The organism is Campylobacter canadensis (assembly GCF_013177655.1).
Lineage (GTDB): Bacteria > Campylobacterota > Campylobacteria > Campylobacterales > Campylobacteraceae > Campylobacter_E > Campylobacter_E canadensis.
The window spans coordinates 1,211,104-1,268,774 of sequence record NZ_CP035946.1; the positions used below are offsets into that span (position 1 = coordinate 1,211,104).

Here is a 57,671-nt window from a genome sequence, read left to right on the forward strand (position 1 = left end):
TTAATTAATGACAATAAAAATCTACTACACGAGTCATCCATTACAGAATCAAGGCAAATCTCAAAAGTAACATTATCTTTATTTTTCACATAAGTGTTTATTGTTGTTATATTTTCTATCTCTTTGCCCTGCATAAATCTCCCTTTGTAAATCATAAAAATTTTATATTAATTATCCCGCGTAAAGCTCTCTTTGTAAAGTAGCAAAACTTTGCATAAGTTCATTTATTCCGCCAAATTCAATACTAAGTTCTTTTATATTTCCTAAAGAACTTAATTCAATTAATGGTTTTAAACCTTTTTCAAATTCTTCAATGCCTACATTTTCGTATTTATCTAATAAAAAGTTCATAAGTTTTAAGGCTTTTTCATTGTGAAAGGATTTTAAAAAAGAACTATTTTTTACGATTTGCACACGCTCTTTTCTTGTTTTTAGCTCAACATTAAAGCTTAAATGCGCTAAAACATCATACAAATCGCAATCCTTTTCAAACATCAATGCCAAATCCTGCAAACTATCCTTTGAAATTCCATCATTTTCTAGCTTTTTTAAAAACTCTTTTCTAGTATTTAAATCACTCCAAATCTCACGCAATTTTGCTTCATTTTGATAATATTTTGCTAATTTTCCAAAAAGAAATTCCAAAAACTCTTTAGCGTCTAAAGGTTTATCGTTTTCTCCGATATAACTTGTTTTTATATCATAAATCGCAAGTTTTGTACCTTTAATATGCACAGTAATTTTTTCTTTTTTCTTTATTTTGCTTTCATTTTCATTTTTGTTATTTTCTTTTTTACTTTCTTCTTCTTTTTGCTCTTTGTTATCTTCGTTATCTTCTAGTATTCTTTGTCCGTCCCATTTTGGGTCATAAAAAAGCTTTGTCGCTCCTACAAAATCTATAATAGTAAAAAAGTCTTTACCTTCATACACCCTAGTTCCACGCCCGATAATTTGCTTAAACTCTATCATAGAGCCAATATTTGCTAAAAGCACGATATTTCTTACATTTCTTGCATCAACGCCTGTTGTTAGCATTTTTGAACTAGTTAAAATTACTGGAAAGGCTTTATCGTTATCTTGAAAACTTTTTAAGTAGTTTAGCCCGATTATTCCTTCATCGCTTGTAACACGCACACAATAATCATTATGCTTTATGCTTTTATGCTTGTCAATAGCCCTTTTTATCTCACTCGCATGAGCTTGATTAACACAAAAAATAATCGTTTTATCCATAGGATTTATAAGCTTTAAAAGTTCTTTTGCAATAAATTCATTGTATTGTGGAATGCTTATATTTCTTTCAAATTCTTTTATATCAAAATGCCCTTTTTCAAGCTTTCCTTCAATGATGTCATTAGGATTATAAGTATAACCACCGCTTAAACTTGTAGTGACTAATTTTACTTTATAAGGGGTTAAAAAACCATCTTCAATCCCATCTTTAAGACTGTATTCATAAACACTTTCGCCAAAATATTTATAAGTATCTACATTATCTTTTTGCTTAGGCGTTGCAGTAAGTCCTAAATGCGTAGCACAAGAAAAATGCTCTAAAACTTCCTTCCAACTACCTTCTTCATTTGCCCCACCTCTATGGCATTCATCAATAATCACAAGGTCAAAAAAGTCTTTTGGAAAAAGCAAATAAAATTTATTTTCTTCATCGTTTATATCACTTTCAGCACTTAAACTTTGATAAATCCCAAAATACACATTTGCAGATGGAAGAGTGAGTGATTTTTTAAGCTCTTTTGTATCAATCTTTTTACAATCTTGCTCAATATAATTAAACTCGCCTAAAGCTTGGTCTCTTAAGCTTACTCTATCGCTTAAAAATAAAATTCTTGGTTTTTTATCTTTATTATTTTTATTCCATCTAGCTTCAAGCAAACGATAACACAAAGCAAAAGCAATCGTAGTTTTTCCTGTGCCAGTAGCAAGAGTTAGCAAAATTCTATCTTTTTGCTCAATCAAAGCCTTTATCACTCTTTCAACGGCTATTTTTTGATAATATCTTAATTCTTTTTGCGGGATAAATAAGTCTTTTTGTGTAAGAAGCTTGTATTGGCATTCTTTTAAATTCCCAAAAACACGCTCAAATAAAACTTGCGGACTAGCAAAATTATCTAAATACTCGCCCCTTGCATTTTGCATATCGTATTCATAAATCTTTTCTCCATTTGTGCAATACACAAAACGCACATCTAAATTTTTTGCATATTCTTGTGCTTGAGAAAGTCCATCAAGCGGGTCTTTGCTTAATTTCTTTGCTTCAATGATAGCTAGGTGTTTGTTTTGAAATTTAAGTAAATAATCAACAAATTTTCTTTGCCCTCTTTTGCCGCCTATGAGTTTTTTTCCTGCGTTAAAATAGTATTCTCTTATTATGTTTTCTTCATTCCATAAAGCTAATTTTAATTTCTCATCTATAATTTTAACCCTTGTATCCTGCTCTGAAAAATTCATTCTTAACCCTAAATTAATTTTAAAACAATAATAACATATTTTAATTTGAATAACGGTTACTTTATAATTTTATAATTATAAAAAACCAAAAAAGGAGCGAAAATGCAATACAAAATTTTAGAAAACAATCGCATTGCAAGTAAAGGCTATGCAATGCTTAGCAAGGATGCGAAATTCACAGCCTTTGAATTTAGCCGCCACGCTATTGGCGATAATGATATTTTGATTAAAATCCTATATGCAGGTATTTGTCATAGCGATATTCACACCGCAAGAAGCGAGTGGGGAGAAGCTACTTATCCTTGCGTACCTGGGCATGAGATAGCAGGAGAAGTTATCGCTGTGGGTAAGAATGTAAGTAAATTTAAAGTAGGAGATTACGCAGGGGTTGGTTGTATGGTAAATTCATGCGGTGAATGCGATACTTGCAAACGCTCACAAGAGCAATTTTGCGAAAATGGCAAAACCATCTTTACTTACAATAGTTGCGATGTATTTCACGGCAATGAAAACACTTATGGAGGCTATTCAAACAACATAGTTGTAAGTGAAAAATTTGCCATTTGTGTGCCAAAAAATGCACCTATGCATAAGGTTGCGCCTTTGCTTTGTGCAGGAATTACTACCTACTCGCCTTTAAAATTTTCTAAAATAAAAGAAGGCTCAAGCGTTGCTATAGCAGGATTTGGCGGACTTGGTATGATGGCTGTAAAATACGCTATTAAAATGGGTGCAAAGGTTAGCGTTTTTGCTAGAAATGAAAACAAAAAAGCCGACGCTTTAGCAATGGGTGTAAGCTCATTTTACACAAGCTGCGATAAAAACGCCGTAAAAGAACGCTTTGATTTAATCATCTCAACCATTCCAACGCCTTATAATCCTGCTATTTATTTGGATTTGCTTAAATTTGGTGGCGAAATGGCTATAGTTGGCTTACCGCCTGTGGAAGATAAGGTAAATATAGGCATAAACGAGCTTGTACATAAGGCAGGTAAGAAGATTTATGGCTCGCTAATTGGCGGTATTGCTGAAACTCAAGAAATGCTTGATTTTTCTTTAAAACACGAAATTTATCCAGAAACCGAGCTTATTACCCCGCAAGAAATTGATAAAGCTTATGAAAATCTAACCTCAGGAAAGGCTAAATTTCGCTATGTTATTGATATGACAAAGGAATAAAATTATTAATGTATAAAGAAATAAGCTTAAATGATTATGAAAAAGATAAATTAAAACACTATACAAATGCGGCTTTAAGTAGGTTTGAAGTAAGCCAGAGTTTTAAAATAAATAAAATGAAAAATTCTCATTTTATTTATTCTTTAAGCAAGGCTGTAAATGATACGCAAGAGTTAAAAAGAGCCGTATTTAACAACAAAACAATACAATTTCATAAACTTAATCCCGCTTATGTTTTGCTTAAAAACAATGAAATTTGCAATACTTTTACGGAATTTGATTATGATTTAGATATTTTTTTAAACAATTATCAAAAAGATTATGAATTGTTTTTAAAAAAAGATTTATCTTTTTATATAAAACAGGCTAAGCAAAATTGCTTTTACATATCAAGTTTTAAATCTTATTTTAATTCTTTTTCTTTGCACTTAAAAAATGGCTATGAATTTTATACTCCTATTTTTACAACTTATAAAAAAGATAATGAATTAATAATTTACGCTAATTTTCATCACGCTTTTTTTGATTTATTTAAGGCGAAAATATTCTTTGAAAAATTAGAATCCGAACTCATAAAAATATTTTAATACCTATCAAAAATCACATCGCTAACGCTAAATCCCCTTTGCTTAGCGATGTTTAAAAGCTCTTTTATACTTTTTTCATCTATTATATTTCTTGCTAAAATCCAAAGGTATTTTTTATCAGGGCTACCCACAATGGCAACTTTATACTCGCTATCAATAAAAATGATTTCATAATTTACTTTATTAAAAAGGTTCATAAAGATATTAAATCTTACTGCTAATTGTCTATTTGAAACGATTTTTGCCTTACCTTTTATGCTTGAAATTTCATTTTCTTTACTGCAAAAATTTTCAATTTCTACATAAGCAACACCATTTTTATATTTAAGCTCGTATTTTGCCTTTGAATTTAGGCAAGATTTTTGAAAAAAAGCAGGTTTTCTAGCCATTTCAAGCCATTCTCCCATATAATTTTGTAAAGAAAGTTCTCCAATTAATTCAAGCATTTTTATCTCCTTTTTTTTCTTCACCCCAATCACACATAGCTTGTAAAATAGGTATTAAACTTTGTCCTCGTTTGGATAAGCTGTATTCTACCTTTGGCGGAATTTGAGCATATTCTTTTCTAATAATTAAACCATCATTTTCTAGCTCTCTTAAAGCATTGGTTAAAGTTTTAAAAGATATGGAATTTAAAAAGCGTTTGAGTTCGTTATAACGCACGATTTCATAGCGAAATAAGCAGTATAAAATGCTCATTTTATATTTTCCACTAATTAATGATAAAGTGTAATTAAATCCACATTCTTCTAAATTACACTGAGAATTTTCCTTAGTCATTTAACACTCCTTTAGTATAGTATCTTACTTTATTTTTCGTATTGATATTATATATCATATTAATTAAACTAATAGTTTAAAATTAATAAAAAGGATAAAAATGAAAAATATACTCTTGCTTAATGGCGCTAAAGAATTTGGAAATTCTAAAGCAAAACTCAACTTAACCTTGCACGAATGCGCCTTACATACCTTAAAAGATTTAAATTTAAATGTAGAGCAAACACACATAGATAAAGCTTATGATATAAGCGAAGAAATAAATAAATTTTTAAAAGCTGATGCTGTGATTTATCAAATGCCAGCTTGGTGGATGGGCGAGCCTTGGATAGTTAAAAAATACATTGATGAAGTATTTACCGCAGGACATGGAAAATTTTATGCAAACGACGGCAGAAGTTATGAAAATCCAACAAAAAATTATGGAAAAGGTGGGCTTTTGCAAGGTAAAAAATATATGTTTTCTCTTACTTGGAATGCACCTATTGAGGCCTTTAATGATAAAAATGAATTTTTTGAAGGAAAGGGTGTGGATATGGTGTATTGGCATTTGCATAAGGCTCATGAATTTATAGGTATGAAAGCTTTGCCAACTTTTATATGTAATGATGTGGTAAAAAATCCACAAATAAAAAACTATCTTCAAGCCTATACCAATCATTTAAGAAAATTTTTTGCATAAAAGCCCAAAAATGGGCTTTTTTTCAATGCAAAGCTTCGTTAAGCTTAATTGTTTTTTTATTTAAAGCTACTATCATAGCACCACTTATAGAATCTTCAATAAAATGTAGTCCATTTAAACCTTTAAGCTCTAAGCCTTTGTAAATTTCTTTATCAAAAGAAAAATATTAGCTATTTAACACTCCTTTAGTATAGTATCTTACTTTATTTTTCGTATTGACATTATTTATCATATTAAATAAACTAAGAGCTTACGATTAAATAAAAAAAGGAATTCGTATGAAAACAATTAGTTTAAACGATGCAAACAAAATGCCAATTTTAGGTTATGGGGTATTTCAAATTGAAGCAAAGCAAACTCAAAAATGTGTTGAAGATGCCTTAAGTGTTGGTTATCGCTTAATAGATACTGCTGCTATATATGAAAATGAAGAAGGTGTAGGAGCTGCAATTAAGGCAAGTAATATAAAAAGAAATGAATTATTTATCACAACAAAACTTTGGATAAATAACACAAATAAGGAAAATACAAAAAAAGCCTTTATGCAGTCATTAGAAAAATTAAAATTAGATTATATTGATTTATATCTTATTCATCAACCATTTAATGATATATATGCTGCTTGGGAAGTAATGTGTAAATTAAAAGACGAAGGTCTTATTAAATCAATTGGTGTGAGTAATTTTTACTCTGATAAAATTATTGACTTTTGTTTTCACAATAATATAAAACCAGCAATAAATCAAATAGAATGCCATCCATTTTTACCAAGGACTGAAGAAAAAGAAATAATGAATAATTTAGGAATTGCTATGCAATCTTGGGCTTCTTTTGCAGAAGGACAAAATCAAATATTTGAAAATGAGCTTTTAAAAAATATAGCTAAAAATACAATAAAAGTGTAGCGCAAGTAATTTTAAGATGGCTAATTCAAAGAGAAATTGCAGTAATTCCAAAAACTTTAAGCAAGGAAAGAATGATTGAAAATATTTCTATTTTTGATTTTAATTTAGATGAAGAAGATATGCAAATAATTAAGCAAATTTCAAACAATGCTTTTACTATTTGCAATCATAAAGACCCAAAAACTATAAATTTTTTACTAAATCTAAAAAAATAAAGGAAAAAAAATGAAAATTTTAACTATTTTATCACACCCAAATTTAGAAAATTCTCGTGTAAATAAAGCTTTAAAACAGGCAGTTGAAAATAAAAATATTGTATTTAATAATCTTTATGAAAAATACAAAGACTTTAATATTGATGTTAAAGCAGAGCAAGAACTTTTATTGCAATATGAAAAAATTATCTTTCAATTTCCAATTTATTGGTATTCTTGCCCACCTTTGCTTAAAAAATATTTTGATGATGTTTTTGCTTACGGCTTTGCTTACGGCTCTAAAACAAAGGCTTTAAGTAAAAAAGATTTTGCTTTTTGCATTAGTTTTGGCGATGCTAAAGAATCTTTTTTAGAAAATGGCAAAATTGCTTTTAGCGTAGATGAAATCTTAACCCCATTTAAGGCTTTGTGCAAATTTACAGATGCAAATTATAAAGGTTATTTTGCAGTATTTAAAGCAACGCATGGCTTAGATGACAAAGAATTAAATAATAATTGCGAAGATTATAAAGTGTTTATAAATAATTTTATAAAATAAAAAATGTACTAAATATTTTATTATTATCCTTTATTTTATAGAATGCTAGGCTTTAATAATTTAATAAAAAAGGTTAAAAATGGGAAGAGCGTTTGAATATCGCCGTGCAGCAAAAGAAGCACGCTGGGATAAAATGAGTAAGGTATTTCCAAAATTAGCAAAGGCAATTGAGGTTGCAGCAAAAGAAGGTGGTTGCGACCCACTTATGAATGCAAAATTACGCAGTGCAATAGCAACGGCAAAAGCACAAAATATGCCTAAAGACAATATTGATGCAGCAATTAAAAGAGCAGCTGGAAAAGATGGTAATGATATTAAAAGTTTGCATTACGAAGCCAAAGCAAATTATGGTGTGCAAATTATAGTTGAAGTTGCAACTGATAATACAAATAGAACTGCAGCTAATATTAAAGCAATCTTTAATAAAAACGGGGCAACTCCACTTGTAAATGGTAGCTTAGACTTTATTTTTTCAAGAAAAAGTGTTTTTGTTTGCAAAAATAATAACTTAGATACCGATGAATTAGAATTATTCTTAATTGATTTTGGCTTAGAAGAATTAAGCATTGAAGAAGATAATACAATAAGAATAATAGGTGCATACGATAGCTTTAAAGAATTAAACGAAGGCATTGAAAAACAAGGTTTAGAGTTAGTTAGTGGTAGGTTAGAATATGTGGCAAATAACCCTATTGAATTAAGTGAAGAACAAATTTTAGAACTTGAAAAACTACTTGATAAACTTGAAGATGATGATGATGTTCAAGCAGTTTATACAAATATAGAATAAGGATTTTTATGATAAAAGTATATGATAATTTAGCTGATTTAGAAAATATAAATGAAGCACATATTGATACTAGCAAAGGTATTATGAAAATAAAGCTATTTAAAGATAGCCCACAAGCAACACTAAATTTTGCCCACTTAGCACAAAGCGGATTTTATGATAATTTAACTTTTCATAGGGTTATTTCAAATTTTGTTGTTCAAGGCGGTTGTCCTTATGGAACTGGCACTGGTGGTCCTGGTTGGAAGATAAAGTGCGAATGCGAAAATCAAGAACATAAACACATACTAGGAACTCTTTCAATGGCACATGCTGGTCCTAATACTGGTGGTTCTCAATTTTTTATTTGTCTAAGCGAACAAGAGCATTTAAACGGAGTTCATACTATTTTTGGACAAATTGAAGATGAAGAAAGTTTAAAAGTTTTAAAAAGCATTAGGCAAAACGATACAATAAATACTATTAAAATTCTTTAATTGCTTAAAGAATTTTAATTTTTAACTAAAATATAAAGCTGCTCGTGAATATGTATATTACGATTTTTAAGATTGCGAGAAGCTTTAAAGGTATTGTATTTTTGCTCTAAGATTTCACATTTACCAAGCGTATTTAAACGCTTTAAAAAATTTTCTTTTTTCACAAAACCTTCGCAATTATATGAAAGTAATATAATCTTAGCTTTTAGGTTATAAATAAGTTCAAATAAAGCATCTTCTGCTAATTTTGGCTTATTAAAAGCGCTGCGGTTCCAATCTCTTGGGATGCCACTCACTTTAGAAATTTCTTCAGGTTTTTCATAGTTTGCAACTAGATTTAGCATAAAATAATTTGAACTATATGGATGTTGATTATAAGGCGGGTCAAGATAAACTAAATCAAAAAAATCAAGCTCTTTTGCAAGTATATTTGCATCTTTTTGCATTACATTAAATTTACAAGAGAAATTAGAAAAAATAGGCATTTTAAGCTTAATTTCTCCTTTAATGCGTTTTAGTGCATTTTGCGCTTCTCCTCCAAATTTTCCAATGCCATCTTTACCTTTGTAAAAACCTTTAAAAACTCCGCTAGTATTTGAATGCACACTAGCTTCATAAATTAAAGGTGCTATAAAAAAATGCTTTAATTCTTGCGGAATTTCATTTTCAATTTTTGCTCTAACACTATCTAAATAACAAGCGTTTTTGTATGTATAAAAAACCCTTTCATTTGCTTTTATATTTAAATCATCTTTCGGGGCATAAAGCTTAGCTAAAAAACCTTCTTTTAATTCCAAATTCTTTAGTAATCTTTCATAATAATATTTAATATTTTTTTCTAAATCATCATTTAAATTACTCAAATAACACTCATTTATTATTCTTGAATAATCTTCTAAATCATTTGCTAGAATATAATTTGAGTGTGCTTTTGCAAAGCGACTTACAATACCAGAGCCACTAAAAATATCACAAAAAGAAAGTTTTTCTTTTTTTAATTGTTCTTTTGCAATCAAAAAGCCTTGATTTAAAAAATCAAGCAAAGAACGCTTATTGCCTAAATAAGTTATAATCTGTTCTTTTAAATAAAGCGAATTTTCTTTCATAATCTTTTCCATTAAAAAATATAATATCTTAAAGAAGTTTCTGCAATTTCTTTCATTATTTCAAACATTTCATTAACTTCCCACTTCTCTTCTCTAAAATACATACTAACAGGGGAAAAATAATTATGGTCGCTATCTCCATCAGCTTTAAAAATATAGGTTTTATTAAGATAATAAAACTCATTTAAAACATTTAATTTAGCTAAAACCGTTTTTTCATCACTAGCAAAATCACAACCCCAGCCAAAACAAACAAAAGGTGTTATTTTCTCGTGATTTAACATAGCTTTTATTCCGGTTAAATTTTTTCCAAGCCTTTCTATGGCGTTACCTGTTGCTTGCTTATTTTTACCTTGCTTTGCACGAACATCATTTGTACCTTGTCGCTTAGCTTCTGTTATTAGCAATACCTTTTTAAATTTTTCATCATCTTTTTTTCTTAAAAATAAAACTCCACCATCTGGTTTAATTTTATTTTCAAAAAAATTACTATCAAATTCAGCTCTAATTTTACTTAATCTTATATTTTCAATCATAAAAGAAATTTCTATTTGTTTTTTAATTTCAAAATAGTAATTTCCTTCTATAAAATTACTTACCCCCCCCATTTGCAAACCTATTTTCTAAATACTCTTTTGTTTGCTGCATAGCTAAATCAATATTCAAATCATCAGCTTTAGAATATTGATTTTTAGCTAAGTGTTGGTTTTTATTTTGCATTAAACTTTGTCTTGGCATAAAAACTCCATTAAGCCTTTTTAGGTGTTACAAGCATATTTACATAACGACCTTCAAAATTTGGTTCTTTATCTTTATTTGCAATATCACTTATACCTTCGTATATTTTTAAAAGCAACTCACTTGCAGCTTCAGGTGCATTCATTTCACGACCTTTTAAAAACACTCTAAATCTAACATGTTTTCCTGCTTTTAAAAATTCCACTGCGTGTTTAACTTTGTAATTAATATCATTTTGTGCAATTTTAACAGATAGTTTTATTTCTTTAATTTCAATTACTTTTTGTTTTTTCTTGGCATCTTTTTGCTTTTTTTCTTGCTGATAGCAAAACTTACCATAATCCATAATTTTACATACTGGCGGTTTTGCATCTTTTGCAATAAGAACTAAATCTAAGCCTAAATCACTAGCAATAGCATTTGCTTCATCACTGCTAATTATCCCATAAACCTTACCATCATCACCTACACATCTTACTTGTGCAAAATCAATTTCTTCGTTTAATAAAACTTCTTTTTCCTTGCTCAAAAGACCACCTCGTTTAATTTTTCTTGCATTTTGTTTATAAACTCCTTTATTGTTAAATTATATTGTTCTTTGTTTTGTCTATCTCTAATTGCTAGTGTATTGTTATTTATCTCATTATCTCCAATAACCACTATAAAAGGTATTTTTTGCATTTCTGCATTGCGAATTCTCTTACCTAAACTATCATTTTTATCATTAATATCAGCGTCAATATTTATTTGCATTAACTCTTTTTGAATATTTAAAGCATAATCTAAATGATTGCTTGAAACAGGTATTAACATAACCTGAATAGGTGCTATAAAAAATGGCAACTCTCCTGCTGTATGCTCAAGTAAAATTCCTAAAAATCTTTCAAAAGAGCCTAAGATAGCACGATGAAGCATAACAGGTTGTTGTTTTTCGTTGTTTTCATCTGTGTATTCAAGTTCAAATCTTGCTGGTAAATTAAAATCAACTTGAATAGTACCACATTGCCATTTTCTTCCTATTGCATCAGTTATTTTAATATCAATCTTTGGCCCATAAAAAGCACCACCACCCTCATCAATGCCGTATTTTATACCTTGTTTATCAAGTGCATTCTTAAGTGCTTTTGTAGCGCTATCCCAAACTTCATCACTACCGATTGATTTACTTGGACGAGTTGAAATTTCAAGCTCCCAATTAAAATTAAATGAACTCATAAGCTTATAAGCAAATTCTAAAATCTCACTTACTTGCTGTTCTATTTGATCAATTCTACAAAAAATATGGCTATCATCTTGAGTAAATTCTCTTACTCTAAAAAGTCCATGTAAAACACCACTTTTTTCGTGGCGATGAACCATTCCGTATTCAAAGAATTTAATTGGCAAGTCTTTATACGACCTACTCTCACTTTTATAACAAAAAACATGACCAACACAATTCATAGGCTTAATGCCATATTCTTGCTCATCAATTTTTGTAAAATACATATTCTCTTTATAATTATCATAATGTCCGCTAATTTTCCAGACATCACTTTTTAAAAGTTCAGGACCACGAACAGGTTCGTAAAATCTTATTCTATGTGCTTTATACAATTTTTGCTCTAACTTTGCACGAACTCTTGCACCATTTTTCAACCAAATAGGAAGACCACCACCTATTTTTTCATCAAAAGTAAATAATTTTAAATCATTTCCAAGTTTTCTATGGTCGCGTTTTTTTGCTTCTTCTAACATTGTTAAATATTGTTTTAAAGCTTCCTTGCTTGCAAAAGCAATACCATAAATTCTTATTAGCATTTCATTATTTTCATCTGCTCCAAGATAAGCTCCTGCTAACTTTGTTAGTTTAAAATGCTTTAATAATTTTGTATGCGGAATATGCGGCCCTTTACATAAATCAGTAAAATCACCTTGAGTATAAGTACTAATTTCACCACTTAAACGGCTTAATACTGCTTGTTTTAATTCATCATTTTTAAATTTTTCACAAGCTTGTTCATAACTCATAGTGTGTTTTATCATTTCATCGCCATTTTTAGCTAGTTCTTTCATTTTCTCTTCAATTATTGCTAAATCTTCTTCTTTTATTTTACTTGATGTTTTAAAATCATAATAAAAGCCTTCATTTACAACTGGCCCAACAAAGAATTTAGCATCAGGATACAACTTTGTAATTGCCTGAGCAAGTAAGTGAGCACAGCTATGTCTTAAAATACTTAAAGATTTTTCAGAATCATCTAAATAAATAGGTTCTAATCCAATTCCATCAGTACTTAAAGTATCGTAAATATTATTTTCTTTATCGTAATATCCTATAATTTGCATTATTTTACTCCTTTATAAATTTTGCCAAGTTCATTATAAACTACATCAAAATTTACTTCTTTTAAACTTTCTAAAATTTCATATAAAATCACATTATCTTCTTTATTATCCCATATTTTTTTATATGTGCCGTTTTTATATCCATTATCTTGTCTAAATTGATTTAAAACATTTTTTCCAATATAAATCTTAAATAAATCACTAAAATTAAATTCTAAAATATCAAGCAAAATTAAAAAAGCATTAAGAATTTCAATCAAATTACAATCTTTTGCGCTTGAATAATGAATAAGTTCTTTTGAATAAAGCAAAATATCATCAAGTTTATTACTGCTTTTATAATTTTTATATTCATTAAAAACTTTTGTAAATACATCTTTTTGATTATTAATTAGAGCTAAACTTAAAATAAAATGCCAAATATCAACTAATTCAATTTTTATATTTTGAATATCCCATTTAGCATCAATACTTTTCCAATGTTTCCAAGGAAGTGAATCGATTAATTCTGCACATTCCATATAAATACATCTTGCAAAATCAATTTTACGATTTTCTTTTGTAACTTTACTGATTTTATAATTTTCACCACAAGTTGCTATATTTAATTTATCTTGTAAAAGCAACATTTCTTCTATATATTTAATGTTTTCTTTCATTTATCCTTCTATAATAAAAATATAAAAAAAGCTAATACTAGCATAAAATTACTATATTTCAATATTGCAAGAAAAAATTTTTTTTACTTGAGCTTTAAAAAATATCTCATTATTTATTAAATTAAATTCACAAAGCTCTAAAGATTTTGGATAAACCTTAGCAAAAGAGCCAAGCATTTTTAATTTATTTGCAATATAAAAACAAGCCGACATTCCAGTACCACAAGCTAAAGTTTCACCTACTCCACGCTCGTATGTTCTTACATATAAAGCACCTTCTTTAAGCTTTGCATAATTTATATTTGCATCATATTTTTGTCTTAAAAAAATAGCCATATTTTCATCATATTCAAGCTCAAAAGTAAGCAAATGCGGCACACCTGTATCAATTAAAAACCAATTAGCATTAAATTCTTTTATATTTTCACTAATAATTTGAGCCTTACTAAGTTTAATTTGCACATAATCATCATCAAAAATTTCAGCCTTAATAAGTCCGGCTTTTGTACTAAAAGTAAATTTTTTATCTAATTTTAATTCATTAAAAGCAAAACAAGCAGCAGCTCTTGCACCATTTGCACACATAAAGGCTTCACTTGAATCTTGATTAAAAAAGGCCCAAGAAAAATCGTATTCTTTATTTTCTTCCTTAAAAATCGCTATAAAACCATCAGCTCCGATGCCTTTATATCTGTTACATAATTTTTTTGCCAAGCTTGAAAAATCATAATTTTTATTATTAAATTTTGCTATTACAAAATCATTTCCATTAGCATAATACTTACAAAACTCCATTATTTTCCTTTATCTGCTTTATAATTTTTAAAGACTCTTTTTTAAACTCATCATAATCAAAATTATTTATTTTAAATGTAGCATATTTTACTTTATAAGATGTTGAAATTTGAGAATTTATCATTTTTAAAGCTAAATCTTTGCTGATATTATTTCTTTTCATTAACCTACTTAATTGCGTGTTTAAATCTGTGTAAATTACAATTTTATTTAATATTTTCGTATAATTTAAATTCTCAAAAAAAAGTGGAATTTCTACAAAAATTATTTTACTTTTATTATTTTTTATCTCTTTAAAAATATCTTTTTTTATTCTCTTGTGCATTATTTTTTCTAATATTTTTTTATATTTTTTATTTGAAAAAATAATTTTTGCTACTTCTTTTTTTAATTCTTTTACATTAAAAATATTAAGTTTAAATTTATTTTTAATCTTTTTTATTTTTTTTACAAAAATTTTATGTGCAATAAAGTCAGCATTAATTGTATAAATATTTGCATTTTTTGCTAACTTTAAAAACTCGCTTTTGCCTGCTGCAACGCTAGAAGTAACAACAAATACTCTTTTAAAATCATATCTTTTTTTATAAGCTTTTCTTTTCAAATTTTTATCCGAAACTTAATTTTAATCATTATTTAATATTAGTAATTTTGATTTAATTAAATATTAATTAGAAATATAATATCATATTAAAATGTTTTATTTACGGAGGTGCATTATGCAAGAAAACAGAAGAGCGTTTTTGACAAAAGCTTTAAGTATTGGTGCTATTAGTGTAGCTAGTGCTAGCTGTCTAAACGCAAAAGATACTAATGCAAATTCTAATGGCGTTGTCGTTGGAAGAGCAAAGAAAAAAGAAGTTTTGTATAAAAAAACTTTAAACTGGGAAAAATTTTATAAAATCTCATACTAATAGAAAGGAATAAGCTTAAAATGCAAAGAAGAAGTTTTTTAAAACTTGCTGGTTTAGCAGGTGCTTCAAGTGCTGCATTTGGTGCGAGTAATGTTGTTAGTGAAGATAAGGTAAAAAATCCTTATCCAAATAGCAAAATGGTTCGCACGATTTGCACGATTTGTTCTGCAGGTTGCGGTATTGAAGCTGAAGTTCAAAATGGCGTTTGGGTTCGTCAAAACAATGCTATTGACCACCCTATTTCTCAAGGTTCTCACTGCTGTAAAGGTATTGACCAAATTGATTTAATTAAATCAAAATGTCGTGTTAAATATCCTTTAAAAAGAGTAAATGGAAAATGGGAAAGAATTAGCTGGGAACAAGCGGTTAATGAAATCGGAGATAAAATGCTAAAAATCCGTGAAGAAAGCGGACCTGATAGCGTTGTATTTTTAGGTTCAGCAAAATTCAATAACCAACAAGCCTATTATTTTAGAAAATTTGCTGCATTTTGGGGTACGAACTCAATAGATCACGTAGCTAGAATTTGACACAGCGCAACAGTAGCCGGTGTGGCTAATACTTGGGGATATGGCGCTATGACAAATCACTTTGGTGATGTGGTTGCTAATACAAAATGTATGTTAATTTTTGGTGCTAATTCAGCAGTGGCAAATCCTATTGGATTTAAACATATGCTTCAAGCAAAAGATAGAAACAATGCAAAATTAATTGTAATTGACCCTATTTTTACTAGAACTGCTGCAAAAGCTGATATTTTTGTTCGTATTCGTCCTGGAACTGATATTGCCTTTGTTTATGGTATGTTAAATATTATTTTTGAAAATGGCTGGGAAGATAAAGAATTAATCGCAAAAAGAACTTATGGTGTAGATTTAATCAAAGAAGAAGCTAAAAAATATACTCCTAGTGAAGTTGCTGATATTTGCGGCTGTAGCGAGGCTGAACTAATTCAAGTTACTAGACTTTTTGCTACTACAAAACCTGCTACATTATTCTGGGCTTTAGGTATTACTCAACATTCAGTTGGTAGCTCAAATACAAGAATTCTAGCGATTTTACAATTAGTTTTAGGAAACATAGGAAAACCTGGTGCAGGAACAAATATTATAAGAGGACATGATAATGTTCAAGGTGCAACCGATATGGGCTGCTTGGCTGATACTTTACCTGCTTATTATGGTCTTGATGATGGCGCTTGGAAGCATTTTTGCAGATTTTGGGGAGTTGAGTTTGATTATATGAAAAGTCGTTTTGCTCCACCAAGTGATGGCAAAAATTGGATGAATGAAAAAGGTTTTTCACTATCTCGTTGGTGGCAAGGTGTTAAAGGAGTTAGCCCTTATGGAAGTGATAAAACCGTATCAAATGCTAATGTGCGTGTTTTATGGGTGCAAGGAACGGGAATTACTTCAATGGCACATACTGTAAAAATCCAAGAAGCACTTAAAAAGCTAGATTTATTAGTAATAGCTGAACCTTTTGTAAATGAAGTGGCTATTTTAGCTGATAGACCTGATGGAATTTATATTTTACCTGCTTCAACACAATTTGAAACCGAAGGCTATGTAACCGCAACAAACCGTGCAATGCAATGGAGAAATCAAGTTGTAAAACCAATTTATGAAAGTAAAGAAGACCAAGAGATTATGTTCTTATTTGCTAAAAAATTCGGCTTTTATAAAGAATATACTCGTGGTATGAAAATGCAACTACAAGACCATAAACTAGTACAAGTTATTCCTGATGATGTTGATGCTGTTTGGCCTGATGATGCAACTCGTGAAATGAGCAATGGTTTATTATCAATTGGCTTGCGTGGGATAAGTGCAAATAGACTTAGAAAACATCAAGAAAATTGGGCAAATTTTGACCCTGATACTCAAAAAGGTATTGGCGGGGCTGTTAAAGGTGAATACTACGGACTTCCTTGGCCTGTGTGGGATGAAAAACATCCAGGAACTGCAATTTTATGGAATGCAAATGTACCTTATGAAGAAGGCGGAATGGGCTTTAGAAACCGCTTTGGTTTAGAACACAATGGGGTTAGCCAATTAGCTGATAATAGCTTTACTCCTGTTGGTTGTAAGGTAAAGGGTGGATATCCACAAATTACAAAAGATAATATTGAAAAGGTATTTAATATTAAGCTTAACGACAAAGAAAAAGAGCTTATGGGTGCTTCTTGGAGTACTGATATTTCTGGAATTATTTTAGAAAAATGCCGTGAAAAATCAGCTTGTTGCTTAGGTAATGCAAGAGCTAGAACAATAGTTTGGGAATTTGCTGATCAAATACCAAAACATAGAGAACCAATTCACTCTCCAAGATGGGATTTAGTACAAAAATACCCTACTTTTGACGATCAAGAAAAGCCTAATTTTAGGGTTACTACAATGTTTAAAAGTGAGCAGCTTAAAAAAGATTGGAGCAAGGAATTTCCTATTATTATTAGCTCAATGCGTTTAGTAAATTTAAGTGGGGCTGGTATGATTGAGCGTACAAGTAAATATTTAAGTGATATTACGCCTGAAATGTTCGCCAATGTAAATCCTGAACTTGCAATGCAATATAATATAAATGATGGTGAAATGATGTGGATACACTCTCCACAAGGAACTAAGATTAAAGTTAAGTGTGTGCATAATCACAGTGTAACTCCTGATAGAATTTGCTTACCTTATAACTTTGCTGGTATTTTGCAAGGTGTTGATTTAAGTGCAAATTATCCTGAAGGAACAAGACCTTACACAATAGGTGAAAGTTCAAATACCGTAACAAACTATGGTTTTGACCCAAATACACAAATTAGCGAATTTAATGCAGGTCTTTGCAGAATAGAAAGGGCGTAATTATGGCAAGAATGAAGTTTTTTGTAGATAAAAATAGATGTATTGGCTGTTTTGCCTGTCAAGTTGCTTGTTCTAGTGCGCACGAATTACCTGTTGGAATAAAACGCCGTAAGGTAATTACATTAAATGATGGTATTGTTGGTAAAGAGCTTTCTATGACTATTGCTTGCCAACACTGTACTGATGCACCTTGTGAGCAAGTATGCCCTGTAAAATGTTTTTACATTAGAGAAGATGGCATTGTTTTACATGATAAAAAAGAATGTATTGGCTGTGGATACTGCTTGTATGCTTGTCCTTTTGGAGCTCCTCAATTTCCAAGAGATGGTGCTTTTGGTATTAAAGGAGAAATGGATAAATGTACAATGTGTGCTGGTGGCCCTGAAGAAACAAATAGCGAAGAAGAGCGTGAGCTTTATGGTCAAAACCGCATAAGCGAAGGTAGAGTTCCTATGTGTGCTGCTGTTTGTGCAACAAATGCTTTATTAGTTGGTGATGAAAGTGAAGTTTCTAATATCTTTAGAAAAAGAGTACTTACCAAAAACGCTAGTTTTAATATAAGCGATATGTTTAAATAAAAAATACCCACCTTTGTGGGTATTTTATAAAATAATAAAAATTACAAACAACAACAAGCTTTTTTAACAAAACCAAAAACTTAATATTAATCATTAAAAGGCTTTATTTATAAAAGTAAAAAAGTATCAATAATTTTAAAAATATAATTTTAAAACAAATTAAGATTATTATTAAAGCAAATAGCCTTAAAAAAGGCTATTTTTATTCATCATCAGATGGGGCAACTCTTTGTAAATATTTTACAACTTGATAATATTCATTCTCATCAAGTCCTGAATTATCTTGCATAGATTTTATTGTGCTTGGCCATACATTTTTACTAAATTCATCATAAGAATGTAAAGCATGGCAAACTCCACAGCGTTCTTCAAAAAGTTCTTTACCAACACTAATTACATCATTATTTGTAATTTTAGAATTATCAATAAAGGCCTCAAGGCTTACAATCTCCCATTCATTTTCATACTCATCTAATTTAGTTCCTAAAACTTTTACGCTTTTATTATTATCTAAAATAACACTAGTTGATAAAACTCCTAAAGTATCATAAATAATTTTTGAACCCTTAGGTCTATAACCTTGTAATGAAATCTTACTTGTTTTATCACCTTTTTTGATAATTTTAAACTCGCTACCTATTATAATAGTTGCAACTTTTTTTGAATTGATTGTTAAATCACTGTTTTCTACTGCATAATTATTTGCTAGTAAAAAACTAGCAAATATGCTTAAAAATATTGTTTTTTTCATCTTCACACCTTAAATTTTGGTTGTTTAAAAATATCTAATGCTGGTACTTCTTTAGTGTATTTTTCAATCTCAACTAAAGCACTAGCTTGATTACCGCAAGCAAGTTTAGAGCTAGCAATATCAGCAATAAGCACATTAACATCTCCGTGTAAGCATAAACCATTTTTATCAGGATTATACCAAGCACCTTCACACATTCTAACTACACCTTCTTTTACATAAGGAGTTACTAAAACTCCACCTAAAATCTCTCCTCTATCATTATAAATTCTAACAATATCTTCGTTTTTAATTCCACGAGCTGCTGCATCAACTGGGTTCATCCATATTGCTTCTTTTGCATTAACTTCATCTAAATCTTTTAAATAAGTATTATTAAGTTGTGAATGTAAGCGATATTTTGGATGTGGGCTAATTAGGTTTAATTTATATTTTTTAGCATTGCCTAAATACTCAGCTGCTTCATAAAATTGAACCAAACCTTTACAATCATCATAGCCAAATTTTTCTATTTTTTTAGAAAAGATTTCTATTTTACCACTTGGGGTTCCTAGTCTGTTTGTGATTGGGTCGTCTCTGTAATCTTTCATTTTTACGAAATTCTTAGCCTCTTTTGGAGCTTTAAACTCTACATAGCCCTTAGCCCAAAATTCTTTAAATGTTGGCATTTTTATCCCCATCTTTTCACCTTTTTCTTTAGACTGTTCATAAAAATATTTTATCCAACCCATCATATCACGACCTTCACTAAAGGCATTTACAGCATTATCTCCGAAATGTTTTAAAATTCCTAAATAAATGTCATAATCATTTTTTGAGTTATAAAGTGGAGCAATTGCTTGCTTCATTGCAAAAATAAACTTATTTGTATTTGCCTTTGCTATGTCATTTCTTTCAATTTCAGTTGTAGCAGGTAAAACTAAATCAGCAAACCTTGCACTAGCAGTCCAAAAGCAATCTTGAACAATAAAGCTATCTACATTTTTAAAAGCCTTTTTCATTCTATTTCTATCTTGATGATGATGAAGTGGATTACCACCTGCCCAATAAATTGATTTTATTAGTGGATAAACTCTTTTTTTACCGTTAAAATCGTATTCTTTATTTGGATTTTCAAGCATGGTTACAATTCTTGAAACTGGAATTACTTCGTTTTGTCTATTACTCCATTCGCCTTTTGTTGAAGGTACGCCACTAATAGCATTTAAACCTGGAAAACCTGCAAAATTATTATTTTCTACCTTTGCGTCTTTATTTATACTAGCAGGATTTACACTAACAGCACCTGGCATAGCAATACCGCCATTGCTATGATAATTAAAGCCATATCCACCACCATCAAGTCCAATTTGACCTAAAAGTGATGCTAAGGTAATCATAGCCCAATGAGCTTGCTCTCCATGATGAGCTCTTTGAAAGCCCCAACCTGCCATAATCATTGTTCTATTTTTTGCCATAAGTTCAGCTAATTGTTTAATTTTACTAGCACTTACTCCTGTGATTTTTTCTGCCCATTCAGGAGTTTTAGGGTTTTTCTCATCAAATAATCTATCTTTAAATTTTTTAAATCCTACTGTGTATCTTTTAAGGAATTTTTCATCATGAAGATTGTTTTTAATTAAGTGATAGCACATAGCTTCAACCATAGCTACATCTGTTGTAGGATTAATAAATACTTGCTCTGCACCTAAAAATCTTGCTGTATCGTTATAAACTGGGTCAATGTTGATTACTTTTATTTTGCCAAGTTTTACTAATTCTTTTAATTTTTCTAAATATTCATAAGATTCATGTAGTGGAACTCCCCAAGCGATTTGGTTAGTATTTAGCATATCGTTTGACCACATTATTATAACTTTTGAATGCTTTAAGACATTTTCCCATGAAGTTTGCTTAGCGCTTGATTCATCAACCCCGCTAACATAAGGAGTTATTGCACGAATGCAGTGGGTTGAATAAGTAAGAGTTCTTGTTGTTAAACCTCCTGCGATATTTAACATACGAGCTAATAAACTTTGTGGATTATTTACGCTGCCAACACTAAACCAGCCATAACTTCCACCGTAAATTGCACTAGGACCGTATTCTTTATAAATTCTTTTTAATTCATTAGCTACTAATTCATAAGCTTTTTCCCAAGTAATTTCAACAAATTCTTCCTTGCCACGAAGATTTTTATTAGCCTTTGCAAAGCCTTTTTCTAAAACACTTTTTCTTACACTTGGATTTTTAATTCTATCTTTTGAATAAACTCTAGCAATAACTCCATTCATTAAAGATACTTGTTTTTTATCACCTTTAAAAAGCTTAAATCCTTCAACCTTATCGCTTCTAATAATTGGATGATAAGCTCCAAAATGTGATGCGCTTATTAAACTTTCATCAAGTTTAGGCATTGCGTCTTCGCCAATAAAATTAATTGCGTTTAAAGTAGATGAGCTAACTACAAGTCCTGCACTACCTTTTAAAAAACTTCTTCTTGATACCTTCATAAAAGCCTCCTTAAAATATTTTTAAAAATTTAAATTAATATTATTACTTTATTCTTAAAATTCTTTAAAAAATAAAAAATATTTATTAAATTATTATTTTTAGGGCTTTTAAATATTATTCTTTAAAATAAACAAAATATTAGCATTAGTTATAAAAACTAATGCTAAAAACTATTTAACAAATTCTATAGTCCATCTTGAATCGCAGTTAAATAAACCGCCGTAGCAATGAATAGTATCTTTTATATATTGATTATTTTGCATAGAGCTATTAAGTTTAATTCTTAATGAATAATCAGGGTGCGTGCCTGTAGTATTATGCACAATATCTGCTTGATAATCAGAAATAAATTTGGTATTTACATCAAGTCCAGGAACTTCATCATTTGTAAGTCTATAGCAAGGCAAAGTAGTACAATCAACTGAATAAGTACCACTTTTATCTTTATCATTTCTTGCCATAGCCCATAAATCATACTTATCCTTTCTTTCAAAGTAACCAAAAGCTTGAAACATAGAATTGCTATCAATATAATGTAGCCACACATCATCTTTATTTATAATAACTTCTTCGTCTTTTTTTACTTTTTTGTCTTTAAATAAAGCAATTGCACTAACAAAGCTTATATCCTTTGTATCTTGTTTAAAAATATCAGAGCTTAAATTACTTTTTAATGCTTGAATTGATACTTCATAGCCTTTTAATTTAAACATTTTTGATTTTTTACCATAAAAAAGCCTTAAAGGTATTTGAGCGTGGTTATCATTTGCTTGGGCTATGAAAAGATTATTCAAGCCTAAATCAATAGCTTCATTTTCTTTTATTACTTTATATTCTTTATATTCTTTTGTATTGATTAAATCAAGAGTGCTTAGATTTTCTCCTGCAAAATTATAACTATAATCTACTAAATCAAAAAAAGCCTTATTTAAATCATCTTTTTTTATTAATACATCAAAACTGCCATCTTTATTATTTTTAATATTTTCATCATAAACTCTTATCATATAAGGGCTTATGTTATCATTTGCTTGTAAAACTAATTTTGAATAATCATCAATTTCATCAAAAGTAAATTTTATTTTTAATAATAAATCACTAGAAAAATATTTAGCAACATTAATATCCTTAGAAGTAGAAATAATTTGCGGATAAATATTATATGCAAAAGGCTTGTTTTTAGCATTATATAAATCCATTCCGCTATTATTTAAAACCACATTTACTCTTGCATCTTCATCAATGTTATCTTTATAATCTAATGAATTATTTGTATTTACACTAAGGAAATTTGTATTATCACTATTTGGGGTTTGGCAATAAATTTTACCGTTTTCTTTAGTATTTGCTACTTCTTTTGATACTATTTTATCACTTACGATACAATAATCTTGAGCATTTAAACCTTTGCTTTTTATGTATTGAAGTATATGGTCTTCTTTGAATTTTACCCTTGCTATGTCGTAGCTGTCAAAAGGATTTATTATTACTAAATTATTAATAATCTTAGAGCCATAATTATATTCAATAGGATTTGTATCATCAACTATTCTATCATTAAAACTTAGATTAAATTCTTTTGAATTTAGCTCTAAAATATACTTATTAAAATATAATTTTTTACTTATACTTTCTGTGCTTGGCTCTTGGTTTAAAATAGTATCCGCATTGCATTTAGAAAAAATAGCGCATTGCTTTGGTATTAGTGCAAATTCTTTTGGTCTAACAGTTATTTCAAAATGCTCAAAAACTGCAGCTGAATTATTAATATCATCATAAGAGTTATAATATTCTAATGAAAATTTTCTTCTTTGCTCTTCACTAGCCTTTAAATTCCCTAGTTTAAAAATAGCATTTTGATATCTAAAAAATATTTTTCCTTGTTTGTTTATATCATTTGGATTACAAGCACCGCTATTTACACCTTCTGTATAAATAAGATTATATTTATTATTATAATACTCGCACAATGCTTTATAAGGAATAAGCACATTTTCACTAAAAGAATTATCATTTACAACATTTATAATTTTAGCTTTAGAATTGGCATTATCATAATATAGTTCAAAGTTATCTAAGCTTTTATTATCAATAGATAAAAGTCTTTTTTCGTTATAGCTTTCAATAGGTAAAAAAGCTTGATTATTTTCACTAAAATCAATACTAATATAAACATCTTCTCCTTCTAAAGATGTGTAAATATTTTTACCTACATTCATATTTTTTCTTTCAAAAGATGGGCTATTTTCATTTTTTTTCCAAGCACTTGCAATGTGTGCGACTGGACTTGGCAAACAATCAATCGCATCAATATCATTTGAGCCACCTTGCATTACAAAAAATATTGCAGGTCTTGATGCCTTTGTATATTCAGCAACTTGATAATAAACCTGATTTGATGGGTCTTTTGAAATATCAGCAAAAGATACTTGTACTTTAAACGGCGTAGTTGGACTTGCTAAATTGCCTGTTTCATCTAAGCCTAATCTTGTATTATAAAGATTATAATAATATTGATATGCAATAGGATTAAAAGCACTATCTAGCTGGCTTATCCCACCAGCACCTTTTAATTGCACCTTGCTTATTGTAATCTTATATAAAAGTCTTTGCTTGCACTTTTTAAAAGTAGATAAAGCATAATTAATAGTAGTTTGATAATTATCGTTAATATGCCAATAATTCCAGTTTGAAAACACGCTAGGATAAAGTAAAGCTTGTTCTAATTCATTATTACTTGTTACCCCATCTCCTGCATTATAGTTTGGATTTTTAAGATAATTTTGATTAATAGCATCGCTTTGTACTAAAGGTAATTTACATCTTTTTACATCACTTTCTTTACACCATCTAGGATGTTTTGTATTTGCGCTATTATAAAAAGGAGTTATAAATACCTCATACCAAGGAATACTTTTAAGATTTGTAGTATTATCAAGCATATGAATATCATTATATGGATTTATTACTCTTGTAACTGCATTTTCATCTGTGTAAGATAGTGCTTTTGGTAATCTTAAATATTGATTATTTGCGTTTTCAATAAATACTTCAATTTTTGTATTATTTACCCATTCAGGATTGTCTTTTGAAATAGCAAAATTTCTTAATAAACGACCATTATCTCTATTTTTTCTTTGATAATATGGCTCTAGCTTGTATGCTCTTATTGCTCCAATATCATAATTTTTAAATTCACTAAAAAAATTATCTACATACATATTTCCAATTTCAGCTGCTTGCCAATCACCAGAACTATAAAAAATACCACTACTAGTACATCCTAAAGAATCTTGCCAATAGCCTAAGCTAGCTTCCCATTTATCAACCACTAAACATTGACCAGGGTGATCACCTGAACCATAATCATAACTTCTACCACCATTGTCATCTCTTGGAGAGCATTTAATATGATTTCTATTATGTTCTCTTACACCCCAATAACCTTGACAATAAGTATCAAGTAAAACCGATCTTGCATCTCTATATGGAGTTAAAGAAAATACTATATTTTCATCATTTGCAATAGGGTTAATCTTGCCTATTACACCAGAACTTGCTATTTCATTTTTTTCTGTATAGGGCTGTCCTAAACCGCCCATTTGTATATATTTAACATCATCTAAAAAGACATCATCATAATTTCTATTATTCCACATATTGTCATTAAATGCTTCTTTAGTATAAAGATTTTCATTAAAAACTGTTTTTCTTTGCTTGTATGCTCTTGCATTAAAAATCATTCTTAATTTATTATCTTTTAAGCCATTCACTTCACGAATATCAATAAATTCACCAAAATCTTTGTTTTGAACTGCAAAAACACTATTAGATAAAAGTAAGGTTAATAAAGTAATTTTGAAAAAATTATTTTTCATTTATTAGCTCCTAAATAAAAATTACTTTATTTTACAAAGCTAACTTTAAAATATATTTAGTTTTTATAAATTTAGCATTAGTTACAAAAAACTAATGCTAATAAATTATTTTTGATATTCAATAGTCCATCTTGAATCACAATCAAATAAACCACCATAACAATGAATTGTATCTTTTATATATTGAAGCTTATCACTTAATATAATTTTTAAACTACCATCAGTGTTGCGAGTAATTTTTGATTGGTAATCAGAAATATAATTTGTTGTTTTATCAAGTCCTGGAATTTCATCTTTTACTCTGTAGCAAGGAGTTTTAGAACAAGTTATTGTTTTTTTATCATCACTAATTGCATCTTTGAATTTATCTTTATTTGACTTTGTGTAAAAATATCCAAAAGGCTTAAGTATGCCGTCTTCATCAATATAATGTAACCAAACATCATCTTGTGTAATATTTGCTATATTATTGTTTATTTTTATATCTTTAAATAAAGGTGTAGCGCTTATAAATTTTACATTTACATTTTCGCTTTGTTTTAAATCTTCATAAGTTGGATTTTTTGCCTTTTCTAATTCAATATCAATACTTACTAAAGTAAATGCTTGTTGCTTTTTATTATATGTTAAGCTAAGTGGAATTTCTGCTGCATTATCACTTGCTGCTGCTATTCTTTTATTTTCTAAAGCACTATCATCAATGTAAATATCGCTTATTGTTTGATAAGGGTAATCTTTTTTATCATTTATTAAATGAGATGTAGTTTTAATACCATTTGTATCACAATTAAGCTCTTTACAAGCATCTTCTAAAGCATAATCAAAATATTGATTTAAAGAATCCTTGCTTATTTTTATTTCATAAAATCTTTTAGAATCTTCTTTAATTAGCTTAATTTCATTCTTTGTTGAACCATCATAAGCTCTTTTTGAATTATCAAAAGTATCATCAAAATTAAGCTCTAGCTTATCAGCATTATATTCATTAGCAAAATTTAATCCAAGTTTTAAAATCATATCATCACTAAAATATCTTGGCACACTTATATTTGTAGCGGTGCTTATTAATTGCGGATAAATTCTATATTTAAATTCGCTAGGATTGCTGGTAATAAAGGCATTTACTCTTGCATCTTTGTCAATATTACTTTTAATTTTAATAGAATTTACTACCCCTTTTTCTTTTAATTTAATTGGCTCATTTAGTGGAGTTTGACAATAAATTTTATGATTTATTGCTTTATTAGCTGTATTTTTATCAAGCATTTCATCACTATTTATACAAGAATTATTAACTGTGTAATTTTCAAATTCAGGGTTGTTATTTAAATAATTTTCTAAATATTTTCTAATATGCTCTTCTAAAATTACAACCGTAGCACGATTAGCAATACCAGCAAAAGGATTAATAATTGTTAAATTATTTGATACACCAGTTGCGCTTACGCTTCTATTATTATTATAAGTCATAGCCATAGGATTTGCACTATCAAAGGCTAAATTAAAATAATAATCTTTTGTATCTTTACTATTTGGAACCTTTAATTGAAATTTTGTAAAAAGAAATTTTGAAATATTTGAATTATCATCAAAATATATGCTTGGGAATTTAGATATTTGTTGATTTGTTTGCTCGTTTTTACCATAACATCTTGAAAAAATATCGCAGTTATAAATATTTAAATTAATACTTTCTGCTCTTACAGTAATTGGAATATGCTTTATTGTTTTTCCTTTACTTGCAATATTGTTTATATCTCTATAAAATTTAAGCTCAAATTCCCTTCTAGCTTTATCATCAGCACTTGTACTTAGACAATTAAATCTTATTGTTGCATCTGCGTATTTATAAAAAATTTCATTAGCTCTTGAAGAATCATTCTCGTTACAAGGAATATAATCTGCTTTGTTTTTATTTTTTTTATTTAAATATTGGCACATTTGCTTATATTTAATGCCATATTTTCCTAACATTATATTTTCTCCACTGTAAGAATCTGGTATATAATAAGCGGGATTTTGATTGTTTTTATAAGTGTAGTTAAAATATGTAGAATTTCTTTTAGTATTATACTTATTTGCTCCATACCCATTTACATCAGTACATTTTTTCTGCATTTCATCACTAGTTAAAATATTGCCTACATCAATTGAAATATATCTATTTTCATCTTCTGTAAATGGATTATCTTTTGGCAAATTATATGTACCTATATCATCTTTATTTGCATTTGTAAAATCAAGTCTAATATAAGTTGTATCGCCATTTAAAACCGTGTAAACACCGTCGCCTACATTTGTAGTATTGAAATTAAACACGCCTTCTGAATTATCATTTTTAAGCCATGCTGTATTAATATTTGCATTTGGTATCGGCAAGCATTCAATTGCATCTTCATCGTTTGAGCCTTCTTGAAGTACAAAAAATATTGCTGGTTCTGAAAAAGCGTTAAATTGGTCATACTCTCTTGTTCCAATCTCTGTTAATTGCCCACCAAAAGAGTAATTTAACTCTGGTAAAACGAGTCTGTTTCCTTGATATCCAGTCCAAAAAGTTCCTAAATTAACACCATCATTATAAGCATGATAAATTCCTCTTTCTCCTTTAACTTTTATTGCATGAATTTGTATTTCATAAAGTAAAGGCTCTTTACATTTTTTAAAGGTTTGCACCGCATAATTTACCATAGTTGCGGCATCTCTTTTTTTATAAAAATAAGTATCGTAATTACCATTAATACCCTTTAACCAATATAAACTTGGATAAATTATCTTATCTTCATATTCTTTATTAGTTACTTTTTGGCTACTTGCATCGTTAATTCCATAAGCTGCTAAAAAAGGTATTGTTTTTATACTTGCAGTGTTATCAAGTACTTTTATATGTTCTTTTGGGTTTATACAAACATTTTTATTTGTTTGTTTATCTTTATAGCAAAGTCTGCTTGAAAGTGGGCTATATTTACCATTGTCATTATTATTAGCTGCTCTTTCTTGCACATAAGCTCTTACGCTTACATCACCACCTTCAAGATTTACTAAAAATCTTTTTTCGGCACTAGCACCTTTATTTTTAGTATTATCAGCATAAAAAGGATTTAATTTAAATGCAAAAGCCACATCGCCTTTTTGTGCTGTAGCTATTTTTGAATCAAAAGGACCAACTATTATTGATTCAAAATAATCATCACCAGCAACACAGTTTTTACCTTCATAATTTCCATCAGTACATCTACCTGCATTACTATGAATACCATCATAATAAGCCCTACTAGCACCCCTTGCATTTGCCCTACTTCTGTATGGAATTACAGTAAATAAAATATCATCATTAGAATTTATTGCCTTTTTAGCTCCAAAAAAACCTGATGACAAGGCTTGAGCTTGGTCGTTACATCTTGAATTTTTATAAGCATAACCGCCGCTACACCAAGCAATACCACCTTTTTGCCACAAATTTATGTACTCTCCAAATATCATTGTATTATCACTATTTAACTTTGGTAAGACTATATTTTTATAATTTCTATTAGAGCTTATGTTGCTTAAATCACTATCATAATTTGTTTGATTCCATATTGAATTTAATTCTTGTGAACCTCTCCAAGCTTTTTTATTATAAATTAATTCTACGCTATTATTTTGTATGTTATAACTTGAAATTTCTTTAATATCAATATATTCTCCAAAAGAACAAGTACCGTCATTATTATGATTAACACTACCATCAATCTGAGTTACCCCTGAATTGCAGTAATCAGCATATAAATATGAACAAATGCACAACAGGGTTATTTTACTTACTTTTTTCAAATTCACAATTTTTCCTTTAAAAAGATAATTTAAAGTAAAAATTGTATAATTTTAAACTAAAATATTTTTTAAATAAAATTATTTAAAACATTAGCAAATAGAACTTTATAATAAATTTTATATATATTAATAAAAAATAACAATTAATAAATACTATATCTAAAAACTATATTTAAAGAATGTTTAGTTTTTATCTGTGAATTTAAACTTCTTTCATAATCAATATTTACTTTTAAATCATTATTAATTCTATACGCTAAACCAAAATTAACAATTGTTGATGAATCTTGCTTAAGACTGTGTTTTATATTATCAATATAATAACTTTTTACTTTATTTAAATCACTATTACTAATTAAAGCCACATTAAGTAAAAAATCTTCATTTACAATATAAGCATATTTTAGTTTCAACAAAGCAAAAAATAAATTTTGACCTTCTTGTCTAATATTATTTATGCTAAAAGAAGGAAGTTTTACATAAGATAATGCAAGGCTTGGACTTAATAAATGCTTATGTTCTTCATTGAAAAAATCAACACTTAATGTGCCATTGTAAGCGTAAGAAATTTTATTTTTATTATTTATTTTGTATTGTTGCAATTTAATTGTATTTTCAAAATGTATTTGCTCTCCTAAAATTGAATACAAAGCAAATTCATTAAGTTGTACATTAAAATCATCATTTTTTAATTTTACAAAATCAGCATAAGCTCCAAATTTTGCTTCAGTATTAAAAAAATAACTTTCATTAAAATTATCAAAACCAGCTTGGAATTTTTTAAAACTATTTTTTGCCTCTAAACTTTTATAATTGTACCTTGTCCATACATTTACAGTATCAATATTTTCTCCTAGCGTGCAACCTAGTTTATCGTAAATATCATCTTGATTAATTTTGTTTATTAAATAAAGACTATTTGCATATACATTTAAGCTTAAAATAAAAATTAATAATTTTTTCATACTTACTCCTTAATAATTGTTCTAATTCCCTTTGCATTAGGCGCACTTAAAAAGCCGTTTGCTTCTGCTTGTTCTATTATATTTGCTGCTCTATTGTAACCTATGCTTAGTCTTCTTTGCAAATAAGAAATACTTGTTTTATCATCTTCAAGCATAAGCTTTAAGGCTTCATCGTAAAGTTCATCTTTTTCTTGATTATCGCTTTGTGCTTTTGTAGATGTAAAAGTCGTACTATCTTGCAAAATACTATCATCATATTCAACTGCTTCTTGCTGCTTTAAATGCTCAACCACTCTTAAAATATCTTCTTCACTTGCAAAAGGTGCGTGTAATCTTATAATAGAGCTTGTTCCTGGTGGAGTAAATAAGCAATCTCCTCTTCCAAGCAAACTTTCAGCCCCTTTGGTATCTAAAATAACCTTACTATCAGTCTGCGTACTAACTTTATAAGATAAACGAGATGGTAAATTAGCCTTAATTAAACCAGTAATAACATCTACACTTGGTCTTTGCGTAGCCACGATTAAATGAATACCACATGCTCTTGCCATTTGTGCAAGTCTTGCTATGTATAATTCTACTTCTTTTCCGCAAGTCATCATTAAATCCGCTAACTCATCAATAATAATTACAATATAAGCAAAATTTTCAGCGCCAAGCTTGCTAGCCTTTTGATTATATGTTTCAATATCCTTTGTTTGCATAGCAGACATTAATGTATAGCGTCTTTCCATTTCATTTACCATATTTCTTAATGCGATTGTGGCTTTTTCAGCCTTTGTAATCACAGGGGTTAATAAGTGTGGAATATCATTATACATTGAAAATTCAAGCATCTTAGGGTCTATCATAAGCAATCTTAGTGTTCTTGGAGTGTTTTTAAATAACAAAGATAAAATCATAGCATTAATACCAACACTCTTACCGCTACCAGTTGTTCCTGCTATTAATAAATGCGGTAATTTTTTAAGGTCGGTTATAAAAGTATTTCCAACAATATCCTTACCTAAAGCAAGGGTTAATTTGCTTTTAGAATTAATAAATAAACTATCGCTAAAAATTGAGCTAATATAAATTGTTTGTGTTTTTTGATTAGGGATTTCAATACCAACAACATCTTTACCTGGAATTGGTGCTTGAATTCTAATACTTGTGGCTTTTAAAGCCATTGCTAAATCATCGCTTAAGCTTGAGATTTTACTAAGCTTAACATCAGCTGCAGGTTTAAACTCAAAAGTAGTTACAACAGGTCCTGAATATGTTTTTTCCACATCACCAACTATTTTAAAATTTCTAAGTTTTGCTAAAAGTTCTGATATTTTTTGGTCAATTTCATCTTCATTTATTACAATCTCGTCGCTTAAATCTTTGCTTAATAAATCTATGCTTGGCAAAACAAAGTCTTTTGGTTTTTCATTTACACCAAGTTCAAGCTCGTTTAAAATAGCCTTGTTTTCTTCTAATTCGCTAAGAATTTGTACCTTTTTACCTTGAGATGATATTTCTTTTTCTGGTTTTATGCTTTCTATTTTTTCAAGTTTTTCTACTTTTATTTCTTCTTTTTTTAGCTCTATTTGTTTTTCTTTTTCTTCTTCATCTTGTAAAATTTTATTAACATTTATAATCTTTATTTTTTCATCATCTAAAGAATTTAATATTTTACTTTCATCTTCTTTTTCTATTTTTTCACTTTCTATTTTTCTTTCTACTTTATCTTCTTTAACAACTTTTACATTTTCTTCTTTACTATCTAAGTTTTTTTTCTGTGCTTTTTTATTAAATAAATTATAAATATAATTATAATTTATATAAAGTAAAATTAGCAAAATTAAGCAAATTACTAAAAAGCTAAAATCTTTAACTACAGATAAAATTCCAAAAGAAAAAAAGTATGAAAAAGGCAAAATAAAAGCTAAAAAGAACAATAAAATATTAAACTTATATTTTGCAATATCCTTAAAACCTTTTTCATAAATAAAAAGATTTACAAAAAATAATAAAAATACTAAATATCTTAAGTCTCCAATTAAATATTTTAAGAATTTGTTTATATAAAAAGCAGGTAGTAAAAGTCCTTGTTTATCATGTAAAAACAAGGACAAAGATAAATAAAAAAGTAAAAAATTAATAAAAATAAAAAGTAAATTTTTTTTCATTACATATAACTTAATAAACTTAATTTTTGAATTTGAGATGTTACATACATTGTTGATTGTAAAGTTTGCATAATTTCTTGAATTCCAATTACTGCAAGTGCAGGGTCAGCATCGGATACGCTTGATTTTACAATCTCAATATTTAAATGCATTGCTGTTGCTCTTTCATTGTTTGCTTCAATACTTGTTTGAGTTGCACCTATTTTTGTATGAACCTTATTTACATGGTCAAATAAATGGTCAATTCTTGTTAATGCTGCTTGAATTCCTGGATTTTTCAAATAATCAGGATTGTTATTATCTGCTCTATAATTACCATTTCTAACTGCGTCAATCATAGTTTGTAAATCTTTTATAATATCAACATGATTTTCATCTACAATCAAGCTTGAATTTGTATTAAAATTGAAAATATTTCCTTTTTTTACCCCTGTGCTTATTTTATTACCATCAGCATCAGTTCCAAAATCAAATTCATTTTCGCTCATAGCATTTTTATCATAAATTGCAATATCAATTGGAGTATTTGTACTTGCTTTGTCAATAATTTGCAATTTACCTTCATTGTTTAAGCCTACTTTTAAAGTGTTTTTAGCGTTTTGAAGCAATTGTTGGTATTCTTTATTATCATCATCGCTTAAAATCTTTGGAGAATTTACTTGGTTTGGATATTTATCTTGCAACTCATAACTTTTTGTAGGTACATTATCACTTGCAAAAAGTGCTATTACATCGGATAATTGTTTATAAGTTATATCAATATTATCTGTTTTTGTGCTTTCATCTTTATGTAAAGCCTCATCATATCTTGAATTTACAATAGGTAATGTTATATTTTGTGCTTGTCCGTTTTTTGTAAAACTTGCACGAACTTCACCCTTTGTAATATCAAATTCAAGATTATATCTTGTTTTACTTCTTGAAGTAATATCAATTTTTAATACACTGTTTGTATCTGCGTTTCCATCATCGTGGTATTTTAAAGCACTTAATGCGCTTTCTGATAATCTTGTTGAATCTGTAGCAAGATTATTATTTGCATCATATTGTCTAATATTTGAGCTTAAAATATTGTCTTTTTTATTAAATAAAGACCTAGCATAATCAATTCCATCTGTGTTAAATGAGGTATCTATATTACCATTGTTTGTAAATTCTAAAATATCCACATTATCTTTAATCTGTGCTGCTCTTAAATCAGCTAAAGAGCTAACATCGGCATAATTTTTCTTAATAGCTGGTTTTAAATTTACCATTGGTGTATTTTCTGCACCACCTTCTGCTTTATTTTTAATATCTTCTATTTCAGCATCGGTCTGTGCTGCTTTATCAGGATAAATTTCTTCAATACTATCAGCCTTGTTTGTAGCTGCAAACATAGAAAAATTAAGGGTAGAATTTGGATTTTTAAGGTCTGTTATTTCAATATTTCCTGTTTTTGTAAGCTCTACTTTTACAAGGGTATTTTCTTTCGTATTTCCGTAAAGTTCGCCTATTTTATCAAGCAAACTTCCAACACTTTCTGTTGCTTTCATTTGAAATTTTGCTTTAAAACTTTCTCCATTACCCTTAGTTCCATTTACATAAAAATAAGTATCAGGAAATTTTGCTCCGTCGTTTATTAAAAAATGGTCATTTACATTTAGTTCATCTTTTGACTCTTTTTTTAGATAATTTTTACCGACTAAATCTTGAATTTTGTTATCTGATGTAATGTAATGAACTTGCTCTGGTTTTGTAATATCGTATCTTTTATCTACTAAACGCACATTTGTTGTAACTATTTTTTTATAATCATTATCAGTTGCTTTAATTAACTCACTGCCTGAAACATTATAAGGAGTATAAACATTTGAGCCTAATAAAACCTTCATATTTTCATCATTTCCATAATAATTACCATTGTAATCAAAAGGCTTTGTGTTAATGCTAGTTCCTGAAAATAAATATTGTCCGTTAATACTAGTATTTGTAAGATTTACTATATGCTCTTTAAGTTTTTCAAGGTCGTTTGCAAGTGCATTTAAAGAAGTATCAGAATGTATTTCATTTGCTGATTGAATTAATTTATTTTTAAAACTAACAAGCGCATCTTTAATTTGTTTAACAGCATTATCTGAGTTTTTAGTAAAACTTACTGCTGATTCTCCTGCTTGAATAATCTGATCAAAGGTTGAAAGCTCATAATCAAGCCTAATATGCTCTGAATAAATCCCAGCATCATCATACGATTGCCCTATTTTAAGCCCACTTCCTAATTGTTCGTTTATCTTAGAATAAGCATACATTTTTGATTGATAATCACTTAAGTTTTTTTGATAAATATAAGAGCTTGTTATTCTCATAAATTGTCCTTAAAAATATTTTTTATCTATATCGTTTATAAGTGTAAATACTTAAGCACTTCTTCTTCATTATCACATAAAGTAAATATTTTTAAACTTTCGTTATCTATTAAATTATGTTTAAGTAAGGTATTTTTAAAAAAATCTATTAATGGAGAAAAAAATTCTTTATTAAATAAAATTATTTTCATAGTTTTTAGTTTAGTTTGACTTAATGTTAAAATCTCAAATAATTCATCAAGAGTACCGTATCCACCAGCACAAACAATAACTGCTTGTACATCTTTTAACAATTCTTGTTTTCTTAAAGATAAATCAGTAAATAAATATGATTTTGTGCAATATTCATTAAGTTTTTGCTCATGCGGTAATTTAATGTTAATGCCAATGCTCTCAACATTATTTAAATAAGCAGCCTTATTTGCAGCTTGCATTATACCGCCGCCGCCGCCTGTTTTTATGCCATATCCTAATTTTGCTAATTTATCGCATAATGAAAAACATTCTTTATAATAAACACTATCTTCGCTAAGTCTTGCTGAACCAAAAACGCTTATAATTTTACTCATCTTAAACTCTCAAGCCTTTCTTTTTTATTACCAATTTCTGTAATTTGCACTCCAAAATTACCATCTACAATAACCACTTCTCCAAGCGCAAAAGGTTTATCTCCAACTAGAATTTCAAGTGGGTCATTTGCTAATTGATTAAGCTCAATAACTGAACCAATATCCATTGTTAAAACATCTTTTAAAAGCATTTTTTTGCTACCAATTCTAACTCTAATTGGCAGTCTTACATCCATTAAAAGCCCTATATTTTTTAAATCTATTTCTGGTGCTGCTACAACTTTTTCTTCTTCTACTTGATTATTAACATTAAGCAATTTATACACATCTTGACTAATAGCTAAAGAAATTTGCTCATTTAAATCATTTACACTTACATTGAAAAAATATATTTTATAAAGCCCATTTAAGTTTAAATTGTCTTTAACAAAATCGCAACTTTGCAAAGAGAAATTAAATTTAGGTAAATCTTTTTGTGCATTAAGTGCTGTGCTTAAAGCTGAAAAGATATTGTTTATTGCTTCTTTACTAGCATCAATTTCATCAGCTCCTAAATTCTCATTTTTGCTAATTTCTTCTTCACCCATCATCCATTCAGAAATAGCACTCATTAAAACAGGGCTTGAAAAAAAAGCAAACGCACCCTTATCGCTTTCAAAAACACTTTGAACAATAGGAGTTTTTAATGTATTATTTTTAATATCAAATTCACTATATTCAGTAAAGTTTAAATCCTTGCCTGTTAGCCCTTGTATAGTAGCTTTACACTCATTTGTAAATAGTTGTAAAAAATCATTTAACATCTTCATTTCCTTCATTTGCTTCATTATTTATTTCTTGGATATTATCAAATGCACCTGCTTTAGTTTTTCTTTCAATCTCGTATTCTTCTAAAACTGCTTTTACTTCATCTTTATCTGTTTTAATTAACTCTAAAATTTTAATTGATTTTCTAAATCTATAAACACCAAATTGAGCTAAAAAAACATCTTTTCCATCAACACTAACAATAGCCTTATCATCAGCGTGTTTGTCTAGTTTAATAATATTTCCTTTTTCTAAATTTAAAAAATCACCTACACTTATTTCTGTCTTGCCTAAAATCACATCATAAATCATATCAGCACGACCAACTAAGGTTTTAATTTCTTTATTACGACTTTTTTTAGCACTTGTTTCACCAAGCATAACATCACGATTAGCAAGTCTTCCTAAAATAGGCTCAAGATAAATTACAGGATAACAAATATTTATCATACCGCTATTTGCACCAATAGTTAGCTCCATTACAACCATTATTACAATTTCATTTTGTGAAACTATTTGCACAACACTTGGGCTACTTTCTTTAGCTTCTACGCTAGGATACATATCAGTAATTACCACCCAGCTTTCTTTTAATTTTTGCATCATAATTCTTAAAATACTATCAAGAAGATTAATTTCTATATCTGTTAATTCTCTATTTTTTTCAATACTATCTCCAACCCCGCCTAAAATTTTATCTATCATAGGAAAGGCTATGCTAGGATTAATCTCTAAAACACAAGTACCATCAAGCGGTTTAATTGAAAAAACATTAAAACTAGTTGGATTTGGCAAAGACATCAAAAACTCGCCATAAGTCATCTGGTCAACCGAATGAAGCTTAATCTCAACCATAGACCTCATCATTTGTGAAATCTGCGTTGCTAAGCCTCTTGCTAATTTATCGTGTATGCCTTTTACTGCTCTTAATTGCTCTTTGCTTACACGGTTTGGTCTTTTAAAATCATAAATTATTATTTGCCTGTCTTCTTGTTCTTTTTTATTTGTTTCTGGTGTTGGTGTTTGAGAATCAACTGAATTTAAAAGCGCATCAATTTCTTCTTGAGATAAAATATCAGCCATTGCTTAACTCTTTTTTAAGTGCATTAAGAATTCTACTTTGTATTTGACAAATTCTTGATTGTGAAATATTTAAAATTTCACTAATTTCTTTAAGACTTAACTCTTCAAAGAAATAAAGCTGGATTATCATTTGCTCTCTTTTGTCTAATTTTTCTAAATATGATGTAATTTTTTCTAGCATTATTTGTTTATCTAATTTCTCAATTACATTCTCATCTTCATTTGAGTAATCACTAAGCCTATCATCAAGTGGCATAAGAGTATCAATATGATAAGACAACCTTGCTTCTTTTATTTTTTCAACTTCAATTTCTAATTTTTGTGCTATAAATTCATCGCTTGGCTCTTCATCAAATTCATTTATATATTCATCTACTACAATTTGAATATCTTTAATTATCTTTCTATTTTGTCTACTCATCGTATCAAGGCTTCTTAAATAATCAAGCATAGCTCCATTAACTCTTTTTTTTGCATAGCCCCAAAAATTAGTATTTTGCTCTTTATCATATTTTCTTGCGAGTTTTATTAATTCTTCTGTTGCAATACTTATTAAATCATTTACATCTACACTAGCTGGTAATCTTTCTTTAAGTCTAAAAGCCATAGCCCTTAAAGCAGGAATATACTGTAAAGCTAATTCATCTTGCTCGTGTTTTAAATTATTTATATAAGCATTAAATGGTCTTTGCATTTTGCCCTCTTGCTTTATTTTCTTCGTTTAAAAGCTTAATTTGTGCTAATTCATAATCAACATTTTTAATTAAACGCTCAATTTTACCTTCTCTATTTTCTAATTCTACGATTAATGAATTTGTATTTTCTTCAAAATCTTTTTTATTAAAATTTTTTACACCTAATTTATTTGGGTCTATGTAATTTATAATTACAATATGAATAAATACATAAAACACAAAGGTGGTAAAAATACTTGTTGCAAGCATTAAAAAAGGGTCATCAAATTTAACTATCGCTGCAATAAGCCCTAAAAAAAATCCACACACAGTAAAAAAATATATAAAATTATCAGCCCTCATTAAAACCTATCCATTAATCTTTTAAAAAAGTTAGTAATATTACTTTCAGATGAAAGCACATTTCGTTCCATTTTTGCAAGCAAGGTGTTTAAAGCATTCTTTAAATTTCTTGTATCAGAGCTTATTTTATCAGTAAATAGTTCTCTACTTTTAATGCAATCTATTATATTTTGCGAACTTTGTAAATATCCTAAATATGATATTTCAGGATTTGTTTTTATATTTGTATTTGCAACTCTGCTTATATTTGTGTATAAATTCAAAGCTTCTTTTTCATTTTTTGCAATATTAATTAGCATTGAAAAATCTTTTCTACTGTTTGAACTTACCTTAATAGTAGCATAAGCATCAGTAATCGCAGCAGGATCAGGCGTAGTAACAATAACAACCTCATCAGCAATACTTAAAAAGTGCATTGTAGTTTCACTAATTCCTGCTCCTGTATCAATTATTAAAAAATCTAAGTCATTTAATAATTGAGAATCATTTAATAACATTTCAAAATAGCTAGAATTTGCTAATTTTAGTATCTCTCCACCGCTATCTCCTGGAATTAATAACAAATTTGTTTTTACTTCCTTAATAATATCTTTTAAAGAACATTCTCCTTTTAAAACATGTAAAAGATTTTTGCCTATTTTTACATTTAAAATCACATCTAAGTTAGCAAGGCCAATATCAGCATCAAACAAGGCTACTTTATAATTATTTTTTGCAAGTAAATTAGCAATATTAGCACTCACTGTACTTTTACCAACCCCACCTTTACCGCTTGTAATTGCTATTACCTTTGTATGCTTATTTTCTTTATTATTTACTTTTTCTTGTTGCATTAATTCTACTAATTTATCTGCTTGATTTTGCATTAATTTTCCTTTTTAAAACCATCAAGTAGGCATTTTACTAAATAATCTGAATTTGCATTTAAAATATCTTCTGGTACATTTTGTCCAATTGAAAAAAACGAAACTGGCTTTTTAATATCAAAAACTAAAGAAAACAAATTACCAAAATTCTTAGTCTCATCTAGCTTTGTAAAAATTAATGTTTCTATGTTTAAAACATTAAAAGCTTCATAAGTTTCAAGCATATCTTCATATTTCATTCCTGCATTTAAAACTAAATTAACCTCAATTTCATATTCTTTAATATTTAAAAAAGACTTTAATTTTTCAATTTTTTCTTTATCATATTGAGAATTGCCTGTACTATCAATTAAGATTACTTCATAAGCTTTTAATTGCTCTAAAGATTTTTCTAACTCTTCTTTATCTGAAATAGCAAAAAAGGGTAATTTTAAAATAGAAGCATATTGTAAAAGCTGTTCTTTTGCGCCTATTCTAAAATCATCTAAGGTTAAAATAGCACTTTTATACCTTTTATGTTCTTTTGAGTAAGCATAGTCCCAAGCTAATTTTGCTACAGTTGTGGTTTTTCCAACCCCTGTTGGACCTACTAAAAGCATTATTTTTTGTTTTTTAAACTGCATTTGGTTTCTGCAAGGAATCATAGTTTTTAGCATAGTGTAAAAATATCTATTAATAGCTTCTTTATTTGAATACATAGCTTTTGGCATATTTTTAAAAGTTGCTTGCATAATATCTTTTAAATGCTCATATTTCATATCGCTTTTTAAAGCTTTATTATAAATAATGGCAAATTCAGGCGGGATTTCAATATCTTTATTTATTTCCTTCCATTTCATATGCATTATGTATTCAATTTTATCGTCCATTATTTTTATCTTTTTTTCTAAAGATTTTATGGAATTTGATTCTTTATTTGCTTGTATTTTATGTGCAATAGGAAATAATTCTTCTTTATTTTCTTCGGCTTTATTTTCGTATTTTAAATAATTATTTGCCAACGCTTTTTGAGAAAAATTAATGCTTACTGCTTCATCTTCATCTTGCGCTAGGCTTTGCTTTTTTTTATTATCACATTCTTCAACCGCAACCAAAGCTTCGTATTCTGCTAATTTGCTAGGAGAATTCCCTTCAACTTGCCTAATTGTAATAATCTGTGCATCATTTCCATAAAGTTCGCTAATTTTTTGAATATGATTTTCGCCTTGTTTATATCTAAATACATAATGTTTAATATCAGCCATTTTTATCCTTACATAAGTCCTAAAAGTAAAGTTATAAAAGTTCTATCATAAGCTCCAATATGAGGCAAACATAATCTAGAATCTTTATAACTTTTCTTGCTAAAAAAGATTATATCTAAATCTAAAGTTCTTGGTGCATTTTTAAAAGTTCTTTTTCTTTTAAAAATATTTTCATAATGCTGTAAAAGTTTTAACAATTCTCTAGCATGCAAAGAACTTTGCAAAAACACTAAAGCGTTTGTAAAATCTTTTTGTTCTTTATAACCAAAGGCTTCGTTAATTAGCAAAAAAGAACTTTGATTTATTTTAATTCTTCTATCGCTTAAAAATTTTCTAAATAATTGCTTAAATCTAAATTCTTCAGGAGCAATATTTGCCCCTAAAGATATTAAAGCTTCATATTTATAAGCAGGATTTTTCTTTTTTTTAATAGGAAAAAATCTCTGCCTTTTTAAGCATTTTGCTTCTTTAAAATCAATATTGCACATTAATTATTTTGCTTGTTGATTTGCCTTTGCAGCTTGTTCTAAAGCAGCTTGTTGTTGCATCATTTGAATTGCACTTAATAAAGCTAAATGATATCCAAAAGGTCCAAAACCTGTAATAGTTCCTGCACAAACTGGACTTAATAAACTTTTTTGTCTTATTTCTTCTCTTGCATAAATATTGCTAATATGCACTTCAATTACTGGCATCATAGCAGCACTAATTGCATCAGCAATAGCAAGTGAAGTGTGAGAATATCCACCAGCATTAATAATAATCGCATTGCAAGTGCCAACACATTCTTGAATTTTATCAATTATTTCGCCTTCAAAATTGCTTTGAAAAAACTCAATTTCTACATTGCTTTCTTTAGCAGCATAGCCCATTTGCTCGTGAATTTGTGCCATTGTCATTGTGCCATAAATTCTTGGGTCTCTTTGACCTAGCATATTTAAATTTGGTCCTTGAATTACCATTACTTTCATAATTTATCCTTTTAAATAAAAATTAATTTTTTAAGTATAAAAAAAATATTTAAATACTTAGATTTATTATATATTTTTCAGCTTTTTTTAAATCCTCTAAACAATCAATATCTAAACTTGAACTTTCATCCATTAAAAAATGCTTACTTTTGTTTTGCAAAAAACTAGGATTGTTTAAAAATTCTTTTATCTTTAAAATATAAATTGCACCATTGCTCATATATGTTTTAGGCAATTTTTGCCTTGGCATAAAAGGATATTCATCATTACAAATCCCTGTTAAATCGCCATATTCATTACAAACAAAGGCTTTTAGAATTTTATTATCACATTCGCTTACGCTAATTAGGGCATTTGCATTGCTATTTTTATAAAGATTAAAAGCCTCATCAATATGAATATTTGTTCTTAGCGGCGAAGTGGGTTGTAAAAAAACTACATCTTCATAATCTTTATAAAATTTTAGAGCATGTAACAGCACTTTATCGCTTGTGGTATTATCTTGTGCAAGGCTAATTGGGCGTTTTAAAATATCAACATTTTGGCTTTTTGCATAATTTAAAATTTCATCGCTATCACTGCTTACAACGACTTTACTAATGCTTTTAGCATTTAGCGCAGCTTTAATGGTGTAATAAATTAAAGGTTTATTGTTTAATAAAACCAAATTTTTATTTTTAATACCCTTTGAGCCACCACGAGCAGGGATTATTGCTAAGCTCATTTTATATCCTTAAAAACTTTTTGTGTGCTAAGTTTAAAAAATTCTCCGCTTTGTAAATATTCAAAAAATAATTTTGAGCTATCTAAAATCTCTAACTTAGCGCTAAATAAATCTTGTTTTTTATGAATGGTGTTAATAGCTTTTAGTATTTCATCACTATTTGCATTAACTTTTAGTGTATTTTCATTGCCAAGTCTTCCATTTTGCCTTGAGCCAACTAAAATCCCTGCTGTTTTTAAGTATAAGGCCTCTTTTAAAATACAACTTGAATTACCTATTATAAAATCAGCATTTTTTAACAAAGTTATAAAATACTCAAATCTAAGCGATGGAAAAAGCTTAAATCTAGGGTTATTTTTAAGCTCTTCATAGCTTTGCAAGATTAATTCAAAACCTAAATCATTATTTGGATAAATAACAATATAATTTTTGTTACTTTGTATTAGTGCTTTTACTAAATTATCTGCTTGATTTTTAATGCTAGTAATTTCAGTTGTAACAGGATGAAACATAAGCAAAGCATAGTTTTCATAATTTATATCATAATATTTTTTTGCTTCGCTAAGTGAAATTTTATTATCGTTTAAAAGTTCTAAATCAGGCGAACCTATGATAAAAATAGATTTTTCATCTTCTCCAAGCTGCATTAAACGCCTTTTTGCAAACTCATCATTTACTAAATGAATATGAGCTAGTTTTGATATAGCGTGGCGTAAGCTATCGTCAATAGTTCCTGAAATCTCTCCGCCTTCAATATGCGCTACTAAGATATTATTTAATGCCCCAACAATAGCTGCTGCTAAAGGCTCAATTCTATCTCCATGTACTACGATTAAATCAGGTTTTAGCTCATTTACATACCTTGAAAATCCATCAATTGTAGTGGCTAAAGCCTTATTAGTTTGATAATATTTATCATAATTTATAAATTCATAAATATTTTTAAAGCCATTTTTATAAAGCTCTTTAACTGTATAGCCAAAATTTTTGCTTAAGTGCATTCCTGTTGCAAAGATGTAAAGTTCAAATTCACTTGAGTTTTGCACCCTGTGCATTAAAGATTTAATCTTAGAATAATCAGCCCTAGTACCTGTTATAAAAAGGATTTTTTTCACGCAAAATCCTCATAGCTTAACTGGGTATCATTTTCTATATCTCTTAATGCTTTTTTGCCTAAAATATTTTCAAATTCAGCCGCACTAATTCCACCAAGTCCAGGTCTTTTAACCCAAATATTGTCCATAGATAAAACTTCGCCTTTTTTAATATCTTTAATGCTAACTACGCTTGCAAAGGCAAAATCAATTGTAACTTGTTCTTGCTTAGCTGCTTTTTTGCTTTCATTATTTCCTCTCATTATAGCCATTTGCTCACTTTGCATAATTAGCTCTTTTAAAGCCTTTGTATCCATAGAACAAACTATATCAGGGCCACTTCTATGCATACTATCAGTAAAATGTCTTTCAAGCACACAAGCACCAAGTGCAACCGCACCTAAACATGCAAGATTATCTGTTGTGTGGTCGCTTAAGCCTACCATGCAAGAAAATTCTTTTTTTAATTCAAGCATAGCGTTTAATCTTACAAGATTATGCGGGGTTGGGTAAAGATTGGTCGTGTGCATTAAAACAAAGGGAATTTCATTGTCTAATAAGATTTTGACAGTTGGTTTTATACTTTCAATGCTATTCATTCCTGTGCTAACTATCATAGGCTTTTTAAAGGCTGCTATGTGTTTAATAAGCGGATAATTATTACACTCGCCTGAACCAATCTTAAAAGCACTAACTCCCATATCTTCTAAGCGGTTTGCACCTGCACGAGAAAAGGGTGTGCTAAGATAAACAAGACCTAATTTTTCTGTGTATTCTTTAAGTGCTAGTTCATCTTTATAATCCAAAGCGCATTTTTGCATAATCTCATAAATGCTTATTTTTGCATTGCCAGGAATTACTTTTTTAGCGGCCTTGCTCATCTCATCTTCAACAATGTGGGTTTGATGCTTTATAATCTTAGCACCTGCGCTAAAGGCTGCATCTACCATAATTTTAGCTAGTTCTAAACTGCCGTTATGATTAATGCCTATTTCAGGCACGACTAAGGGTGCTTTTTCTTCGTTTATGATTATATTTTGTATTTTTATTTCTTTCATTTATTCTCCTTTTTTTGCTCATACCCCCCCCCCATTGTTTATGTATTTTTTATACTTAAAAATATGAGAATAAGGGTTTTTTTCAACTAATTTGCCAATAGTAATAAATTTTTCATTATCTTTTATGTAAAGCTCTAAATCTTCTTTTTCTTTTAAAATTAATTTTAATTTATCTTCTTGGCTTTTAATTATTTTATCTTTATTTAAAATTGTTTGTTCTTGATTTTTAATTGTATTTTGTAGTGTTATATTTTCATTTTTTATTTTTAATATTTCATTTTTAAGTTCTTCTTGTTTGATTTGAAGTTTATTTATTTGTTCTTTGTTATCTTTTATTTCTTCTTTATTTAAATCTAAAATTTTTCTTGAGTTTTCTAAAATCTCATTAAATTTTATATTATCATTATTATCTTTTACATAACTATTTAAAATACTTTTGTATTTATTTATAGCTGGGGTTTTTTCTGGCAAGATTAAATCTTGAGAATTTTCTTTACTTACAAGTGTAAAATTACTTTCATTTTCATTTGCTAAAGGGAAATATTCTTTTAAAACACTATTATCACAAAGTGAAAAAATATTTACTTTATATTCTTTAGCTAAAAAGGATAAAATCTCTAAATCATATTCTTTGCTGTGAAAATTACCTGGAGAAAAGTCTTTATCAATATTAGGAAAAAAGCTTTTAATTGAATTAGTTATTGGATTAAAAGCATATTTTTCATCACCTTCATAAAAATCAACACCACATAAATATATATTTTTATATCCTAACGCAATGGCAACTGCACACATATAAACACTAGAAGTTATTCTTTTATTAAAAAATATTTCATTGTAATTTATTAGTTGCTTAAAGCTTTTTAACTTATTTATAAAATTATGAGCTAAAACTACATCGCAAAAATAATCATTAAAAATATCTAAAATTCTGTAATTATCAATGTAAGGAACTTTATAGCTTGAGCAAAAAATATTTTCTATTTTATATGTTTTTTTAATTTCACTTAAAGTGTAATATTGCTCTAAAAATATTCCAGGATTAAAAAATGCCGCTTTAATATTTTTACCTAAATAATATTTTTCTTCAAAATAAAACTGATTACACCTAAAAACATCGTATTCTTTAGGCAATCTTTTATAATTAATATTTTTTAAACTTGGTCCATTTCCTGCTATAATTACATTTTTACTCATCTACAAACATCCTATTTAAAAATATTATAATTATACATAATTTATTATTTTTTTATAAATATTTTCACAACAATTTTTATTATAAAATTCTGTATTTTTATTTTTATTATTGTTTATAATGTTATTTTTCAATGTAAATAAAAGTGAATTTAAATCATAACAAACATCTCCAAATCCATCTTTTTCATAATCAAAATAACCCTTTTGCCAATGTTTTTCAAAGAATTCTTTCTTGTCAAATTGATAATAAAGCACAATTTTATTTAAAAGTGCCATTTCAAAAGCTACACTTGAATAATCCGTAATCATTAAAGATGAAGTACAAAATAATTCTTGTAAGCTCGTTTTATAGCTTGTTTGAATATAATTTGGAATTTCAAAATATTTTAAATAAGGCATAATCTGAGGATGAAGAATAAAATAAAGTTTAAAATTATATTCTTTGATTATTTTTTCTAATTCTTTTGAAAGTAATAATTCTTGCCAAGCTTTAAAATAAGTACTTTTATTAAAATCTTTATTTAATCTTCTTTTCATTGTTTTTTTACTGTAAGTTCCACAAAGATATTCTCTCCAAGTAGGCATAATTAAAATTTGTTTTGTATTTAAAACATTATTTTTAACTAAGGCATCCCATCTTGCAAGCCCTGTTAAAACCACTTCTTTTGTGCTAAATTTATAATGATTAAAATCCCCTGCTATAGAATTATATTCAGCCTTTGTGCTTGTTATAAGTAAATTAATTTTTCTTAAATTAAACCAAGAAGCCATATTGTCTTTTGTAATTCCGTGTTGTAAAAATATAAAATCTTTACTTTGTAAAGTATCCTTGCCAAAAGCATTGTAAATATAATTATCAATATGAGAAGATATAACTTTACTAGACTTAAATAACAAATATTTAAAGTACAAAGTTCTTGGGTCAACTAAATTAAAACCTTCTTTTTTAAGTCTTGAATAATCACAACTATCCTTTCTTAGTGCAAAAACGATTTTTTGTTTAGGATGATTATTCATTACATATCTATACAAATGCTCTGCATTATCATCAGCCCTGCTAGACATATCTGCAAAAATCCATAAATTAGCATTTTTTGCTCTTTGTTTTTTTAGCTTGTTTAAAGTTTTTAAAACTAAAGTTAAATCATTAATATAAACATTATCAAAAAAAAGCTGTAATTTTTGAGAATTTACAAAAACATCAAGTATTTTAGAATTTTTATTAATCTTAAGCCATATTCTTTTTTCGTATAAAAATACCTTATCTAATAAATCATATTGTCTAATTTTAGAATGCTTAATAATAGCCTCTTTTTCGTCTAATAAAATCTTATTTGTATGATTAATATTACTAAAATAATACTTCAATAAAATCTCATCATTTTTATCATCAATACTTTCGATAAAGGCTATATTCTCACTTAAATCTTCGTTTTTAAAATAATTTAATATGCCTTTTTTATAAAAAAAGTCATAAGCATCAATATTAAAACTAGTAATATTTTCGCTTGTTATTAAAGTAAAATTTTTAAATAAAAGCTCTTTAAATTCTTTCTTTTCATCTTTACTTAAAATAGCTAATTTTTCTGGATTAAAAAGCAAGGTTTTTATCTGCCAAAAAATATGATATAAACAAACTTTTTGTATAAAAGAGTAAGTATTATATTTTTGCAAAAGTTCTAAGCTTCCAAGGTTAATAGTATTTAAAAAATATGCTTTATTTATTGAATTATCAAGGCTTGATGATTGGTTTTTTCTTTTTCTATAAAAATATCTAGCATTCTTTAAAAAAATTGAGTTTTTTTCTATATTTTGCAATAAATATTCATTTATAAATTTTGCATCTTCAAAATTTGGCTTTAAATTTTCATCAAAATGTAAATCTTTAATTAAATTAAATTGTATAAAAGAAGAAGCAGCCGATAGTTGAATAAAATTATTTAAATTTTTGTTTTTTAAAAGAGTAATATTGTTTTTAAATTTATCTTTTAAAGCGTGTGTATCTTTAAAAAGATAAAATTTTTCTACATAAAAAATCATATTTGAGCTAATCATAGATAAATTATTGTTATTTTTAATCTTATCATCAACCTCATAAAAATAATTTCTATCTAAAAAATCATCAGGGTCAGTACAAGTAAGCCAAGTTATATTTAAATCATTTTCTTTTAAATATTTTAAACCTAAATTTCTAGCACTTGCTTGTCCGCCGTTTTCTTTGTATAAATAAATTATATTTTTAGGATACTTTTTTTGATATTTCTTAATTATTTGTGCTGAATTATCCGTTGAACCATCATCAACACAAATTAAATAAATATTGTTTTTAAAATCTAATCTTTGATTGATTATTGACTTAAAAAAATCATCTAAATATTTTTCTACATTATAAACCGCTGAAATAATTGCGTATTTGCTATAAGCTTTGTATTTTTTTGCTTTAAAATTATTTGTATATTTTAAATAAATTAAAAAAAAAGATTTTAAATATAAGATAATTGAATTTTTATATTTTTTTAAAAAAAACATATTATTTTTTCCTTTTTTCTTTAGCATCTATTATAAAATCTTTTGGATTAAAAAGTAATTTACGCAGCAAACGATAAAATTTACTTTGAGAAATCTTAGCTAAAATAAAATCAAATGCAAATATTTTAGAAAAAAATAAAAAAAAACTAAGAGTACTTAGCTCATAAAAATATGCCTTATAAATTAATGATTTTAAAGGGTAAAATATTTTATCATTACTCTTTGCATTTAAAATTTCTTCATTATTTATTCTAATTTTATAAAAAGAATTTTCATTATAAAAACTATAAAAATAATTTTTTAGCAAATACAAAAACTCTTCAGCTTTTAAGGATATATTATATTCTTTAAGAATTTTTTTAAGTTTATTTTTCTCATCAGTGCTAAGTTCATTTAAAGAATTTTCTTTAAGAATAATTTTATTAAAATCAATATTACTAAAATCGTATTCTTTATTTTTATAAAAATAATAAGAATTATTTAAAATACCCTCTTTAAAATAAATAATATTTAAATTTAAATTATTTTTTAACTTATAATCACTATCTAAAAAAATAACATCTACTTCATTAATTTTTTCTTCTTGATTTATAAAAATTTCTCCAAAATAAACGCTTAAAGCCCTTGTTTTATCAAATATTTTTAAATTATTACTTAAAAGTAAAGCACTTTTTCCTAAAGCATTTTTATCTTGCAAGACCCTTATTTTATGATTTTTTATATTTTTTAAATGTTTATAAAATAGTTTATGATTGTTATCTTTATTAGACATATATGAATTTTGATTGGGTTCAATATGCCAAAAATGATACATATAAATTCCATAAAAACAAGTTTCATAGCCAAGCAAAGAAAACCAAGCTCTAAATCCACTAAAAGATTTAAACTGCCAATTTCTACTATCGTATAATATATTTTTTGCCTTTTTTTCAAAATTTATGCAATTTTGTAAAACCCTTGCAAATAAGTCAAAATCTTCATAGCCATGCCCTTTAAAATTATTATCATTTCCGCCTAATTCTAAAAATTTATGTTTATTTATAATTATGCTTGAAGTTGAACTCGGTGTAAAAAATTTAATAAATTCATTCTTTGCGCTAAGTAAATCATTTTGCAAAACACTATCCCATAGCTCTTCACTATAATGTTTTAATTTATCATAACTGTCTTTTAATAAATAAATAACAGGAAGCACTAAAATAGAATTTAAGTTATTTTCAATATCTTTAATTTTAATTAAATTAATAATTTTTTCTAAACTATTATTTGAAATATAACAATCAATATCTAAAAACATAAGAACCTTAGAATTAGCATAACTAGCTCCTAAATTTCTACAACAGCCTTGAGAAAAAAAATCTTTTTGAGAAAAATCTTTAATATAAATATGCCCGTTATCTTTAATAATTTTTTCTAGTTTTTCATTTGAATACGATGAATAACCTTCAACAAAAATATATTCTATATCTAAAAATTTTGCTGAATTTTCTGCCTTTTTTATAATTCTTTTTTCTATATACATTCTTTCTTTACTAAGTCCAAATGGAATAATAATAGATAAAATAGGCATAAATCATCTCACCTTTCTAAGATATTCATAAATTCTTCTTATTTTTCTAAGTAAAAAAGTTCTAAAATCAATAACAAATCTTAAATACCATTTAGAAAAATAATTTTTTTGTAAAGAAAGCATTATATCTAAACAAACTTCAATTTCACATAAAGTTTTACTTTTAGGATTTATATATCTTGGATAAGCAATTAAAGCCCCTGCTACAAGCTCTTCTAAGCTTAGTTTTCTTGTTCTTCGCTCACATTTAAGCTCATCAACACTAAGCCCCCAACCAGCATAAAATGGCATTCCGTAAGTAAAAACTTTTTTAGCTCTTAAAAGTGCATCAAAGCCGCTTGTAGAAGTAATAGTATGAATTTCATCAGCAATTTTTATAGCGCTATCAATGCTACAATCTTTTATAATTTCATCACAAAATTCTAAAATTATTTTTTCATCTTTTAGCCCCACACGGTTGCCGCTTAAGACATCAGGATGGGGTTTAAAAAGTATATAAGCATCTTTATTTTTAGAGCGTACTTTTTTAATAAGCTCATAAGTACTAAGCCCAAAACCGCCTAAAATCATTGAAGCATCATCTTCAACTTGAGCAGGAATTAAGATGATTTTTTGATTATTTTTAGCCTTTATTTTTAAATTTTCGTGCTTTAAGCCATTGTATTTTGAAAAGCGATTTTCAATTAAGATTTTTATAATATTTTTTGCTCTATTTAGCATATTTTCATCAAAAATTTCATTTTGCAAAAGCTCTTCTAATTTGCTTGGCTTATTAGGATTTATATAAAAGCCCTTATCATCAACGATTAAAGAAAAAGGTCTTGTTAAATCAGAACCAAGAGAAATTGAGCGAATAAAACCATCTTCAACTAAAGAAATTTTAGGAGTAAAATTAGCTAAATTTTGCTCTTTTGCCTTTGCTAAAAGCAAATTCTTAAGAGTATTTTCATCGTATTTTTTACCCCAAATAAAGAATTTATCATCTTCTTTAAGCTTGTATTTAGCTAAAGATTTAATAGAATTTAAAAAAATAATTTCATTATCTTTAGCCTTAAAAAAAGGCTTTACAAAATGCCTTTTCCATAAGCTAAAACCGAGCATAAAAAGTCTATTAGAATTTGCTTTTTCAATATCTTTATATTTTGCTAAAGTTTTAATACTATCAAAAATATCACTTTTTTGCTTTAAATAAGGATTGTAATATTCACTATAAAGCATATAAGCAGCATAAAAAACTTCTTCTAGGCTTCTTTTTTTAAGTCTTCTTTTGCACTTTATTTTATCTACGCTAAGCCCCCAACCCGCATAAAATGGCATTCCATAACAAAAACATTCACAACCCATAATCAAAGCTTCAAAACCCATAGCAGAAGTTTTAGTATAAACCTTATTAAAATATTGCAATAAGTCTATAGGATTATAATTATGAGTAATTACAATGCACTCTTTTGGCACTGCGTTTAAATTAAAATCACTTTTCTTTTTGCCGCTTAAAACATCAGGATGAATTTTTATATACACTTTATGGTTTGGGTTTTCTTTAATGGCATCTTTTATGATTTGCTCTGTGCTAAAAGTGCTTGCAAGTCCATATTTTAGCGATTCATCATTAGCAGTTTGAGTGATAATTAAAATGCGTTTTTCGTTATCTTTAAAAAAATTACTAGGCACAAAAAGATTATTATTGTATTTACTAATTTTATATTTTTTAATAAATTCTATAGCCTTTTTTGCCTTTTTTAGCTCTTCTTCTTTAAATTCATAGTTGTTTAAAATATTTTCAAGCTTTGAAGGCATTGTTGCATCATAATAAATCCCAATTTCATCTTTAATTATAGAAAAACTTGGGCTATTTTCTACGCCTAAATTTAATGAGCGAATAAAACCATCTTCTAAAAGCAAAAAATTAGCTTTGTGTTTTTTTGCTAATTTTATTGCATTTAAGCCTGATTTTTTACGCCCCCAACCACAAATAAAATCACTTGATAAAAGTGAATTTTTATAGCCTTTAACATTGATAAAATTACTAACATTTTTTATAAGTTTTTTTGATGTTGAATAAGCACTCATATTCTCTCTTTATTTATTCTAAAAGAGATTATAAGTAATAATATTTAACTTTAAAACTCATAACATTTCATAATTAAAGCGTTTAAAGTCCTCATAATAGATTTCATTTATTAATTTTATGCAATCTTTAGTTAAAAAATCTTTACTTTTATCATCAGCATTTGTTGAATGCCAAGTTACATTAATAATATCATTTTCTTTGTTTTTGCTTATTATCTTTAAAACTTTTTTAAAATCATTTTCAAAATTTTCAAATTTTCCTATAAAATCTAATTTTATATTTTTTCCTAATAATAAATGCTGCGGCATAAAATGTATATCGTATTTTTTAGCATCAATATCTTTAATATAAGTTAAAAATTCAATAAATGTTAATTTAATATCTTCATTTATATTTATTTTATTTAAGAATTTCATTCTTGTTTCTTTATTTTCATTTAAAAATTTTTGTAAAAAGCAAGATAATGTTCTTGTATAAGGGTTTCTAACAAAAGAAAATTTAAAATACTCTTGCATACATTGAGTAAAATTATCTATTTCAAAAGGCGATTTTAACGGAGATTGCTTTTTATCGTGTGGAGATAAACTTAAATCAATATCATAATCTATTTCAAGATTTTGCAAGGTTTTTTTAACACTAGAACAAGCAACTTTTGGGGTTTCAAAATAAATATATTTATTTTTTGTAGATATGTTTAAAAGATAGTTTGCTGTATGAGCTGATATATCAAAAAATTGTTTAAATTCTTGATTTTTCATTTTTTGTAATTCCTTATTTACCCCCCCCATATTAACATTTTTTATAAAAATATTTTTTAAAAATTTCATTTATTCTCCTTTTTATTTTTATACTAACTAAAATATAAAAACAATTAAAGAATATATAAAAATTATTTAAAGATAAGTATTTTTCTACAAAATATTTCATAATCACTAGGAATACCAATATCTATAAAATAATCATTAAAAATACAAGCTTTAGCCCTTAGTTTTTCATAATTTTCTTGTAAAAATTCTTCAAAAGAAAATTTTTTCTCTAAGTTAAATTCATTAAAAATATCCTTAGTTAAAAGATAAATCCCACCATTTATTAAACCTTGCTTTTTAAATATTTTTTCCTCAAAAGAAAGCACAAAGCCCTGCTTATTAATATTTACCGTACCGTATCTATCAAAATCGTTCATTTGTTTTAAGGCTAAACAAATTTTACTTTCATTTAGTTTTAATTTACTTAAATCTACATCGAAAAAAGTATCACCGTTTAAAACATAAACTTCATTTTTTATAAATTTTAAAGCCTCTTTTATAGCTCCACCTGTACCAAGTGGCTCTTTTTCTATGCTGTATTTTATTTTTATACCTAAAAACTCATCTTTAAAATATTCTTGTATCACTTCATATTTATATGAAACCGCTAGGATAATCTCTTTTACACCTTGATTTTTAAGATATTCAAAAATAAATTCTAAAAAAGGCTTATTATTTATCGGTGCCATAGGCTTAGGGATATCTTTTATAACACTTTTAAGCCTTGTTCCTAAGCCACCACAAAGTATTATTGCTTGCAAGAAAAACCTTTGCCAAAAAGCTCTTCTTCAACGATAGCACAAATAATATGCCCTATTAAAATATGCGCTTCTTGAATTCTTGGCGTGCAAGTTGAAGGCACTTTTATACAATAATCACAAAGTTCATTCATAGCCCCGCCACTAGCTCCGCTTAAGCCTATACTTATGATTTCTTTTTGTTTGCAAAGTTCTAGTGCTTTTAGGATGTTTTTACTATTTCCGCTTGTAGAAATTCCTATAAAAACATCTCCTTTAACACCTTGAGCTTGCACTTGTCTAGCAAATAAATTTTCATAACCATAATCATTGCCAATAGCAGTTAAAATACTTGTATCTGTAGTAAGCGCAATGCTTGCAATACCTGGTCTATCAAAATAAAACCTACTTACAAATTCTCCTGCGATGTGCTGTGCATCAGCTGCACTACCGCCGTTTCCTGCTAGTAAAGTTTTGTTATTATTTTTATAAGCTTTTATGATTTCTAATGAAGCATTTTTAATAAGAGTTATTAAATTCTCATCTTTTAAAATTTGCTCTTTTACTAAAATTGATTCTTGAAAATGTTCTTTTATATAATTATTTATAATTTCCATGATTTAACCCCCTCTTTTGTAAATGAAAAATCTTGTACCCAGCCTTGTTCTTTATTTAAAGCTTTAATTAAATTGTATTTTTTTGTAGGTTCAACTAAAAAAAACATAAATCCACCAGCTCCAGCTCCACTAGTTTTGCCACTGTAAGCTCCATTTTGCATAGCTAAATGATAAATTCTTTCAAGTTCGTCATTGCTAACTATTTCTGAAATAATTTTTTTTGACTGCCAAGATTTTCCTAAAATCTGTGCAATGGTGTCAAAATCTGCCCTAAATAAAGCTTCTTTCATCTTTATAGCATCTTGCTTTATGGCGTGCATTGCTTCTAAAGACTTCTCATCTCCAAGTTTTCCTTTTTTATGTTCTTCTATGTCTTTTGCTTCTCTTGTAATATTTGTAAAATAAAGCACAATTCTAGCTTCAAGCTCACTTGCAATCCAGTTTTTAATACGCAAAGGATTAACAATTACTCTTTTATTATCATAAAATTCCATAAAATTAAAGCCACCAAAAGTTGCGGCATATTGGTCTTGTGCTCCACCTACTATACCTAAATCTTCTCTTTCTATTTCATAAGCAAGTTTAGCGATTTCATATTCTCCTAAAGGAAGATTAAGCCATTCTGCAAAAGCCTTTATAACTCCTACAACTAAGGTTGAACTTCCGCCTAACCCGCTACCGCTTGGTACATCTGAATAAGTGTGCAAAGAAAAGCTTAAAGGCTTTTTTACAAAATCTTTTACAATGCGATTATAAATACTTTTAAAAATATCTAATTTTCCATCATTTTCTAAGAATTCTTTGCTTTTGTATTCAACAAAGCAATTAGTATCAGGAGAATTAAAGCTTATTTTGCCATCAGCTCTTTGAACTAAAGTACAATGTATATATAAAGATATAGTCGCATTCAAAACATAACCTGTGTATTTATCACAATATAAGTTAATATCAGTCCCTCCACCTGCTAAACCTAAGCGAAGTGGGCTTTGTGTGCGTATAGTTTTCATCTATTTAATGGTATCCTTCCTTTTTTTATCTCATCTCTCCAATGATTTAGCAAGTCTAAAAACATTTTTCTAGCTGGAATTTGGGGTTTCCAGTCAATAAAACTTTTGATTTTTGTGTTGTCAAACATTTGATAATCCGCATCAATTGGGCGTAATCTTTGCTCATCTTGCTCTATTTTTATATCTTTTCTTGTAGAAAATGATAAAAGAATTTCTATAACTTCAGGGAGCTTAAAAGCCTCTTCTCCTGCTATATTAAAAGCTTCCCCGCAAGGAATATTACCTTTTTGACTTTCAAGAGAAAGTAGATAATAAGCCCTTATGGCATCACGACAATCTTGAAAAGTTCTTATGCTTGAGAGATTTCCAACCTTAATAATAGGCTCTTGATAACCCGCTTCAATGAGTGCAATTTGTTTTGCCACCGTGCTTTCAAAAAACACATCACTTCTTCTTGGACCACTATGCGTTCCCATTCTTGTAACAAAGGTGCGAATATTATAAGCTTCGCCATAAAATCTTCCTAAATAATCAGTGCCGATTTTGCTTATACTATAAGGACTTGCACCGTGAAAGGCTGTTTCTTCATTAAGTTTAGTGCCTACTTTTGCCTTGCCATAAACTTCACTTGAAGAGCAAATATGTACTACAGGCTCATAGCCATCTTTGGCTTTTAGTAATCTAATGTTTTCTAGGATATTTGCCGTGCCTATTATGTTAGTTTGCAAGGTTTCAATAGGTATATCAAAAGAAGTTTTTGGATAAGACTGAGCTGCTAGATGAAAGATTACATCAGGTCTTTTGCTTTCAAAAAGCTTTTGAAGACTAGAGTAATCATTTAAATCTGCATAAAAAATACTGATTCTATCTTTTTTATTTATCCTGTCGCTTAAATGATAGATATTGTCCATAGGCTCTTGCCAACGCATCATTCCTATAACTTCATAATCTGTGTTTTCTAGCAAAAAATCTGCCATTTGCGAGCCAACTTGCCCTGTAAATCCTGTAATTAACGCTGTTTTTTTCATAATTTTTCCTATTGTCTTATATTTTGCTCTTTTAAATACCATTCATACATCATCTTAATGCCATCTTCAAGCTTGATTTTTGCCTTCCAGCCAAGTTCTTTTAATCTAGTTGAATTTGTAGTTTTTAACATAGTTCCATCAGGTTTTGAGGAATCAAAAATAATTTCCCCTCGATAATCTAAAATTTCCTTAATTAAATTTGCTATCTCTGATATAGAATAATCTTTTCCATCAGCTAAATTTAAATGAGTGTTATGAAAATTTTCATTGTATTTTTTTAATATTGAAGTATCAATCTCATTCATTGCAAAGATACAAGCATCTGCTACATCATCTACAAAAATAAACTCTCTTCTAGGCTTTCCAGTTCCAAATAATGTAACTTTATTTTGATCAATATTGAAGTTATTTAAATAATTAAGAACTTCTTGTATGTTTGTTAATTTTAAATTAAAAAGAAGCTCATCATATCTTTTTTCATTAAGCAATTTACCCAAATAAATTTTTGCAAATATTGCTGGAAAAACATGAGCTGTAGCTAAATTAAAATTATCTCCAGGTCCATAAATACTTGTTGGAACTAAAGTAATAAAATTTGTACCAAATTGATGATTATAAAACTCACACATTTTATTACCTGTAATTTTAGCAATCGCATAAGGCTCATTAATAAATTGCAATTTTCCATCAAGCATACTTGTTTCTTTTATCGGCAGTGATGTATCCTGAGGATAAATACAAAGAGAACTTAAGTAAAGTAATTTTTTACAATCATTTTTGTAAGCTTCATGTAACACAAAAGTTTGCATTGCTAAATTCAAATACAAAAAATCAGCTCTTCTTTTTAGCTGTTCCAACATGCCACCCATTTTAGCAGCACAGAAAAATATATACTCTGGCTTTTCCTTAACAAAAAATTCTGAAACGGCTTGCTGATTTGTCAAGTCAAGTTCGGAACGAGTTTTAAAAATTAAATTTTTATAGCCATCATTTCGTAGTTTTTTTAAAATTGAAGAGCCAACTAAACCTTTATGCCCTGCTATATAAATTTTAGAATCTTTATTCATTTTTTATCCTTACTCATCGCTAAAATATCACGCTCTGAAAGAATAGGAGAATTTGTTGGCCAATTTATACCTATTCTTTCATCATTCCATGCGTAAGTAAATTGTTCAGGAGCGTCTAAATATTCTCCTTCATAAGCAAGCTTATAGTAATACACTGCTTCTTTTGAACTTACATAGTGAGAATTTCCCATATTTGGCGGTAATAAAATAAGCTGCTGGTTATCTTGATTAATAATAAATTTTTCCCATTTTAAGTAAGTTGGCGAATCTTTTCTACAATCAACCACTACCTGATGAACTTCCCCATAAACACAAGTAACGAGCTTGTAGGTTTTTGTATCGCCGTGAATTCCACGTAAAACATTAAAATGAGAATTAATAAATTTATCATGCTTGAACTTTAAACCATTTGGGATAATATCACCTAGTAAATCTTCAGTAAAAGCGGTCCAAATTTCACCTCTTAAATCTCTAAATTTATTAGGAGTTATAATATACACTCCTTTTAAAATTTTTGATTCTTGTATATTAAATTCTATTGCCATAATTATTTTTCCTTTCTTTTAAATTCTCTTTTTAATCTGGATATATCTTGAAATA

53 protein-coding genes and 2 pseudogenes (2 of these 55 only partly in view) are annotated in these 57,671 nt (G+C 27.9%); 11 read left to right on the plus strand and 44 right to left on the minus strand.

The genetic code is table 11. The annotated features are described in order from the left end of the window. On the minus strand, positions 1-134 hold the start of the coding sequence (locus CCANL266_RS05760; RefSeq protein WP_172232684.1) for a HamA C-terminal domain-containing protein. Its footprint begins 799 nt before the window's first position; only the first 134 of its 933 coding nucleotides appear in the window; it begins with the start codon at positions 132-134; the stop codon falls past the left edge of the window. A gap of 37 nt (positions 135-171) precedes the next feature. Beyond that, positions 172-2,466 carry an EcoAI/FtnUII family type I restriction enzme subunit R gene (gene hsdR, locus CCANL266_RS05765; RefSeq protein ID WP_172232687.1) on the minus strand — a complete coding sequence of 765 codons (2,295 nt, stop codon included), beginning with the start codon at positions 2,464-2,466 and terminating at the stop codon, positions 172-174. 102 nt (positions 2,467-2,568) lie between these two features. On the opposite strand from hsdR, the gene CCANL266_RS05770 reads away from it, so the two are divergent. Together CCANL266_RS05770 and CCANL266_RS05775 are read left to right on the plus strand one after the other, a co-directional pair. Then, the gene (locus tag CCANL266_RS05770) at positions 2,569-3,645 is read left to right on the plus strand and encodes an NAD(P)-dependent alcohol dehydrogenase (RefSeq protein ID WP_172232690.1); all 1,077 of its coding nucleotides are present in this window, start codon (positions 2,569-2,571) and stop codon (positions 3,643-3,645) included. Positions 3,646-3,653: 8 nt separating this feature from the next. Continuing rightward, positions 3,654-4,232 (plus strand): CatA-like O-acetyltransferase, encoded by a 579-nt coding sequence (locus tag CCANL266_RS05775; RefSeq protein ID WP_044306287.1) that lies wholly within the window; start codon positions 3,654-3,656, stop codon positions 4,230-4,232. Here CCANL266_RS05775 and CCANL266_RS05780 read toward each other — a convergent pair. Beyond that, positions 4,229-4,678 (minus strand): lipocalin family protein, encoded by a 450-nt coding sequence (locus tag CCANL266_RS05780; RefSeq protein WP_172232693.1) that lies wholly within the window; start codon positions 4,676-4,678, stop codon positions 4,229-4,231. The two genes, CCANL266_RS05775 and CCANL266_RS05780, sit on opposite strands and share 4 nt — an antisense overlap. After that, positions 4,666-5,012: pseudogene (gene rrpA, locus CCANL266_RS05785) on the minus strand (MarR family transcription factor RrpA). The gene CCANL266_RS05780 and the pseudogene rrpA overlap by 13 nt, the downstream one beginning before the upstream one ends. Before the next feature lie 100 nt (positions 5,013-5,112). Between rrpA and CCANL266_RS05790 the strand changes: the two are divergent. Continuing rightward, a complete protein-coding gene (locus CCANL266_RS05790) occupies positions 5,113-5,694 on the plus strand; it encodes an NAD(P)H-dependent oxidoreductase (RefSeq protein ID WP_172232699.1) in 582 nt (193 codons plus the stop codon). 22 nt (positions 5,695-5,716) lie between these two features. Here the strand turns inward: CCANL266_RS05790 and CCANL266_RS05795 are convergent. Next, positions 5,717-5,860, minus strand: a pseudogene (locus CCANL266_RS05795) (2,3,4,5-tetrahydropyridine-2,6-carboxylate N-succinyltransferase); the annotation flags it as partial. A 112-nt stretch (positions 5,861-5,972) separates the two neighbouring features. Here CCANL266_RS05795 and CCANL266_RS05800 point away from each other — a divergent pair. The 5 genes from CCANL266_RS05800 to CCANL266_RS05815 all read left to right on the plus strand — a co-directional run bounded on the left by CCANL266_RS05800 (position 5,973) and on the right by CCANL266_RS05815 (position 8,618). Beyond that, positions 5,973-6,599 (plus strand): aldo/keto reductase, encoded by a 627-nt coding sequence (locus CCANL266_RS05800; RefSeq protein WP_224316171.1) that lies wholly within the window; start codon positions 5,973-5,975, stop codon positions 6,597-6,599. Between the two features lie 44 nt (positions 6,600-6,643). Next, positions 6,644-6,814: a hypothetical protein gene (locus tag CCANL266_RS09675; RefSeq protein WP_224316180.1), complete on the plus strand. Its 171-nt coding sequence runs from the start codon at positions 6,644-6,646 to the stop codon at positions 6,812-6,814. 10 nt (positions 6,815-6,824) lie between these two features. Next, positions 6,825-7,352 (plus strand): NAD(P)H-dependent oxidoreductase, encoded by a 528-nt coding sequence (locus CCANL266_RS05805; RefSeq protein ID WP_172232702.1) that lies wholly within the window; start codon positions 6,825-6,827, stop codon positions 7,350-7,352. 79 nt (positions 7,353-7,431) lie between these two features. Next, a complete protein-coding gene (locus CCANL266_RS05810; RefSeq protein WP_172232705.1) occupies positions 7,432-8,142 on the plus strand; it encodes a YebC/PmpR family DNA-binding transcriptional regulator in 711 nt (236 codons plus the stop codon). Positions 8,143-8,150: 8 nt separating this feature from the next. Next, positions 8,151-8,618 (plus strand): peptidylprolyl isomerase, encoded by a 468-nt coding sequence (locus tag CCANL266_RS05815; protein WP_172232708.1) that lies wholly within the window; start codon positions 8,151-8,153, stop codon positions 8,616-8,618. Between the two features lie 14 nt (positions 8,619-8,632). Here CCANL266_RS05815 and CCANL266_RS05820 read toward each other — a convergent pair whose 3' ends face one another. From CCANL266_RS05820 to coaE, 8 genes are read right to left on the minus strand one after another with little or no spacing between them, the layout of a single operon-like run. Next, positions 8,633-9,724 (minus strand): DNA adenine methylase, encoded by a 1,092-nt coding sequence (locus CCANL266_RS05820; protein WP_172234407.1) that lies wholly within the window; start codon positions 9,722-9,724, stop codon positions 8,633-8,635. 11 nt (positions 9,725-9,735) lie between these two features. Beyond that, entirely contained in the window at positions 9,736-10,332 is a 597-nt protein-coding gene (locus CCANL266_RS05825; RefSeq protein WP_224331990.1) for an EcoRI family type II restriction endonuclease, read from the minus strand. After that, entirely contained in the window at positions 10,316-10,462 is a 147-nt protein-coding gene (locus tag CCANL266_RS09585) for a hypothetical protein (RefSeq protein WP_224331989.1), read from the minus strand. The genes CCANL266_RS05825 and CCANL266_RS09585 overlap by 17 nt, the downstream gene beginning before the upstream one ends. Positions 10,463-10,472: 10 nt before the next feature. After that, positions 10,473-10,991, minus strand: coding sequence for a translation initiation factor IF-3 (infC, locus tag CCANL266_RS05830; protein WP_172232711.1), 519 nt, complete (start codon positions 10,989-10,991; stop codon positions 10,473-10,475). Next, positions 10,988-12,790 (minus strand): threonine--tRNA ligase, encoded by a 1,803-nt coding sequence (gene thrS, locus CCANL266_RS05835; RefSeq protein WP_172232714.1) that lies wholly within the window; start codon positions 12,788-12,790, stop codon positions 10,988-10,990. The genes infC and thrS overlap by 4 nt, the downstream gene beginning before the upstream one ends. Further along, entirely contained in the window at positions 12,790-13,449 is a 660-nt protein-coding gene (locus CCANL266_RS05840; protein WP_172232716.1) for a dUTP diphosphatase, read from the minus strand. Before CCANL266_RS05840 ends, thrS begins: the two co-directional genes overlap by 1 nt. A 51-nt stretch (positions 13,450-13,500) precedes the next feature. Next, entirely contained in the window at positions 13,501-14,244 is a 744-nt protein-coding gene (dapF, locus tag CCANL266_RS05845) for a diaminopimelate epimerase (protein ID WP_172232718.1), read from the minus strand. After that, on the minus strand, positions 14,231-14,848 hold the full coding sequence (coaE, locus tag CCANL266_RS05850) for a dephospho-CoA kinase (protein ID WP_172232720.1): 618 nt from the start codon (positions 14,846-14,848) through the stop codon (positions 14,231-14,233). Before coaE ends, dapF begins: the two co-directional genes overlap by 14 nt. A gap of 115 nt (positions 14,849-14,963) precedes the next feature. Between coaE and CCANL266_RS05855 the strand changes: the two genes are divergently transcribed. The 3 genes from CCANL266_RS05855 to fdh3B are packed head-to-tail and all read left to right on the plus strand — an operon-like array spanning position 14,964 to position 18,588. Next, the gene (locus tag CCANL266_RS05855) at positions 14,964-15,158 is read left to right on the plus strand and encodes a Tat pathway signal protein (RefSeq protein ID WP_172232722.1); all 195 of its coding nucleotides are present in this window, start codon (positions 14,964-14,966) and stop codon (positions 15,156-15,158) included. A gap of 20 nt (positions 15,159-15,178) precedes the next feature. Next, the gene (locus CCANL266_RS05865) at positions 15,179-18,010 is read left to right on the plus strand and encodes a formate dehydrogenase subunit alpha (RefSeq protein WP_224316177.1); all 2,832 of its coding nucleotides are present in this window, start codon (positions 15,179-15,181) and stop codon (positions 18,008-18,010) included. Positions 18,011-18,012: 2 nt separating this feature from the next. Further along, complete coding sequence (fdh3B, locus tag CCANL266_RS05870; RefSeq protein ID WP_172232727.1) at positions 18,013-18,588, plus strand: formate dehydrogenase FDH3 subunit beta; 576 nt, start codon at positions 18,013-18,015, stop codon at positions 18,586-18,588. Between the two features lie 202 nt (positions 18,589-18,790). On the opposite strand, the gene CCANL266_RS05875 is transcribed toward fdh3B, so the two are convergent. From CCANL266_RS05875 to CCANL266_RS09590, 31 genes are all read right to left on the minus strand, one after another. Further along, positions 18,791-19,339 carry a hypothetical protein gene (locus CCANL266_RS05875; protein ID WP_172232729.1) on the minus strand — a complete coding sequence of 183 codons (549 nt, stop codon included), beginning with the start codon at positions 19,337-19,339 and terminating at the stop codon, positions 18,791-18,793. Between the two features lie 2 nt (positions 19,340-19,341). After that, on the minus strand, positions 19,342-21,831 hold the full coding sequence (locus tag CCANL266_RS05880) for a molybdopterin-dependent oxidoreductase (protein ID WP_172232731.1): 2,490 nt from the start codon (positions 21,829-21,831) through the stop codon (positions 19,342-19,344). A gap of 171 nt (positions 21,832-22,002) precedes the next feature. Beyond that, positions 22,003-25,710 (minus strand): hypothetical protein, encoded by a 3,708-nt coding sequence (locus tag CCANL266_RS05885; RefSeq protein WP_172232734.1) that lies wholly within the window; start codon positions 25,708-25,710, stop codon positions 22,003-22,005. A 105-nt stretch (positions 25,711-25,815) separates the two neighbouring features. Further along, the gene (locus CCANL266_RS05890; protein WP_172232736.1) at positions 25,816-29,529 is read right to left on the minus strand and encodes a hypothetical protein; all 3,714 of its coding nucleotides are present in this window, start codon (positions 29,527-29,529) and stop codon (positions 25,816-25,818) included. 137 nt (positions 29,530-29,666) lie between these two features. Beyond that, positions 29,667-30,488, minus strand: a complete 822-nt coding sequence (locus tag CCANL266_RS05895) for a hypothetical protein (protein ID WP_172232738.1) — start codon at positions 30,486-30,488, stop codon at positions 29,667-29,669. 2 nt (positions 30,489-30,490) lie between these two features. After that, the gene (locus tag CCANL266_RS05900; protein WP_172232740.1) at positions 30,491-32,644 is read right to left on the minus strand and encodes a DNA translocase FtsK; all 2,154 of its coding nucleotides are present in this window, start codon (positions 32,642-32,644) and stop codon (positions 30,491-30,493) included. Next, positions 32,644-34,989, minus strand: a complete 2,346-nt coding sequence (locus CCANL266_RS05905; RefSeq protein ID WP_172232742.1) for a flagellin N-terminal helical domain-containing protein — start codon at positions 34,987-34,989, stop codon at positions 32,644-32,646. Before CCANL266_RS05905 ends, CCANL266_RS05900 begins: the two co-directional genes overlap by 1 nt. A 35-nt stretch (positions 34,990-35,024) precedes the next feature. After that, positions 35,025-35,558 carry an LOG family protein gene (locus tag CCANL266_RS05910; RefSeq protein WP_172232744.1) on the minus strand — a complete coding sequence of 178 codons (534 nt, stop codon included), beginning with the start codon at positions 35,556-35,558 and terminating at the stop codon, positions 35,025-35,027. Continuing rightward, the gene (gene fliY / locus CCANL266_RS05915; RefSeq protein ID WP_396021609.1) at positions 35,555-36,385 is read right to left on the minus strand and encodes a flagellar motor switch protein FliY; all 831 of its coding nucleotides are present in this window, start codon (positions 36,383-36,385) and stop codon (positions 35,555-35,557) included. Before fliY ends, CCANL266_RS05910 begins: the two co-directional genes overlap by 4 nt. Then, complete coding sequence (fliM, locus tag CCANL266_RS05920; RefSeq protein ID WP_172232748.1) at positions 36,351-37,448, minus strand: flagellar motor switch protein FliM; 1,098 nt, start codon at positions 37,446-37,448, stop codon at positions 36,351-36,353. The genes fliY and fliM overlap by 35 nt, the downstream gene beginning before the upstream one ends. Continuing rightward, positions 37,441-38,142 (minus strand): RNA polymerase sigma factor FliA, encoded by a 702-nt coding sequence (locus CCANL266_RS05925; RefSeq protein WP_172232750.1) that lies wholly within the window; start codon positions 38,140-38,142, stop codon positions 37,441-37,443. The genes fliM and CCANL266_RS05925 overlap by 8 nt, the downstream gene beginning before the upstream one ends. Further along, on the minus strand, positions 38,126-38,485 hold the full coding sequence (locus CCANL266_RS05930) for a hypothetical protein (protein ID WP_172232753.1): 360 nt from the start codon (positions 38,483-38,485) through the stop codon (positions 38,126-38,128). Before CCANL266_RS05930 ends, CCANL266_RS05925 begins: the two co-directional genes overlap by 17 nt. Beyond that, a complete protein-coding gene (locus CCANL266_RS05935; RefSeq protein ID WP_172232756.1) occupies positions 38,485-39,351 on the minus strand; it encodes a P-loop NTPase in 867 nt (288 codons plus the stop codon). Before CCANL266_RS05935 ends, CCANL266_RS05930 begins: the two co-directional genes overlap by 1 nt. Then, a complete protein-coding gene (flhF, locus tag CCANL266_RS05940; RefSeq protein ID WP_172232759.1) occupies positions 39,351-40,595 on the minus strand; it encodes a flagellar biosynthesis GTPase FlhF in 1,245 nt (414 codons plus the stop codon). The genes CCANL266_RS05935 and flhF overlap by 1 nt, the downstream gene beginning before the upstream one ends. A gap of 8 nt (positions 40,596-40,603) precedes the next feature. Beyond that, positions 40,604-41,083: a 2-amino-4-hydroxy-6-hydroxymethyldihydropteridine diphosphokinase gene (folK, locus tag CCANL266_RS05945; RefSeq protein WP_172232762.1), complete on the minus strand. Its 480-nt coding sequence runs from the start codon at positions 41,081-41,083 to the stop codon at positions 40,604-40,606. 3 nt (positions 41,084-41,086) lie between these two features. Then, positions 41,087-41,566 carry a type II 3-dehydroquinate dehydratase gene (aroQ, locus tag CCANL266_RS05950; RefSeq protein ID WP_172232765.1) on the minus strand — a complete coding sequence of 160 codons (480 nt, stop codon included), beginning with the start codon at positions 41,564-41,566 and terminating at the stop codon, positions 41,087-41,089. A gap of 49 nt (positions 41,567-41,615) precedes the next feature. After that, positions 41,616-42,290: an acylneuraminate cytidylyltransferase family protein gene (locus CCANL266_RS05955; protein WP_172232768.1), complete on the minus strand. Its 675-nt coding sequence runs from the start codon at positions 42,288-42,290 to the stop codon at positions 41,616-41,618. Continuing rightward, positions 42,287-43,405, minus strand: a complete 1,119-nt coding sequence (gene neuC, locus CCANL266_RS05960; RefSeq protein WP_172232771.1) for a UDP-N-acetylglucosamine 2-epimerase — start codon at positions 43,403-43,405, stop codon at positions 42,287-42,289. Before neuC ends, CCANL266_RS05955 begins: the two co-directional genes overlap by 4 nt. After that, a complete protein-coding gene (gene neuB, locus CCANL266_RS05965) occupies positions 43,402-44,442 on the minus strand; it encodes an N-acetylneuraminate synthase (protein WP_172232774.1) in 1,041 nt (346 codons plus the stop codon). The genes neuC and neuB overlap by 4 nt, the downstream gene beginning before the upstream one ends. Before the next feature lie 18 nt (positions 44,443-44,460). After that, entirely contained in the window at positions 44,461-45,639 is a 1,179-nt protein-coding gene (locus CCANL266_RS05970; protein ID WP_172232777.1) for an alpha-2,3-sialyltransferase, read from the minus strand. Between the two features lie 30 nt (positions 45,640-45,669). Then, positions 45,670-48,168 (minus strand): CDP-glycerol glycerophosphotransferase family protein, encoded by a 2,499-nt coding sequence (locus tag CCANL266_RS05975; RefSeq protein WP_172232780.1) that lies wholly within the window; start codon positions 48,166-48,168, stop codon positions 45,670-45,672. Between the two features lies 1 nt (position 48,169). After that, positions 48,170-49,738, minus strand: a complete 1,569-nt coding sequence (locus CCANL266_RS05980; RefSeq protein WP_172232783.1) for a glycosyltransferase — start codon at positions 49,736-49,738, stop codon at positions 48,170-48,172. 3 nt (positions 49,739-49,741) lie between these two features. Further along, entirely contained in the window at positions 49,742-51,808 is a 2,067-nt protein-coding gene (locus CCANL266_RS05985; RefSeq protein ID WP_172232786.1) for a capsular polysaccharide biosynthesis protein, read from the minus strand. 57 nt (positions 51,809-51,865) lie between these two features. Beyond that, complete coding sequence (locus CCANL266_RS05990) at positions 51,866-52,636, minus strand: sulfotransferase family protein (protein WP_172232789.1); 771 nt, start codon at positions 52,634-52,636, stop codon at positions 51,866-51,868. A gap of 62 nt (positions 52,637-52,698) precedes the next feature. Then, positions 52,699-53,376 (minus strand): D-glycero-D-manno-heptose 1-phosphate guanosyltransferase, encoded by a 678-nt coding sequence (hddC, locus tag CCANL266_RS05995; protein ID WP_172232792.1) that lies wholly within the window; start codon positions 53,374-53,376, stop codon positions 52,699-52,701. After that, a complete protein-coding gene (gmhA2, locus tag CCANL266_RS06000) occupies positions 53,364-53,969 on the minus strand; it encodes a D-sedoheptulose 7-phosphate isomerase (protein ID WP_172232795.1) in 606 nt (201 codons plus the stop codon). The genes hddC and gmhA2 overlap by 13 nt, the downstream gene beginning before the upstream one ends. Further along, on the minus strand, positions 53,957-54,976 hold the full coding sequence (gene hddA, locus CCANL266_RS06005) for a D-glycero-D-manno-heptose 7-phosphate kinase (RefSeq protein ID WP_172232798.1): 1,020 nt from the start codon (positions 54,974-54,976) through the stop codon (positions 53,957-53,959). The genes gmhA2 and hddA overlap by 13 nt, the downstream gene beginning before the upstream one ends. Next, a complete protein-coding gene (locus tag CCANL266_RS06010) occupies positions 54,973-56,004 on the minus strand; it encodes a GDP-mannose 4,6-dehydratase (RefSeq protein ID WP_172232801.1) in 1,032 nt (343 codons plus the stop codon). The genes hddA and CCANL266_RS06010 overlap by 4 nt, the downstream gene beginning before the upstream one ends. An 8-nt stretch (positions 56,005-56,012) precedes the next feature. Then, the gene (locus CCANL266_RS06015) at positions 56,013-57,071 is read right to left on the minus strand and encodes a GDP-L-fucose synthase family protein (RefSeq protein WP_172232804.1); all 1,059 of its coding nucleotides are present in this window, start codon (positions 57,069-57,071) and stop codon (positions 56,013-56,015) included. Continuing rightward, the gene (locus tag CCANL266_RS06020; RefSeq protein ID WP_172232807.1) at positions 57,068-57,616 is read right to left on the minus strand and encodes a dTDP-4-dehydrorhamnose 3,5-epimerase family protein; all 549 of its coding nucleotides are present in this window, start codon (positions 57,614-57,616) and stop codon (positions 57,068-57,070) included. The genes CCANL266_RS06015 and CCANL266_RS06020 overlap by 4 nt, the downstream gene beginning before the upstream one ends. Positions 57,617-57,618: 2 nt before the next feature. Then, positions 57,619-57,671, minus strand: partial view of a hypothetical protein gene (locus CCANL266_RS09590; RefSeq protein ID WP_224316250.1) — the end only. 1,285 nt of this gene lie beyond the right edge of the window; 53 of the gene's 1,338 nt are visible here — the last part of the coding sequence; the start codon falls outside the window, past its right edge; it ends in the stop codon at positions 57,619-57,621.

Coding starts and splice junctions, on each gene's coding strand:
- hsdR (WP_172232687.1), bottom strand. CDS start 2,466: ATGAATTTTTCAGAGCAGGATACAAGGGTTAAAATTATAGATGAGAAA.
- CCANL266_RS05770 (WP_172232690.1), top strand. CDS start 2,569: ATGCAATACAAAATTTTAGAAAACAATCGCATTGCAAGTAAAGGCTAT.
- CCANL266_RS05775 (WP_044306287.1), top strand. CDS start 3,654: ATGTATAAAGAAATAAGCTTAAATGATTATGAAAAAGATAAATTAAAA.
- CCANL266_RS05780 (WP_172232693.1), bottom strand. CDS start 4,678: ATGCTTGAATTAATTGGAGAACTTTCTTTACAAAATTATATGGGAGAA.
- CCANL266_RS05790 (WP_172232699.1), top strand. CDS start 5,113: ATGAAAAATATACTCTTGCTTAATGGCGCTAAAGAATTTGGAAATTCT.
- CCANL266_RS05800 (WP_224316171.1), top strand. CDS start 5,973: ATGAAAACAATTAGTTTAAACGATGCAAACAAAATGCCAATTTTAGGT.
- CCANL266_RS05805 (WP_172232702.1), top strand. CDS start 6,825: ATGAAAATTTTAACTATTTTATCACACCCAAATTTAGAAAATTCTCGT.
- CCANL266_RS05810 (WP_172232705.1), top strand. CDS start 7,432: ATGGGAAGAGCGTTTGAATATCGCCGTGCAGCAAAAGAAGCACGCTGG.
- CCANL266_RS05815 (WP_172232708.1), top strand. CDS start 8,151: ATGATAAAAGTATATGATAATTTAGCTGATTTAGAAAATATAAATGAA.
- CCANL266_RS05820 (WP_172234407.1), bottom strand. CDS start 9,724: ATGAAAGAAAATTCGCTTTATTTAAAAGAACAGATTATAACTTATTTA.
- CCANL266_RS05825 (WP_224331990.1), bottom strand. CDS start 10,332: ATGGGGGGGGTAAGTAATTTTATAGAAGGAAATTACTATTTTGAAATT.
- CCANL266_RS09585 (WP_224331989.1), bottom strand. CDS start 10,462: ATGCCAAGACAAAGTTTAATGCAAAATAAAAACCAACACTTAGCTAAA.
- thrS (WP_172232714.1), bottom strand. CDS start 12,790: ATGCAAATTATAGGATATTACGATAAAGAAAATAATATTTACGATACT.
- CCANL266_RS05840 (WP_172232716.1), bottom strand. CDS start 13,449: ATGAAAGAAAACATTAAATATATAGAAGAAATGTTGCTTTTACAAGAT.
- dapF (WP_172232718.1), bottom strand. CDS start 14,244: ATGGAGTTTTGTAAGTATTATGCTAATGGAAATGATTTTGTAATAGCA.
- CCANL266_RS05855 (WP_172232722.1), top strand. CDS start 14,964: ATGCAAGAAAACAGAAGAGCGTTTTTGACAAAAGCTTTAAGTATTGGT.
- fdh3B (WP_172232727.1), top strand. CDS start 18,013: ATGGCAAGAATGAAGTTTTTTGTAGATAAAAATAGATGTATTGGCTGT.
- CCANL266_RS05875 (WP_172232729.1), bottom strand. CDS start 19,339: ATGAAAAAAACAATATTTTTAAGCATATTTGCTAGTTTTTTACTAGCA.
- CCANL266_RS05880 (WP_172232731.1), bottom strand. CDS start 21,831: ATGAAGGTATCAAGAAGAAGTTTTTTAAAAGGTAGTGCAGGACTTGTA.
- CCANL266_RS05885 (WP_172232734.1), bottom strand. CDS start 25,710: ATGAAAAATAATTTTTTCAAAATTACTTTATTAACCTTACTTTTATCT.
- CCANL266_RS05895 (WP_172232738.1), bottom strand. CDS start 30,488: ATGAAAAAATTATTAATTTTTATTTTAAGCTTAAATGTATATGCAAAT.
- CCANL266_RS05900 (WP_172232740.1), bottom strand. CDS start 32,644: ATGAAAAAAAATTTACTTTTTATTTTTATTAATTTTTTACTTTTTTAT.
- CCANL266_RS05905 (WP_172232742.1), bottom strand. CDS start 34,989: ATGAGAATAACAAGCTCTTATATTTATCAAAAAAACTTAAGTGATTAT.
- CCANL266_RS05910 (WP_172232744.1), bottom strand. CDS start 35,558: ATGAGTAAAATTATAAGCGTTTTTGGTTCAGCAAGACTTAGCGAAGAT.
- fliY (WP_396021609.1), bottom strand. CDS start 36,385: ATGAAGCAAATGAAGGAAATGAAGATGTTAAATGATTTTTTACAACTA.
- fliM (WP_172232748.1), bottom strand. CDS start 37,448: ATGGCTGATATTTTATCTCAAGAAGAAATTGATGCGCTTTTAAATTCA.
- CCANL266_RS05925 (WP_172232750.1), bottom strand. CDS start 38,142: ATGCAAAGACCATTTAATGCTTATATAAATAATTTAAAACACGAGCAA.
- CCANL266_RS05930 (WP_172232753.1), bottom strand. CDS start 38,485: ATGAGGGCTGATAATTTTATATATTTTTTTACTGTGTGTGGATTTTTT.
- CCANL266_RS05935 (WP_172232756.1), bottom strand. CDS start 39,351: ATGCAAAATCAAGCAGATAAATTAGTAGAATTAATGCAACAAGAAAAA.
- flhF (WP_172232759.1), bottom strand. CDS start 40,595: ATGGCTGATATTAAACATTATGTATTTAGATATAAACAAGGCGAAAAT.
- folK (WP_172232762.1), bottom strand. CDS start 41,083: ATGTGCAATATTGATTTTAAAGAAGCAAAATGCTTAAAAAGGCAGAGA.
- aroQ (WP_172232765.1), bottom strand. CDS start 41,566: ATGAAAGTAATGGTAATTCAAGGACCAAATTTAAATATGCTAGGTCAA.
- CCANL266_RS05955 (WP_172232768.1), bottom strand. CDS start 42,290: ATGAGCTTAGCAATAATCCCTGCTCGTGGTGGCTCAAAGGGTATTAAA.
- neuB (WP_172232774.1), bottom strand. CDS start 44,442: ATGAAAGAAATAAAAATACAAAATATAATCATAAACGAAGAAAAAGCA.
- CCANL266_RS05970 (WP_172232777.1), bottom strand. CDS start 45,639: ATGAGTAAAAATGTAATTATAGCAGGAAATGGACCAAGTTTAAAAAAT.
- CCANL266_RS05975 (WP_172232780.1), bottom strand. CDS start 48,168: ATGTTTTTTTTAAAAAAATATAAAAATTCAATTATCTTATATTTAAAA.
- CCANL266_RS05980 (WP_172232783.1), bottom strand. CDS start 49,738: ATGCCTATTTTATCTATTATTATTCCATTTGGACTTAGTAAAGAAAGA.
- CCANL266_RS05985 (WP_172232786.1), bottom strand. CDS start 51,808: ATGAGTGCTTATTCAACATCAAAAAAACTTATAAAAAATGTTAGTAAT.
- CCANL266_RS05990 (WP_172232789.1), bottom strand. CDS start 52,636: ATGAAATTTTTAAAAAATATTTTTATAAAAAATGTTAATATGGGGGGG.
- gmhA2 (WP_172232795.1), bottom strand. CDS start 53,969: ATGGAAATTATAAATAATTATATAAAAGAACATTTTCAAGAATCAATT.
- hddA (WP_172232798.1), bottom strand. CDS start 54,976: ATGAAAACTATACGCACACAAAGCCCACTTCGCTTAGGTTTAGCAGGT.
- CCANL266_RS06010 (WP_172232801.1), bottom strand. CDS start 56,004: ATGAAAAAAACAGCGTTAATTACAGGATTTACAGGGCAAGTTGGCTCG.
- CCANL266_RS06015 (WP_172232804.1), bottom strand. CDS start 57,071: ATGAATAAAGATTCTAAAATTTATATAGCAGGGCATAAAGGTTTAGTT.
- CCANL266_RS06020 (WP_172232807.1), bottom strand. CDS start 57,616: ATGGCAATAGAATTTAATATACAAGAATCAAAAATTTTAAAAGGAGTG.